This window comes from Zobellia barbeyronii (assembly GCF_018603515.1).
Lineage (GTDB): Bacteria > Bacteroidota > Bacteroidia > Flavobacteriales > Flavobacteriaceae > Zobellia > Zobellia barbeyronii.
In genome coordinates, this window is sequence record NZ_JACATN010000005.1 from 288,357 (window position 1) to 338,168 (window position 49,812).

Consider the following 49,812-nt stretch of genomic DNA (forward strand, 5'->3'; position numbering starts at 1 on the left):
TCGATTATTGCCGTTTTCAATCCCAACTGTGCACAACGTATTGCTGCTACATATCCTCCTGGTCCTGAGCCAATAATGGCCACATCGTATGAACTCATAAAATTTTCTTTGAATTTATCTTACAAAATTAATACTATTTTCCGGTTTGAGGCCTCCTTTGTCAATTTATACAAAAGTTGCACAAACCCTATCAAAATTGTAATATTACCTAATAGCTAAACCGTTATTAATGACAAGCAAAAATTCAGGGGAGCACAGAGAAAACGAAAACATCGTTAAAAACAAAGAATTAAATATCTGGGAAGCACTAACCCCTGTGATAGCCCTTGTAGCCATGCTGGCCTACAATGTTTATGTTTTTGGAGACGATGCCCTTAGTGGCTCCAACCAATTCATTCTTTTAATGGGTGGTGCTGTCGCTGCCATTGTTGGGGCATTCAACAAGGTATCTTACAAGCAAATGATGGCAGAGGTTGCAGAAAACCTTAAATCTACTACCGGAGCTTTACTTATTTTATTAATGGTAGGTGCTTTAGCTGGTTCTTGGCTTATAAGCGGTATCATTCCCGCAATGATTTACTACGGTCTGCAAGTCTTAAATCCCACTATATTTTTAGCGGCCTGTGTTGTTATCTGTGCCATTATATCTATTGCCACAGGTAGTAGCTGGACTACTTCCGCAACGGTGGGTATAGCATTGATTGGTATTGGTGAAGCGCTAGGCATATCTTTAGGGATGACAGCTGGAGCAGTATTGTCTGGCGCTTATTTTGGAGATAAACTTTCTCCCCTTAGCGATACTACCAATTTAGCACCCGCTATGGCAGGTGGTGAGCTTTTTGACCATATTAAATACATGCTATACACAACGGTTCCTACCATAAGCATTACTTTAATATTCTTTATTATTTTAGGATTTACCATAGAAACAAAAGGCTCCGCAGATATTGAATCTATCTTAACTTCCATTAATTCGGCTTTTACAATTACGCCTTGGCTTTTTCTTGTGCCAATAGTAGTAGTTGTTCTTATTATTAAAAAAACACCTCCATTGGCCGCCTTATTAATAGGAACCTTGTTAGGAGCTGTATTCGCTCTAATTTTTCAACCTGATGTCGTAGCTGGTATTACCGAAGCTAAAGAACTCACTTTTAGATCAGGTTACGAAGGAATACTAACTGCCATAACCGTTCAAACTTCGGTACCCACAGATAATTTAGCGCTAAACGATTTGTTTTCTGCAAAAGGAATGGCCGGGATGATGGGTACTATTTGGCTTATTGTATGTGCCATGGTTTTTGGTGGAATTATGGATGGTATTGGAGCTTTAGACCGCATTACCAAATCATTGTTAAAAATGGCAAAAACTACTTTTGGCCTTTTTGCCAGTACAGTAGGTAGTTGTCTGGCTTTAAACATTACGGCATCTGACCAATATCTTGCTATTGTAGTTCCAGGAAAAATGTTTAGTAAGGCTTATGCTGATAGAAATCTAGCTCCAGAAAACTTAAGCAGAACCTTAGAGGATTCCGGTACGGTAACCTCTGTTCTTGTACCTTGGAATACTTGCGGCGCTTATCATAGTAGTGTCTTAGGAGTTGGAACGGCGGAATATGCATTGTTCGCTGTATTTAACTGGTTGAGCCCTATAATGACGTTGATTTTTGCTGCATTGCACATTAAAATCAAGCAATTGACCACTAAAAACACCCCTTCTCCAAAAGAAATTTAAAATTTTCAATTTCTCAAATTAAGAATATTAAAATTACTAGTCCATACACTGCGGATTAGTCAATCTATACATTGGTATTTTATCGATTTAACAACAAAATCTAGATATACTCTAGAGCATCTACAATAGTTATTCTCCTATCAATTTTTTAAATACAGATAACATGGTCTACCATAATATTGAATGTAATTTTGTAGTCAAATAGATATTAAAACTTAAAAAATAAATAATATGGCTTTTGTAGGTAAAAAATTCCCAAACTTGAGTGTAAACGCAATGAATGATTTAGGCGATACATTTAAATTGAATGTTTTAGAAGAAGCTCAAAAAAACAACAAGAAAGTTGTTCTTTTCTGGTACCCTAAAGATTTTACATTTGTTTGCCCAACTGAATTACACGCTTTTCAAGCTGCTTTAAGTGAGTTCGAAAAAAGAAATACATTGGTAATTGGTGCTTCTTGTGATACTGCAGAGGTACACTTTGCTTGGTTAAGCACAGATAAAGACAATGGTGGTATTGAAGGTGTTACTTACCCATTATTGGCAGATAGCAACCGTAACCTTTCTTCTACATTAGGTATCCTTGATATTACTAATGAGCAGTACAATGAAGAAACTGGTGTTGTTACTGTTGAAGGAGATAATGTAACGTATCGTGCTACTTACCTTATTGACGAAGAAGGTACTGTATTTCACGAAGGTATCAACCATATGCCATTAGGTAGGAACGTAAATGAATACTTGCGTTTAATTGATGCTTACACACACGTACAAGAAAAAGGTGAAGTTTGTCCTGCAAACTGGGAAGAAGGTAAAGATGCAATGACTGCCGATAGAAAAGGTGTTGCTGAATATCTTTCTGCTCATAAGAACTAAGTAAGTTCTTTAGCTACAAGTTAACCGCTTGTGTTTTTGATAATGCAAGCGGTACTTTTTAAACCTAAAACAGTATAAATTTTAAAACCTTGAGATATGGTATTGGAATTAGAACAAGATAATTTGCAAGAAATTATTGCAGATAAAAAGAATGTAATTGTACAGTATTCTGCCGGATGGTGTGGCAACTGCCGTATCATGAAGCCTAAGTTTAAGAAAGAGGCTTCAACTCACGAAGACTTTACTTTTGTAATTGCCGATGCGGAGAAATTCCCTGAAAGCAGAAAATTAGCCAACGTAGACAACTTGCCTACATTTGCTACTTTTACTAATGGAGAGTTTAAAAATCAAGTACAAACGAACAAATACGATGTTCTAAAAGAATTGATCAGTGAAGCTTCCAGTAATTAAGCATTTGACAAATTTCATTGAAGAAAATGACGAAGATTTTGTTGTTGAAACCATTGAAACATTAGAAGCCCTAACAGAAGTATCTTCTCTAAAAGACGAAGAACTTGATGTTATTGGCGAATTAATATCGAACATGTACGGTGCACTTGAAGTACAAAAAAGTATAAAGGAAGGCAAACCTCAAAAAGAGGCATTGAACGAGTTTATGAAGCGTGTAATGGGTGCTATTGACAAGTAAACCAAGTAAAAAATACATTTACTTAGGTATCTAAAAGTGAGATAACTTTTGATTTTAAACGGAATCAATAAAGTTGTTTCACTTTTTTGTTTTGTTACTTCTGTTTTTAAATAGGATATTTCTTTTCTGGAGCACCCTTAATTAGCTCATAATTTTATAATTTCACGTCCAATTTAAATTAAACATATCATGGCTACAGTAACCTTAAAAGGAAACGAAATACATACATTAGGAAATCTACCCGCAAACGGAAGCAAAGCTCCTAATTTTATATTAACGAAAAATGACCTTTCATCTGCATCTCTTTCTGATTACTCAGGCAAAAGAGTTGTTTTAAATATCTTCCCTAGCGTTGACACAGGTACTTGTGCACAATCTGTTAGACAATTCAACAAAGAAGCTGCAGAATTAGACAACACGGTAGTTTTATGTGTTTCTAAAGATTTACCATTTGCCCAAGCTCGTTTTTGTGGCGCAGAGGGTATTGAAAATGTAGAGATGTTATCTGATTTCCGTGACGGTAGTTTTGGAAAAGACTATGCTGTTTCTTTTTCTGACGGACCTTTAGTTTCGTTATTATCAAGATCGGTAGTCGTTCTTAATGAGTCTGGTAACGTAATCTACTCTGAGCAAGTTACTGAAACTGTAGATGAGCCGAATTACAAAGCAGCTCTTGAAGCTTTAGCCGATGCCTAAAGAAGAGTCGTTTGCTGTAAATAGAATAAAAAGTGTGGGCTTCGCTATGCGTGGAGCCCTGCTTTTAATTAAGACCGAAGCGAGTATTAAAATTCAGGTGTTCTTGGCCGTGGTGGTCACTATAGCTGGATTTTATTATGAAATATCTACCACAGAGTGGATTTTTCAAATCTTTGCCGTTTCATTAGTCGTCGGTATTGAAGGAGCCAATACCGCTATCGAAAAAATATGTGACTTCATACACCCAGATTTTGACGAGAGAATAGGTTTCATAAAAGATGTAGCGGCCGGAGCGGTAATGCTAGTTTCAATTGGCGCTACTATTGTTGGCTGTATTATCTATTTACCAAAAATATTTTAGTCAGACCTTAATACGATACTTAAAGGCAGGCTTTTTTTTCGTGAAATAAAGACAAAACATTTGCTGAACCCTAAAAACATATATCGATTAAACGAATATGCAGTTACCTTGTACCGCATATTTTTGGCCTACATCTTTTACTTCGTCGCAAGAGTTCTATTCTTTGTTTATAACAAAAGTTTATTCAGCGTTGACAGTGTAGGTGATTTTTTGGCGCTTAGTTTCTGGGGTCTTAGTTTTGACACCACAGCTATTCTCTACGTTAACCTGCTATTTATAGCGCTTAGTATTTTACCCTTGTGGGTCAACACTACTAAGGTGTACCAAAAAATTCTAATGTGGATCTATTTGGTAACCAACCTAATTGCATTCGCTACCAACTTTGTAGACTTCATCTATTACAACTACACTTTTACCAGAAGTACTTTTGCATCTTTTGAATCTTTAGAAAATGAAGAAAACAAAGAAGCACTCCTCATATCCTTCATGTTGGATTATTGGCATGTATTTCTAATATTTATTATTTGCGCTTTTATTTGGGTAAAACTTTACAAATTAGTTGCCGTAAAGAATATATCATATCCTAAAAAAATACCGTATTTCACAAGTTCAGTTGTTGCACTGTTATTAACAGGATTACTTACTATAGGTGGTATTCGTGGTGATTTTAGCCATAGTACGCGTCCAATTAATATGGTGGATGCCAGTAGGCATGTAAAAACTCCTGAACAAGCCAACATCGTCCTTAATACGCCTTTCGCATTTATTAGAACCATAAAATCCTCTGATTTCAAAAGACGTAGCGGTGTTCCCCAAGAAGTTATTGATTCTACCTTTCACCCTATTAAACAGTATAATGATACAGTTGAAAATAAACCCAATGTGGTTCTTATCATTATAGAAAGTTTTGGTCGTGAGTATTTAGGCAGCTTCAATAAGGAGATGAATATTAAAGACTACGTGGGTTACACCCCTTTTATAGATTCACTTGCTCAGCATAGCTTAATTTTTCCAAATGCTTTTTCTAACGGAAGAAAGTCCATTCATGCCATGTCTTCCATACTGGCAGGAATTCCTTCATTTAAAATAGCTTACACATCTACTCCTTATGCCAACAAAAAAATAGAATCTATTATTTCTGCTGTAAACAGTATGGGATATGACACTTCTTTTTTTCACGGCGCACCCAATGGTTCTATGGGTTTCCTAGGTTTTGGAAATGTTCTGGGTTACGACCATTATTATGGAAAGACGGAATACAATAATGATGATGATTTTGATGGTATATGGGGAATTTGGGATGAACCTTTTCTTCAATATACCGCCCAAGTATTATCAGAGAAACAACAACCTTTTTTCTCTACCATATTTACGGTTTCTTCACATGCACCCTATCAGGTACCAGAAAAATATGAAGGGAAATTTCCAAAAGGTGATTTAGACATTCACCAATGTGTAGGCTATACAGATTATGCCCTAAAACAGTTCTTTAAGACCGTAGAAAACGAATCTTGGTACAAGAACACTGTTTTTGTAATCACGGCAGACCACGGCAATCAAATCTATTACGAGGCTTATCAGAAGACCGCAAATAGGTATGCGGTACCTATACTAATTTTTGACCCCAATGAAAAATACAAAGGTGTTGACCATAGTTTAGCGCAACAAATAGATATTTACCCTACACTAGCCTCCATTACAGGATATAAGAAACCATTTAGAAGCTGGGGAAGAAGTCTCGTTTCAGATAGTATTCAGAAGCCTTATGCGCTTGCCAATACAGGTACTAATTTCCTTTTCATGAGAGATAGTCTTATCATGGTTCGTGATGATGAAAACACCTTGGGGCTCTACCAAATTTCAGATAAAGGATTAGAGCACAACATTGCTGGAAAAAATCCGTTAGAAACCAAAAAGATGGAGGTTATGGAAGAAGGCTTTATTCAAGACTACATGAACCGCATTTTAGACGGGCGGTTAGATGCTGAGAATAAAACATCTAAAGAACCATAACTACCTTTTTAGGAGTATGTACTCTATAAAAAAGAAAAGACTTTTCGTAATCCCTACTTCGAAAACATCGTAATACGTATTTTTGCATCCAGTGGAAAAAAAGTAATGGCCAAAAAGAAAACAACGACAACCAAAAAAAAGATTACCCCTAAGAAGGCTAATCTTGTTGTATCCAAAAAGAATAAAATTATATTGGGAAGCTTGCTCATACTCTTTAGTATGGCGCTATTCTTTTCGTTCGTATCCTTTTATTTTACGTGGCAAGATGACCAAAGTCTGTTATCTGAGTTCGCCAATAGAAACGAACAAGCCAAAAACCTACTTAACAAATTTGGAGCTAGTGTTAGTCACTTTTTTGTTTACAAAGGATTTGGTGTGGCTTCTGTAATCCTAACAATTTTAGTTTGCATTACCGGACTTCATTTGTTTTTAAGTTTAGATAAAAAAGGACTTCTCAAAAAATGGATTTGGGGTCTGATTTTCATGATTTGGATTTCTGTTGCCTTAGGTTTCTTGGCAGATACCAAACCGTTACTAGGTGGCCTTATAGGCTATGAAATGAATGATTTCCTAAAAGATTACACTGGGAACATAGGCGTTGTGCTTATCCTTCTTTTTGGTTTGGTATTTATTCTCGTTCGTTTCTTCCATTTTACTCCTGAAGGAATGGCTCATTTCTTTAAGAAAAAGACTTCTTCGCTAAAATCGGAATTACAGTCAACTTCAAAAGAAGCTTCAGACGCTATCAGAGATGTTCAAGAGTCCATCAAAAAAACAGAAAAGGAAACGCCTGTAGTTCTTGATACGTACACACATAAAAAAGACATTCCGCCTCTAAAAGAGGAAAAGATAATTTTAGATGATTTTGAGGTTACTGTTCCTGCGGAAGAGGAAACCACAGATGGATTAGCAATGGAAGTCGAAGAAATTGTTGAAGAGCAAGAAGAGACAGATAATATTGCCAATAAATTAGTGGAAGATTTTGGGGAGTTTGACCCTACCCTAGAGCTTGGTCACTATAAATTTCCAACTATAGAACTTTTGGACCAACATGGTGTTACCGGTGGTATTACTATTAACCAAGAAGAACTTGAGGAAAATAAAAATAAGATTGTAGACACTCTTAAGAACTACAAGATTGGTATTTCGCAAATTAAAGCAACGATTGGCCCAACGGTTACACTTTATGAGATTGTTCCTGAGGCCGGAGTGCGTATTTCTAAGATTAAAAACTTAGAGGATGATATTGCCCTTTCGCTTGCTGCTTTGGGTATTCGTATTATAGCGCCAATTCCTGGAAAGGGAACCATTGGTATTGAAGTGCCTAATAAAAACTCGACTATCGTTTCTATGCGATCCGTTATTGCTTCTAGTAAGTTTCAAAAAGCAGAAATGGAATTACCAATTGCTTTTGGTAAGACTATTAGTAACGAAACTTTTGTAGTTGACTTGGCGAAAATGCCTCACCTTCTAATGGCAGGTGCAACTGGCCAAGGTAAATCTGTTGGTTTGAATGCGGTACTGACATCGCTACTCTACAAAAAACATCCAGCAGAGGTGAAATTTATATTGGTCGATCCTAAAAAAGTAGAACTTTCTATCTATAATAAAATAGAAAGACACTTTTTGGCAAAACTGCCTGATTCCGAAGAAGCTATTATAACTGATAACGCTAAGGTAATTAACACCTTAAATTCTCTTTGTATTGAAATGGACAATAGGTATGAACTGTTGAAACATGCCCAGGTTCGTAACCTTAAGGAATACAATGTTAAATTCAAGTCCCGTAAATTGAATCCTAATGACGGGCATAAATTTTTACCTTACATTGTTTTGGTTATAGATGAATTTGCAGATTTAATCATGACTGCCGGTAAAGAAGTAGAAACACCTATTGCTCGTTTGGCACAGTTGGCAAGAGCCATTGGTATTCACTTAATTATTGCCACACAAAGACCATCTGTAAACGTTATAACAGGTATTATTAAGGCGAATTTCCCTGCCAGAATTGCATTTAGAGTTACCTCTAAAATAGATTCAAGAACAATCTTAGATGCCCAAGGAGCTGACCAGCTGATTGGACGGGGTGACATGTTGTTCACGCAAGGTAACGATGTTACCCGTATTCAATGTGCCTTTGTAGATACCCCTGAAGTTGCTAAAATTACAGAATACATAGGTTCTCAACGGGCCTATCCAAATGCCTACGAACTGCCAGAATATTCAGGAGAGGATTCTGGCACAAGTATTGATAATAACATATCCGAGAGAGATATCTTGTTTCGTGATGCAGCCGAAGTTATAGTGACTGCACAACAAGGTTCCGCCTCTTTAATTCAACGAAAATTGAAATTGGGTTACAACCGTGCAGGCCGTATTGTAGATCAACTTGAAGCCGCTGGTATTGTAGGTCCATTTGAAGGCAGTAAAGCAAGACAGGTATTAGTGCCTGATTTTGTTGCCTTAGATCAATTATTAAACAACGAACGCTCGTAACTAGAGCTGTTAATTTAAATAGTAAAATGAAAAATTTTTTTTTAGTACTTACTGTTGTATTACTATCGAACACCACTTTTGCGCAAAATTCTGATAAAGCAAAAGTACTGTTAGATGACGTTTATAATAAGGTAAAAAGCTATGACAATATCTATGTCGATTTTAAATATGTCCTTAACAATGCCGAAGCTGGCATAAACCAAGAAACCCGTGGCGAAGTCACTTTACAGGGTGATAAGTACATTGGTAATTTCTTTGGGTCTACCCAGTTGTTTGATGGCTCTAAAGTATATACCATCATCCCAGAGAACGAAGAGGTTACTATTGAAGACAAATCAGAGGATGAAAATGCGTTGACTCCTGCAAAAATGTTGACTTTTTATAGAGAAGGTCACAATTATGAAATGGACATTCTACAGAACGTAAATGGTAGAAAAATTCAGTACGTGAAGCTTACTCCTATTGACACCAACTCAGAAATAAAGACTATTTTGTTGGGGATAGATGCTGAAACAAAGCATATCTACAAGCTGATAGAAACTGGTAAAAATGGTACTACTACGACCATTACCGTTAATTCTTTCAAAACTGACCAACCTTTGTCAAAAACCTTGTTTACTTTTGATGAGGCCAAGTACAAGAATGACGGGTACTACATAGTAAGAAACTAACATTGCCACATTGAGAATTCTAGACCGATATATATTATCGCGGTTCCTTTATAATTTTTTGAGTTCGTTCGTAATATTGATGTTCATCTTCATATTTCAGACGATATGGTTGTTTATTGATGATTTTGCCGGTAAAGGTCTGGATATTGGTATTATAAGTAAGTTTTTCTTTTACATGATGCCCAGCTTAACGGAAAAGGTATTGCCTTTAACTGTTATTCTAGCCTCCATTCTTACTTTTGGAACACTGGCGGAGAATTACGAATTCGCAGCAATGAAGGCCTCTGGTATTTCCTTACAGCGCTCCATGCTAAGCCTTATTATTTTTATGGTCCTTTTAGGAGGCGTTACCTTTTACTTTGCAAATAGCGTGATACCTGCTTCTGAACAGAAAATCTACAATATGCGGCGTAACATTGCCAAAGTAAAGCCCGCAGCAGCTATAGAAAAGGGAGTTTTTAGTGACTTTGAAGGCATGAGTATTAAGGTTGATGAAAAGTATGGTGAGAAAGACCGCTTTTTAAAAAATGTAATCATTCACCAGAAAACCGCCGCCAATGTTAATAGCACAGTAATAAAAGCAAAAACAGGCGAACTTATTAGTAGTGAAGATTCAGAGCTTATTCAATTAGTACTTCGTGACGGTCATGACTATCGTGACATGGACAAAACAAAAAGTACCGAAAAAAGAAAGTATCCCTTTACCAATACCGATTTTGAAATTTACCGGATGAACATTGAAATTCCGGAAATGGAGCAAGACCTTGAAGAGGAAAATGTATCTAATCGTGAGAAGATGAAAAATGTCTCTAGATTAATAAAAGATATGGATTCAATTGAGGATGACAATCGTAGAATTGTACAAGCCTTCTCCAAAAACATAGTTTATCGTATGGGTGGTTTTATTCCTCTTACCCCCAAAGACACAGCCGTTACCAAAAAAATGGAATTGCTTCGTGAGAAAGAAGCATCAGCAGATAAGAAAACTTCAACAAAAATCCCTATTGATACGGCTACCACAGTTACCAAGGAGGATATCACAACAGATTCCCTATCAGTAGCCGCTGTAGCATCAAACGAAAAGACACCTCCAGCAGACATTATATCATTATTTAAAGACTGGCAAAAAGTGCAGGTTATGAACTCTGCCAAAAACTCGGTTTCCAATATAATGACCTCTATTGAAGGAAAAAAACAAGAGCTAGACAAGCGCTACGAAATACACCGTAGGCATGTCTTCTCACTACATGAAAAGTATGCTTTGGCGCTTTCATGTATCATCTTATTTTTTGTAGGAGCACCACTAGGAGCTATAATTAGAAAAGGTGGCATAGGTTTACCAATGGTAGTTGCCATCTTACTATTTTTAGTCTATTATTTCTTAGGCGTTTTCGCTGAAAACTACAGCTACAAAGGCAATATTCACCCTATTATAGGAGCATGGCTATCTTCAATGGTTATGTTACCTTTAGGTATTTACTTAACAAGACAAGCTACGGCAGACCAGGGTATGATAAATTTTGGAAATGTTATAGACCTTGTCAAACGTCTTTTTTCTAAAAAGGACAAAACTGAAGAAGAATGATTACCGATATGGAAAAGAAAATTCAATTGAATACTATTGAGGAGGCCATTGATGAAATAAGAAAAGGTAATGTCATTATTGTTGTAGACGATGAAAATCGTGAGAACGAAGGTGATTTTTTAGCTGCTGCAGAATTGGCAACAACTGAAACCGTGAATTTTATGGCTACCCATGGTAGAGGACTTATTTGCGCTCCGTTAACTGAAGGCAGATGTAAAGATTTAGGTCTTCACATGATGGTCAATAACAATACGGATCCTATGGAAACGGCCTTCACCGTATCTGTAGATTTACGTGGTGGTGGTGTTACTACTGGAATTTCTGCTTCGGACAGAGCCCAAACGGTACTTGCCCTGACTAAAAAAGAAACCAAACCACATGATTTGGCGCGCCCTGGGCATATTTTCCCGCTTGTTGCAAGAGAAGGCGGCGTATTACGAAGAACAGGCCATACAGAAGCCGCTATTGACTTTGCCCGCTTGGCAGGATTGCAACCAGCTGGTTATATTGTAGAAATCATGAATGAAGACGGGAGTATGGCCCGTTTACCTCAATTAGTAAAGGTTGCCAAAAAGTTTGACCTCAAAATTGTTTCTATAGAAGATTTGGTTGCCTACAGAATGGAGCATGACAGCCTTATTGCTAAAAAAGAAGATTTTGATATAGAAACTCGTTTTGGGAAATTTCGCCTACGAGCTTATCAGCAGACTACAAATAACCACGTGCATATTGCTTTAACTAAAGGCTCTTGGAACAAAACCGAAAAGGTATTGACCCGTATCAATTCTACCTTGGTTAACAATGATATTTTAGGTACGCTTACCAATAACCCTGATGCAAAACTTGAAGACATGTTCAAGGCTATTGATAAGGAAGGGAAAGGCGCCATTGTTTTTATAAATCAAGATTCTGAATCCTTGAATCTATTATCACGATTGGCAGAGCTAAAAGAACTACAGAAAAAAGGAATTCAAAAAGCACCAAAGATTGATATGGACGCCCGTGATTTTGGTATCGGAGCACAAATTCTTCATGATTTGGGCATTGTCAAAATGAGAATCCTTTCAAATTCACCACAAACCAAACGTGTTGGTATTATTGGTTACGGTATTGAAATTGTAGAGTACGTAGGATACTAGTATCCCTTTTTGCGTAGCAATCTATTTTATTAATTGACTTGGCGGATAACCGAATTGCTTTTTAAAACATCGACTAAAGTATAAGGGGTCACTAAACCCAATAAGGGTAGTGACTTCGGATACATTGTATTTTTTTGTTCTTAGAAGTTGAGCTGATTTTTTTAGTCTAATCGTTCGTATGAATTCATTGGGCGCCAAATCCGTAAGTTCTTTAATCTTTCGGTATAATTTTGATGAACTCATCCCCAATGACTGACAAAGAAGAGAAGTGTTTAACTCGCTATTCCCCATATTCTCATGAATCAATTTCGTTAAATCTTCCATGAAAGATTGATCTATGGGTGAATGCGTCAACGTATTCACTTGACTTTCTATTTCTTCCGAAAATCTATTTTTTAATTCTTTCCTGGAATTGATGATATTTTCAATTCTAGTTTTAAGCAATGAGGGGTCAAACGGTTTTACCAAATACCCATCAGCTCCAGAGCTGTACCCCTTTATTTTATCATCATTATCTGATAATGCCGTTAATAGAATAACAGGAATGTGACTAATATCCGAATCGTTCTTTAATGCTTTACAAAATTCTAATCCGTTTTTAACTGGCATCATAACGTCTGCAATACAGATAGCCGGTTTAACATTTAAGCAGACTTCCAACCCTTTTTCTCCGTTCTCAGCTTCAAAAACCTTGTAGTAATCAGAGAGGTAATCCATTAAATAATTACGTAGTTCCGCATTATCTTCTATAATTAATATCCGCTCTTTTAAATGGGTACTTTGAATGATTTTCTTTGCGGTAATAAGCTGTGGAGAATCTTCAACTACTTGGCTTTTCTCGTACTCAAACACTTCATCATCTTCATAGGCTGTACGGGAAATTGGTAGTTTCAAAGTAAATACACTGCCTTTGTTCAGCTCGCTTTCTACCGTTATCTGTCCTTTGTGTAATTCCGTCAAAGCTTTTACTAGTGATAAACCAATTCCAGAACCTGTATTAAGGCTGGTGCTATTGGAAGCTTGATAAAATCGAGAGAAAATTTTCTTTTGACTTTCTTTAGGAACTCCAATTCCGTCATCACTCACTTCTACAATTAATGAGGCCTCACTCCCCTCCTCTTTTACTTCTATAAAAAGGTCTACATGACCATAATTATGAGTGAATTTCAATGCATTGGATAATAGATTATACAGCATTTTATCATACTTGTCTCGATCTATATATCCTTCAATTTTGTTATTTTCCGATATTAAGTTGAAATTGATTTTTTTATCGTCCGCCAACTCTTCAAATGAACGAAAGGTGTTTTTTGTATACAGAAGAATATCCGTCTTCGTTACCTTCAAACGCAATTCACCAGATTGGGCCCTTCTAAAATCCAGTACCTGATTTACCAAGTTCAATAACCTATTAGCGTTCTGATGAATTAGATTATAGCGGCTCTGTTGAAAATAATTTCCAGAGTCCTTCCCATCCTCAATTAACTGTTTCGCGGGGCCTAAAATTAGCGTTAGTGGAGTTCTAAGTTCATGAGATATATTCGTAAAGAAACGCAGCTTTTCGTTATTCAATTTTTCATCACGTTCTCGTTTTACCCTCTCCATTAACCATTGTTGTTTTAATACAATACGGGCTCTTATTTGTTTGCGTATGAGATAAAAAGCCAAGGCCAATACTAATAACATAAGAAAAAATGCTTTATAGGTAAACCAGAAAGGAGGAAGTATTTCAATTTGGTACGAAGCAACATTACTCCAGACCCCATGACTATTCATAGCCTTTACTTTAAATACATAATCTCCCGAGAATAAATTGGTGTATTGAACAGTTCGTTGCCGAACATCTACGGTGTTCCAATTTTCATCAAACCCTTCTAAAATATAACTATACCTATTCTGTCTTCCGTTTACGTAAGATGGACTAGAAAAAGTAAGCGAGAAATTCTTATTGGTATTCTTAAGAATAAGGTTTCTATCTATATTTATATCAGATTTAAGTATCTGCTGTCCGTTTATTACCGAGCCAATTTCTACGGCCTTATTCTGTACTCTAATATTGGTGATTATAGGTTCTGGCGCATATTCGTTTACAGAAAGTTCTTTTGGCGAAAAGGTTATAATCCCCTCCTTACCACCAAGGTACATATGGGAATCATCTGCATAATAAAACCCTCTGGTACTGAATATATCTAGCCGATTTCCACTTTCCGTGTGGTATAATTTTAATTCTTTTGAGGCAATGTCATATTTGCCTAAATTATTATTATTCATGTTCAACCACAGAAATCCATCTTTATTAGATAGAAGGTTTGTAATCCACCTATTCTGCAATCCGTCTATTTCATCTACTGGTAAAAAATTGTCTAATGCGGGGTCATAATAACAGAGCCCCTTACGGGTAGCGGCCCAAATTTTACCTGATTCATCTATGGCAATATCGCTAACGTTATTATGAGGTAAACCAACCTTAATCTCTGGTTTGGCTTCGTACGCCTTAACTTTCATTGATTGTCTATCGTAGCAATAGACGCCCATTTGTGTGGCAAACCAAATTTTATTATCCGCACTCGCTTTTACCGTATTGATATCAAGCGTAGGCAACAAATTCCCATAAGTCTTATCTACTTTTTGAGTTTCCAAATTCAAGACAACAGCACCCTCACCGTGAGAAGCTATAATCATTTGATTATTTCCAAAAGGCTCAAAAGCTAAAATGGGAGCATGTTTAAATCCTACGTCAATTACCTTGTCAGTTTTATTTAGGTAATTATAAACCAGTATTTTTCCATTCCAAAGACCACAATAGAATGTTTTCCCATCCAAGGAATACATGCTGGCAATATCTTTTTGAGTATTGTAAAGTGGAACATAGTTTTCTTTTTTTGAAAGAAATAGACCATTATGCCTTGTTGCTACTATTATTTTCTCATCAAAAGTTTTTGAGAAATCTCGGATACGAGGCACTTGGTTTTCTATAAACTGACTGATTGATGTGTTATATTTAAACTGATTCTCGTAAGGATCGTACTTATCCAATCCTTCTTCAGTACCCACCCAAAGCACACCCGAAGCATCAAAATATAGAGAAGAAACCAAGTTGTCCACTAATGAGTCATCATCAGACAATTCGGAAAAATACCAATCATACTGCTTAGTCTGGATGTCTTCTAAAGCATCTACTTGCAAAATACCTCCTAAAGTTCCCAGCCAATATTTTCCGTTGGGAGCTTTTGCTATTGATATAAAATAAGGTCCCAGCTTATCCCTTACTTCAGAATCTTTAATAAGCAAATTTTGAAAGCTATCTTGATCTACATTCAATTTGTATAACCCGTTTCTACTACCTGCAAAAATATCCGCCTTCTGGTCTTCGTAAATGAAGTTCACATAAGGGCTAGCTTCATTTTGAACCGATAACAAGTATTGTTTTATTTGTACAATGGAACCAAGGTTGTCTAAAGAAATTCTAGCTATTCCAACATCGCCATAACTACCAATCCATAAACGGCCTTTAGAATCCTCAAAAATTTCTTTAACGTAGGTAAAACCCTCAAGAGGAATTTTACTAAAGCTTTCTTTTTTAGAATCATACAGAAACAACCCTTGGTCTTTGGTACCAACCCAAACTCTTTTAAACGAATCTATATGAACAGACCTAATTTCCTTATCTGGTAATGACCCGGTATTATTAGCGTCAGGTAAAAAAACTTTGAATTTATAAGTGTTTAAATCAAGAAGCGTAAGCCCGTTACGCGTTCCAATCCATAATTGGTTGGTTTCTTTATTAAACTCCAGTGCAGTAATATCATCATTGGGAATGGTATTTACAGAGGGTGAAACACTGGTGTATGATTTAAATTCATACCCGTCAAAACGGTTAAGGCCTGAAAATGTTCCAAACCAAAGGAAGCCTTCATTATCTTGAACAATGTGTCTTACCGAATTATGAGAAATACCACTAGCATCATTATAATGCTCAAATTTTAATGATTGAGCACACATTCCCCAAACAGAGAAGGTAAACCAGAAAACACATGCTAATCGGTAGCCCATAAATTTTTGAGTTGCAATTACAATTTAAGGTTTTAAAAATCAACTCCAAGCTCATCTGGATTTATTCTATTGTAGGCTGCTCAGAGGTCATTTGAAAATCTAAGGTAACTCCACTAGTTATCAAGTCATGGGTAATATGATATTTTTCGTAAGGTGACTTGTTCAATTGAATACTCTTAATGAACACATCATCGTTACTTGCTCCAAGAGAATTTATAATTAAACTTTTTCCGTTCTGAAGGCTAATACTTACTTTATCAAAACTTGGGCTTCCAAATTCATATTTTGGATTCTCCTCAGTACCTCCATTCATTTGAAATAGGCCTATCTTCATTAATACGGCCAAGCTACCCATTAATCCTTGGTCTTCATCTCCATTATATCCTGTTGCAGGTGAAAGCCCGCCAAAAACCGTATTAGCAACTCTACGAGACCAATACTGTGTAAGGTCTGGCCTATCTAATTTATTAAAAATAAAAGCAGTTTGTATAGATGGCTGGTTTCCGTAATTAATGGGAATATTCCTGTATTCAGGATGCAATTCTTGCGAATGGGAATTACCAGCTGTAAAGCCTAACTTTTCAGCAGTCTTAAACTGTTCATCTAATTTTTCTACCGCTGCAGACTTCCCTCCCATTAATTTGGCGAGGCCTTCTTCGTCATGAGGTACAAACCAGGTAGATTGCGCTCCATTGGATTCTATAAAACCATTTTCATGTTCGTAAGGACTATAATTTTCGCGCCACTTACCCGCTACATCTTTCGGCCTCATCCATCCTATGGAAGTATCAAAAACATTTTTATAATTCTGTGATCGTTTTAGGAAGTAGTTATAGTCCTCAGTATTCCTGAGTTTTTTAGCCAATTGCGCCAGTGTCCAATCTTGATAAGCGTATTCCATGGTCATACTTGCGCCATCTTGATGCCCACCAAATTTACCTTCGGGTATTGGGTGAGGCACGTATCCGTTCTCTACATAATACTTGAGTCCGCCACCTATTGTTGTATTGTGCTCATACCCAGCTTTACCCATAATACCTCCTGGCATATGGTTTTTCTTTAGAGCTTGGTAAATTTTCTCCAAATCTTCTGTAATAAGTCCTTTTTGAATTGCACTTACTATAAATGGCGTAGATGAAGCACCGGTCATCACATAAGTATAATTTCCTCCGGAAGGACCTCTGGGTACCATTCCCCCATCTTTATAATATTGCATCAGAGAGTTTACAAATTCTTCCATAATATCTGGATAGACTAAACCCCAAAGCGTATTTAGTGTCCATTGTGCTCCCCAAAAAGAATCTGAGTTATAATGATTGAATTTTGGTTTTTCACTATCATCAAGTGGCAATTGGCCTACTCTAAAAGTCTCACCCGTATAATCAGGATATGCTCCGTTAGCATCGCTAATAATCCTTCGGCCTTGTAAACTATGCCATAAATCTGTGTAGAATCTCTTTTGTGCGATTTCCGTATTACCTTCAACTTTTATTCTTCCTAGTAATCCGTTCCACTCTTTCCTAGAATCTTTAACGGTCTGGTCAAAATTCCATTCTGCCAATTCATTATCAATATTACCTTTTGCATTTTCAAAAGAGGTGTATGAAATTCCTGCCTTCATTAAAACTTCATCTGTATCTCCCTTTAAAAAAACTAAGTAATTACCAGTTTTATCATCTTTTTCTATTGAAGCTATTTCCGTATCCAAATCAATTGCAAAATAGAGTTTTACAGGCTTTGGCCTTCTAGTAGTTTCTTTGATTACCAATTCCCCTTTTAAAGATTTGCTATCTATTTGTTCAAGTAATCCATCTGTATTTTCATTCGGACCTAATATTCCATTTAGATTGAAGAGTATTGCTGATTTTTTACCCTCTTTCGGATAGTTATATTTATGTAATCCCACCCGTGTTGTACTCGTAAGCTCAACATCTATATCATACTTTTCAAGACTTAGAGAATGATATCCTGGAGATACTTTTTCTTTGTCATGACTGAATTTTGATTTGAAATCTGTAAAAACTGATTTTGCATTCGACTCATTAATAGTAACCGGCATAACTGACAAGCCCGAAAGTTGCCAAGCGTGAATGTGACTAAAACCCTGAATTGTATCTACTTTATAGCGATAACCACTGCCCCATGCCCCATCTACTTCTGTATCTGGACTAAGATTTACCATGCCAAAGGGTCTACTAGCAGATGAAAAGAAAAACCACCTAGAGTTTTCTGTATCTAGTTGTGTGTAAACCAAGTCTACCGGTTCTATACTTTTTGCCGTTTCTTTTGTCTCTACTTTTGACTCACAAGAAGAGAGCATAACCGCTAGTATAATGTAGATTCCGTAGAAAGGAACTTTCGAAAATAAATTCATATAATACGTTTCTTTAGCTTTTTGAATTGAGATTTGATTCAATTTTATTCAACATTTCAAAAGTTGGAAATCCATTATTCGGTCTTCTGATTTCTGGATTGTACCAATTATTCCATTTAGGTGATTTATCACCACTTCTCCTATTTCGATAAATTTCTTCCAATTGTGTTTTGGCCTCTGGTAATAAAGCTTTGGCTTCGTTTAGAAGCAAATCATCAGATGTATCTTCAAACCCTTTTTTCAATACCGCCATCTTGTGTAGTGTTCGCTCCAAACGAATCAAATCTTGGTATAACACCACTGGTAAATACATATAATCATGAAAGAAAGTCTCATTTTCCGTAGTTTCCTTAAGTCCTTTTTCTGCTTCTTGAACCGAAAGATCTATGAGTTCTTCTGTAACTTTTACATGTTCTAAATCATTCGCTACCCTTTTGTAATCATGAGCTACAGGTGATTTTCCCGGTCTCTGTATTGGGCTATCGGACAAATAGGAAATAGCTTCTCTAATTTCCCAAAGGTGCTGAACATAACCAATGCGGTTCTTTTGTGATTCATGTAAAGATTTCATTGACGTTACCGCATGTTTAGCACTCACATCATTGAAATAACGCTCTGTCCAATTTTTATAAAATAAATGTGCATTAAAACTTTCTGGGTCATTACATACTTCTGAATACGCCTCAATATTCAGTAAAAATGGTCTAAAATTTTGTCCGTTTACCAAGCAAAATTTATCGGCATTATAAGTACTGAACATATTTTTCATTACCGATTCCACTTTTTCTGGATATGGGTTGTGAACCGTATGGTTTAACCAGTACCCAGCATGCATATAGGTACCAAAGTTGTAACCATCTGTAGTATTAGGCAAATGTTCAAAATCTCCAAAACCATGGTCAGACCATGCAACTATCCAATCTTTTGGTGGTCTGAAACCATCGTTCCACATTTCCATTCCATCGGAATAGCACACCAAAACCTTGTCCGCCTCCGGTTTGTATTCATCTACCAAATCCCCAAAAGATTTGTACACCTCATTAAAGACGGCTATTTTCTCTTCTCCACAACTACTTACGTACTCCCAGTCCCATACTTGATGACGAGGCCGTAGTATAAAAATGTCAGTTTTACGCAATGGTGTTTTTTCTAGATAATAACGCCATGCCGTTATCCAATCTTCTTTATAATCTTTCCAGCAGGTAGCTTTATCCGCAGACATAGGATGTATCTGATAGCCAAGCGCAAAGTCTATGGCCACCTTCATTCCTTTTTTCTGTGCGTAGTCTATCATCTTTTCAACATAGGCCACATCCACTTGGTAATCCGTTAATTCCTTATATTCTGGACGGATGAAAAATTCAGGCCGTCCAAGCATATCAAAAATTTGAATTGCATTGTATCGTAGTCGCACCAACGAATTAATTAACTCCGTATAACTCTCCCAATCGTATTCTAGTAAATCTCCCCTGTAGTTTGCCAACTCATCTACATCATTCTCAAAGTAACATAACAATGGTACTTTTGGCGGAGCAATATGCCTATTCTCAAAAGCAAATAGGTCTTTAAGTTCTTTCTTTACTATTTCCTTTCCTGTCCAATATTGAACAGGATCAACACCCAATATTTCATTTGAATAATCATAAATGGCATACTGAAGACCTTGTACATCAGAGCCAGCTATTACAATTATTTCCTTTTTATTCTTTAGATTAGTTTTTGCCCAAATACCACCACGTGGACCTGGATTTACTGCAGTAATCTGTATTTTTTTTGATGTATTCAAAGAGGCTATCAAAGCATTAGATTTTGGTGTTCCCAATAGAATAATTGTTCCTTTTTTAGGAACATCATTAATATTGGCAACCACTTCCACCTTTGTGGATAAAGCCTTTTTTAAATCATTTTGTAAATCTTCGACGGTATTTAACTCCGTTTCATTCGCTTGTTTCCCGACCACTAAATAAATAGAAGATGTTGGTTCTTTGGAAAAAGCATATAATAGAAATAGCCCTATAATGGGAAGTAATAAAAGAACTCGGCTAAATCTTAGTGTTTTAGACGTCATAATAATCTGATATACGTATCTGTAATTAAGAAGATGTTTAAAAAATATGGGCAGGAATACCACTCCCGCCCATATTCAACTAACTCAATTTAACTAAACTCAATTTTTTTTAGTATCCTGGGTTCTGCGTCAATGAACCATCTGAAAGTTCTAATTCACTAGAAGGAATAGGTCTCAACAAGTGAATACTGGCATCAAAAGCACCGTGGTCTTGAACGTGCGGGTTGTAAGCTAAAATACGCTCCTCTAATTTTCCTGTTCGTTTTAATACGGCCCATCTATTTGCTTCACCAGCTAATTCCAAAGCTCTCTCATTTAGAATATCATCTATTGTTACAGAAGTATATTCGTTAGCAACACCAGTTGCACGCTCTCTAACAATGTTCATATGGTTTAACGCTGATCCTGGATTACCGGCAGCTAAATATGCCTCAGCAGCTATTAAATGTGTTTCTGCTATTCTAAATACAAACGTATCACGAGCACCATCTGTAGCTTCACTAAATATCTCATCGTCAAACTTCTTGAAAATAGGGAAGTTAGTTCGCTCTGGATTTAGAGAATATAAATAGTTGACTCCAGGTACGTTATCTGGCTGTCCAAATAAATACTGGTCAGGCTGGTACACCCAATACCTGTCCAAACGTTCCGCTAATTCAATAGCATCTATAGCTACTTTTGGGTAATACACAATCGTGTCCCCAGCTACAATAGCATCAGGTCCTTCCTCTTCATCACCGTCAGCAAGAATTGCTCTGTGTATGGTGGCATCATCTCTACTATCATTATCTGCTAACAAAGAATAGAAAAACGGCGTAGGCATAGCATTAAAATCACTAAAACCATAAGGAGTAGTTGTTCTGTTTACTCCCGGATAATTTGATACTTGATTCATAAAAAGAGAATGCTTTGTATTCTCTTGATCAGTTGCAAGCCCATTAGTTCCCCATTGTATTGCAAATAGAATCTCGTCGTTTACTTGATTGTCGTAAGCAAAAACTTCGGCATAAGATTGACTTCTGATATCATACGAACCAATGGCTTCTTCAGCAAGCGCTGCCGCGGTATTAAAATCGTCCGAACTTCCAAACGAAGTATAACCTCTTGTTAAATAAACTTCTGATAAAACGTGTTGTGCAGCTCTTTTTGAAAACCGTCCTGTTTCGGGGTCATTAAGTAAAGTTGGTATAGCATCTTCCAAATCACTAATGATTTGGGCATATGTTTCTTCCTCTGTGCTTCTGGTGTAGTTTGAACGAATTGTAGTTGGTTCTTCCAAATCTAAAACTAATCCACCATATTGCTGAACCATATTAAAAAATGCCAAACCACGTAATGCTTTTGCCTGAGCAATACCATATGCCTTATCTCCTAACTTAGAATCTGTCCAATCAATTTGATTCTCATAACGGTTAATGGCCGTATTAGCTTTTGCAACAACATCATAATTTTTTGTCCATAAAGATCCGCCAACACCTGAATCAAAACCAAAATAGTCATTGACTGAAGAGACTGAATTCAATTCTCCTTTAACGGTAAATAAATCGGTACCTAAAAACTTTAAATTGTAATCTTTATATACCTCTCTTAAGGAAGAATATATACCTACAACCAACTGGTCTGCTGTACCTTCCTCAATGAAATTCTCACTTGTTATGTCTGAAAAAATATCTTCTTCAATATAACTGTCGCATGCACTAAAAGTAATCATACCAAGTAGTACGACGCCTATGTGCTTAATTTTTATATCTAGTTTCATCTTAATTTTTTATAAAGTTAAAAGGCTAATTTCAGACCCAATAAAACTGTTTTTACCGCGTAGGTCATATTGTAAGAGTTCTGAAGTGCAGTCTCTGGATCAGGTCCCTTATAATCTGTAAAAGTGAATGGATTCTGAACATCCAATGACATTTTTAGTCTTGACATTTTTAACTTATCTGCCAGCTCTTGCGGAAATTGATACCCCAAACCAATATTACCAACTCTTACGAATGACAGGTCCTCATAAGTCCACCCAGTATCTCCATAGTCAGGAATAGGGTAAGCACCATTTGGATTGTTAGGTGTCCAATAATCTAGATCTAAGCTATTAAATACGGCCCCATCTCCAGATGTAGAGAAATTTTGAAAAAATTCAGAATGTCCGTAAGACCCTTGTCTCGTGTATACTTGTACATTTAACTCTAAGTTCTTATAGTTAAATGTATTGGTCATACCTCCTATCCAATCAGGAGAATTTTGACCTAACAATACTTTATCATCCTGATCAATTGTACCATCATTATTCTGATCTACAAATTTATACTGACCAGGCAAGTCACCATAAGTAGCTGCTTCTACGGCTTCATCTATTTGCCAAATCCCGGCAACTGCCGTATTCCAGATGGCATCAACAGGAGCTCCAATTTTTAGGACTCCATGATTCCCAAAAGGAATTTCATCCAAATCACCATCAATCTCTACTATTTCATTAGTGTTTTTGGTGTAGTTAAAATTAGTTCTCCATGAAAAATTATCCGTTTTAACGTTAACCGTATTTAACGTAACCTCTATACCACTATTTCGTACAGATCCAAAATTACCAAGAGCATCTTCATAACCTGTTACATTAGATAAGGTTCTAGCAAGAATACTCCCTTCAGTCTTTTTATTATAATATTCAAAGCTAAGACCAACTCTATTATTTATGATGGAAAGGTCTACACCTAAGTTGTATTCTTTTGAAACTTCCCAAGTTAAATCTTCGTTAGGTAAGCCAGCAATTGTTTTACCCACACTTGGATTCTCTCCAAAAAGGTAGTTTGATTGTGACAAGAAAGCCAATGAACTATAGGCGCCAACTGTACTATCGTTACCAGCTTCACCGTAACTAACACGGAATTTTAAATTATTCAACCAATCTGCATTTTGAAGAAATGACTCCTCACTTGCTCTCCACGCAAATGCGGCAGAAGGAAAGAAGTTCCATTTATTTCCAGCAGATAACTTTGATGAACCATCATATCTTCCTGTGAATGTAAATAGGTATCTATCTTTAATAGAGTAGTTTAAACGACCTGCAAAAGATGCCAAGGTTTCCTTTTGATAAAAACTATCAAAATCCCTAATATCATTACCTCCCTCAGTATTATAGTAGAGGTATGCATCCGTATCAAAATCTCTAACTTGTATATTACTACCTTCTTTATTATTATAATATATAGAAGAAATTAAAGTGGTTTTTAAGTTATGATCTGGAGCAAGGTCAAAATTAAAATCTAATATATTATCCCAAGTATATGCAGTATTAAAATCCGATTGATAATGCGATTGTATTCTACTAGGGTCATTACGTGATGATTTTGTCAAAAGACCTCTGTACTCACCAAAACGTTGCGTAGTTATGTTGGGAGCGAATTGTGTTTTGAAATTCAACCATTTTGTAGGCTTATAATTTAAAAATACATTAGCAATTACATTTAACGACTTAGTATTTAATTGCCAAGCACCTTGAGCATCATAAATAGGATGGACAAAACGAAGGTCTTGATCATCTGGAAACAGGATTGGTTCTCCCTCTGCATCAAATGGATTTACCGTTGGTGCTAAACGAAGCGTACTTCTAAATAATTCCCTACTTCCTTCCTCTCGTTCAGATAGTGCTAAATATGCCTTAACTCCTACCGTTATCTGATCTGAAACTTTCTTAGAAACAGAAGCACTTATGTTATATCTCTCATAACCTTCAATTCCCATTACACCTTCATCATTTAAATATCCTAATGATGCGTTATATACTAAGCCATTTGTTCCACCTGACATTCCCAAAGTATGACTGGTCTGAATGCCTGCTTTTTGATAAAGCCCCATCCAATCCGTATACCTCCCATTGGCAACATTGCTTGCCTCTTCGTTAGAACTTTGAAACTCTGTTGAGCGATCAATAACAACATTATTATAATCTGCTGCAGAACCGGTACCTTTCCAAGCTCTAGCTCTTAAAACGTCATCTACGAACTGTACATACTCAGGACCATCAAATAAATCTGGCACATTGGTAGCAGTACGTAAACCGAATGACGAATCATAGGTAAAAACCGTCTTTCCTTCAATACCATTTTTTGTTGTAATAATGACAACACCATTAGCTCCACGCGATCCATATATTGCGGTTGCAGAAGCATCCTTTAAGATGTCCATTTGTTCTATATCCGCTGGATTCAAAACATTAATATCCTCGAAGAAAATACCATCTACAACATATAAAGGTTTAGAAAGGTCATCCGCAAGATCATCACTTACACCATCACGACCAGCGTTATTGTTAGTAACTACCGTGTTACCTCTAATTTTTATAGAAAGTGGTGCTCCCGGTTTAGAACTTAACGTACGAACATCAACACCGGCAACCCTACCTTGAATAGCTTGGCCAATATCTGTTTTCTTTTGCTCAGTTAAGGTCTCCGTGTTTAACGAGGCAACAGCACCGGTTAAATCACTTTTCTTTACAGAGCCATACCCAATTACAACAACTTCATCTAAGCCAGTTGAGGACTCAATAAGTTGAATGGTATAGTCTGAAGAACTCCCTAACGGAATTTCTTTTGTTTCATACCCTATATAGGAAACCACCAAAAGTTCATCGCCATCAGCGACCGAAATGGTAAAATTACCATCAAAGTCAGATACAACGCCATTGCTGGTTCCTTTTACTAGAACACTGGCACCTGGCAAAGGTATATTTGCTTCATCGACCACAACACCTGAAATCTGCGTTTGCGCCCACGAAACTGTCGTCACCCCTAAAAGGAGGAATGCCATTAAAAGTTTGAGTTTTTTCATTTTTATGTAAGTTAGTTGAACATTAGACCAAACCTAAGACTCTTCCCTCCTGAAGCTATGGACATATTCTTCAAAAACATGGATAAATTCTACAATACCCTATTTTTAAGGCGTTAACAAGTATGTTAAATTGTATTAATAAATTTCTGATTTGATAACAATCCAGCTATAAAATTGATTTTTATGATTATTTGTAGGGTAAAAACTACCAATAGTTGTTTTTGAATATTTCACGATTTCGATAACCAAACCATTATCATCACAAATAGAAAATAAATAGGGCAATAAAAAAAACCTCTAAGATTCATATGAATCTTAGAGGTTTTTACTGTTTAAAATAGCGTTAAAAGTACTGCTGAATCATTAATCAAGCAACCCTTAAAAATCTACTATCTACAATTTTCTTAACCAGATATTTCTAAACTGAGTTTTGTTACCGTGATCTTGTAATGAAATAACGTCATCGCCATGGGCAGATGGGTAGTTATGTAAACCTATATAATAAGTATTACCATTTATTACCGTATGGTTCTGTACCAAAACACCGTTGTGAAGTACTGTAATTTCTGCCTTAGCATCTAGACTACCATCTTTTTTAAACCTTGGCGCTCTGTAGATTACATCATATGTATTCCACTCTAGTGGGCCACGCATTGCATTAACCAAAGGTGCATGGTCTTTATAGATACTTCCTGCTTGTCCGTTACGGTAGGTTCTATTATTATATGAATCTAAAATTTGTAGCTCGTACCTGTTTTGCAAGAAGAGACCACTGTTCCCACGTCCTTGGCTTTCACCTTGCACTTTATCCGGTGCGCTAAACTCAATGTGTAACTGGCAATCACCAAATTTCATTTTAGTACTTATACCACCGGAACCAGGTACTACTTCAAAATGATCTTTATCTACAATTTTCCATGGAGCAGGTTTTGCGTTGTCCTTTTGGCTTACCCATTGATCAAGACTACTTCCATCAAATAAAATAATAGCATCAGAAGGTGCATCTCCCAAAATTTTTGCAGGAGTTACAACAGCAACTTCTGGTTCCCAGATTTCTGTCATTTGCGGTTCCATTGGCATTGGTGATACTTCTGGAGGCGTACTAGAGTGTTTTTGAGCCGTTACTTGCAATGAGAATGCTGCTGCGGCCAAGAAGAAAAAATAATTTTTTGAGTTCATAATGATGATAACATTTTATTTTGGTTCGGTATAAATTTAATAGGAACTAAATATAGCCATAACTTCTTAAAATGGATTTTATCCAAAGAAAAAAAATACTAAGTTATTCCCAATAAAAAACCTATAATTTAGAAAGTACACCAACCATTTTCTGTGCACGCTCCTTTACCTCATTTTCCGACCATCCTAGTTTTATTAGACAAGAGACTGTACGACCTATCCATTGATCCGATGCCGAGAAATCAGATTTTGAATAATCAGGTAATTGCTCGTGAATTTCCTTTGGCAACTTCCCTAACGATTGTTTCTCAATTAGGTGTTGCCATTCACGATAGTAATGCCAATTGTTATCATACCAGTAAAAACATGCATCAACACCTGCTTTACCTAATTCACCATGTGCTTTTTTAGCAGTATCTGCATCTGGAAGAAAGAAAGTTAAAAACGCATAACTCTCTTCGCCTCCTTCTGGCACTCGTCTAAATTCTACGTTAGGCAAGTCTTGAAGTGCTTCCCTTAAAACGGTGTAATTTTTTTTCTGAATAGTTAAAAACTCATCTAGTCTTTCAACTTGCGCCAAACCTACTGCGGCATGAAGCTCAGAAATTCTAAAGTTGTATCCTAAAAACGGATGTGTCTCCGCTCCCCTATCCTTACCAACATGATCATGACCATGATCAGAGTAATGATCGGCATTAACTTTATATGTATCGTTATTAGTAATTATAGCTCCACCTTCTCCACAAGTAATGGTCTTTACATAATCAAAAGAGAAACAGCCCAAGTCTCCATAACTTCCTAATGGTTTGTTTTCAAAAGTTCCTCCAATGGATTGGCATGCATCTTCCAATAGCAATAAATCATGCTTATCACAGATGGCTTTCAATGCCTTTAAATCTGCCATTGAGCCGCACATATGCACTGGCATGACTACTCTTGTTCGTTCTGTTATGGCATTTTCAACTGCTTTTGGACTCAACGCCAAGGTATCATCAACATCAACCAAAATAGGAACTGCACCTATTGCCAAAATGGATTCAAAACTAGCTACAAAGGTAAATGTGGGCATTATAACTTCATCCCCAGCACCAATTCCAGCACTTGCGAGAGCTACCGTTAAAGCTGCTGTACCGCTGCTTACCAGTTGGGTATGCTTCACCTGCATCTTCTCTGAAAGTACTTTTTCAAGTTCAAGAGCCTTCCATTGTCCTTTACGCATCCCGTCAAAACCATAACGCATAAGCACTCCTGTGTCCAGTACCTCGTTTACTTGTTTGCGTTCCTTGTCTCCGAATAATTCAAATCCTGGCATATCTTTTTAAGTCGTTTTGTGTTAAATGGAAGTCCTTAATTTATTTCAATTACACTATCCTCTATATTTTTACGCACTTTTTTAAATTCCGAGAACATATCGTCATCGGCTCGGTAGCCTACCGGAAGTACCAAAACAGAGGTTAGACCGCGTTTCTTTAAGTTTAGAACAGCGTCATAGGCCGAAGGAACAAATCCTTCCATTGGGCAAGAATCTATTTTTTCAAGCGCACAGACCGTCAGTAAATTACCAAGCGCCAAATACGCTTGATTTTTAGACCACTGCTCAATTTCGGGAACCTCTTTTTTAGAAAAATCCGCTAACAAAGCATTTTTAAACGGGTCCAAAATATCCTGACTCGTACCTCTTACTTTTTTAATTTGTTCAAAATAACGATTAATGTACTCTTCATTAATATCATTTTGAATACAAATGACCAACACGTGAGAGGCTTGCGCCACTTGCTGTTGACCATATGAATGCTCCACCAATTTGTTTTGCAATTCTTTGTTGTGAATTACGGCCATGGTAATGGGTTGCAGACCATAAGAAGTTGCGGTGAGATTGAAAGCTTGTTTTAAGCGGTCAATCTTATCTTCCGGAAGTACTTTTTCCGAATCGAATTTCTTTACGGCATAACGCCATTCCAAATTTTTAATAGAATCCAAATTCACTTTATTTATGTTTTCACCTCAGTGAAAAATGATGATTAGCAATTTTTTGGAAATCAAAATAACAAAGAGCAATCACTCCGTTCTGATTTTCTGTTCAAGTTTACCATTATAAATTCATGATTAACCTAGTGCAAAAATAGGATAATTATAAAACCTAGTTTACTTAACTTGAATATGATTCTATAACCTTGATGTTTTAGAAAATTTTCTGACTGTTTAATTAAAGGAAAGAATGTAATAAAGACCGGTGATTCTCTACTTAGACTGATTTATATGTTATTATCAATATAAGAAATACTACAGTGGTTTCTATTGGTAAAAACCTATCTAAACCTCCCCAATACCCCTTTCAAAAGCTTCTAAAAGATGTTTCTTGTCTACCTCATTAGCAATATGCTTTTTGATGTCTTCTCTTATATTTTCTAATTCTTCTAATACGAGAGTTCTGTTTTCATCTGAAATATTAGGGCCGTTGGATATAAACTGCAATGCACCTATCAATTCATGCATTACGGAGCTATCCTGTTTGGCATATAAGCGAATGGGCTGCACTAGGATGCGCATTAGCTCACTTCCGGGAATATTATTCTTAATCAGAATACATTTATTATTTTCTAGCGGCTGAGATGTAATGGCGGGAAATTGAAGAAACTTGCGCAGCAAACGTCCCAATTTAGCAATGGCATCAATTGCAGTACCCGGATCATTAATTCCTGGGGACATTGCTTTAACTGCAATCTCCATCAACTTAATCATCCCTCCAACCCCTTTATCATCTTCATGACGATCAGATGAGATATCAATACAAAACAATAAATTTTTTAAATCTTCATCAGACATTTTCTCCCTAATTCTAAGGATTGGCATCCCTTCCCACAAATGCTTATTTAAATACGGAATAACCTCTATTTGATTGTCTTCTTCTTCAATAGATGTGTTAAGCAATCTTATATCAAAGCCTCTAAAATATCCAGTTTTATCACTATTCAAAATAATCCAGTCTGTGGTATCTATATATTTCAAAGCTATTTTAGCATCTTCAGAACGTGTCAATTCCTTATCTGCATACCCGTTGCACTTATCAAATATTCGGTCTATAATATTCTGTATCTGAATGGACCCGGATATTGTATGAATAAAGTACACAAAGAGTCCTATACAAACAACACAGAGTATTGCAGCAAACATGTTGGATAATCCCATAGTGTCTGCCTCTATTCCGCGTGCACCAAGGGAGGTTAAAATAATAATGCAGTAAAGAAGTGTACCTACATAGGTGCCCAAAATTATTTGGTGCTTACTATTAGAAACAAGCCCCGGAAGAAGTCTGGGTGAAAAATTAGATGAAGCTTGGCTCAATACAACCATAACCATTGAAAAACTGAATACGGTTAGCGAAATGATTCCACCAATAAAAACCGAAAGAATAGAACGTGCCGTATCATAATCTTGAATAAAAAGATATGGAATTTTTTCTTTTATAGACTTTACAATTTCCACGTTTTCCAACGACAAAGTGACTATAGCTAGAACAACGCAAAGTATGGCAATGAGTACAGGATAAAATGCAATACTTCGTAACACCTCGCGATAGGTTTTTTGTAAAAATTTTAGAACTTTTTTCATTTTCGTAGTCGAATTATTTTAGCGCAGCTATTGTCCACTCCCCTGTTTTTCGAAGCTATAAAAGCTTTAGAACTAAAAGAGACTCTTTAGAAAAAAAACTAAGCTCAAAAGAAAGGATAAACTCAAAAGGAGCTTTACACTGGCTATTTAGCTGAGGGTTGAAGAAAAATTCGGTACTTTGGAAGATTCACTCTGATTACAACTAGTTAAGCTTTCCTTCAAATTGAAAAAACATAGAACAGATAAAAAAATTAGTTTAAAAGATGCCATTTCTATTGGGATTGGTGGTATGGTTGGCGGCGGAATTTTCGCTGTTCTAGGACTTGCTGTTTCACTGGCCAAAGGAGGAACACCTATTGCTTTTCTTTTTGCTGGTATAATCGCTTTATTAACCGCGTATTCTTATGCCAAACTCTCTAAAAAATATCCTGAAAATGGTGGTACGGTACGGTTTATTCACCAACAATATGGAAATGGAATTTTTGCAGGCGGTATAAATAATTTACTATGGGTAAGCTACATCGTAATGTTAGCATTGTATTCATCTGCTTTTGGTTCATACGGAGCCCAATTAATTTCACTTACTGGGACCAAAGAAATTGATGTACGAATCTTTCAGTCTTCAATAATCCTAATTGCCCTTTTCATTAATTATTTGAGCGTTAAACTTGTTGGTGAGATTGAGTCTATTGCTGTAGTTATAAAACTGATTATTCTAATTGCATTTATAGGTGTTGGTTTTTACGGATTTTCCGTACATCCTGAAAATCTTGGGCAATTATCTCCTGAAAATTGGGAAAGCCCTATTCTATTGCTTTCTGGTGGTATGGTCATATTTGTAGCTTATGAAGGTTTTGAATTAATCGCTAATTCTATAGCCGACTTAGAGGATAAAGAAAAAAATACGGAAAAGGCCTATTTTGGTGCAGTAGGCTTTGTAGTTATTCTTTATATCTTAATTGCTATTGTTACCGTAGGAGCTTTACCGTTTGAACAAATTGCAAATGCTGAAGATTATGTTTTGGCAAAAGCCGCAGAACCAACATTAGGACAAATTGGATTTACAATTATTACTATTACCGCTCTGATTTCAACTTTTTCTGCCATAAACGCGACTGTTTTAGGTAGTGGAAGAGTAAATTACGATATAGCTGTAGATAAAGAATTACCCCAGTTTTTTTGCCGTCAATTTTGGGGAAAGCCGGTGGGTTTAATAATAACGGCAATATTGTCCATTACGTTGGTTAACCTCTTTAACTTACAGAGTATCTCAACTGCAGGAAGTGTTGGTTTCTTATTAATTTTTAGTATTGTTAATTATATTGGTTTCAAACAACATAAAGAATTAGAGTCAAAAAAGTGGATTCATTTGATGGCAAGCCTTCTTTGCTTTTTAGCTTTCTTGACATTAATAATTCAACAATTTTCGCAGAACAGAATTGGGGTTATAGCTTCATTAAGCATAATTGTATTTTGCATTTCACTAGAATGGATTTACAAAAAAATCATACCCAACTAGCGTTCTATATTAGTAAAAAGATAGGTGTGTTATTAATATACCCGTTATTTGCAAATAAGATATTACATTTTTAAAATCTACTTAAAACTAAAGTAAATCATGTCTTCAGAAAAACAACCCTCAGAAAAAGCAAGACTTCATCCCCGTAACAAAAACAGGGAGAGATATGATTTAGAAGCCCTAAAGGTTTCTAATCCTGAATTGAAAGAGTTTATAAAACCTAACAAATTTGGAGCAGAATCTATTGATTTCTCTAATCCTAAAGCGGTTAGACTTTTAAACAAAGCATTACTAAATCATTATTACCATATAAAAAACTGGGATTTCCCTGAAGAAAACCTATGCCCTCCCATACCTGGGCGTGCAGATTATATTCATCATATTGCCGATTTGTTAGGCAGTACTAATTCTGGCAACATACCTACGGGCGATAAAGTTTCCTGTTTTGATGTAGGTGTAGGAGCTAGTTGTATTTACCCAATTATTGGAGTTACGGAATATGGCTGGCAATTTTTTGGTTCTGATATTGACCCAAAATCAATTGAATCTGCACAGGAAATTGTCAACTCTAATCCATTACTTAAAGGTAAAGTTGAATGTAGATTACAAAAAAGTTCGAGAGATATTTTTAGAGGCGTATTATCTCCCGAACAGAAAGTTGATATTGTGATTAGCAATCCTCCTTTTCATTCTTCAATTGAAGAAGCACAGAAAGGAACCCGCAGAAAAATAAAGAATCTATCCGGTAAAAAGGTAAAAACACCTGAACTGAATTTTTCAGGAATAACCAATGAGCTTATTTATGATGGAGGAGAATCTAAGTTTATTGAAAATATGATTTGGGAGAGTAGAAAGTTTGGCAAGAACTGTTATATCTTTTCAACTTTAGTATCAAAAGAATCCAATCTAAAAAGGATTTACAAATTGTTGGAAAAAGTTGAAGCCACTCAAATCAAAACTATTCCTATGGGTACGGGTAATAAATCTAGCCGTATTGTAGCATGGTCTTTTTTCTCAAAAGAAGAACAACTAGAATGGGTTGAAACTAGATGGCAGCAGTAAATATTATTATGGGTATCTATTTTTTTCAGGGCTTTTACTGCAATATAGGGGCTCCACAACTTACCTTATCCATTTAGCTTCAAAAGTCAGCAAGATTTTCACTATATTATGCGTGAAAATGCAAAGACTAGACTCAGCTATACTTCCTACAAATGGAGACGCTCGTAAACTTCGAGGTCAATATTTGAAATTACTTATTTCCTTCCAACAAACACAAAACAAACCCATAAGTGGCTAAAACTCATAAAATAAGGAACATATAGCTACATGGATTAAAACAATATTGATTTCGCTTTTCTGTTTAATAAATAACTAACCCATAAAATAAACGATGACATCTTACTCTATAAGTGAAATTAACGACATTTTAAAAGGCGAATTAATTGGCTATACCGATCATAAAATTGAAGGTCCAGAGGAAATAAAAAAGGCTAAGAACAATCAAATAACCTTCATAGGAAGTACTAAGTATTCCAAATTCTGGACAGACTCAGAAGCCTGTGCAGCCCTTGTTTGCCCTAAGTCTGTAATTGAACCAGGTGATAATCGCGCTTTTATTAGAGTAAAGAATGTAGATTTAGCAATGGCTAAAATATTAGAGCTTTTTAGTCCACAAACACCTGTTTTTGAATCAGATATACACCCTACAGCAGTAATACATGAATCCGCAATTATTGGTAAGGGCTGTAAAATTGGCCCCAATTGTTATGTGGGCAAGGATGTTGAATTAGGTGATGGTGTTGTTTTGTATCCCAATGTTTGTGTATTTGATGAAACCATAATTGGTGAAGCCACCGTTGTGTGGTCCGGTACTGTTATACGTGAGCGTTGTGTTATTGGCAGCCATTGTATTTTTCATATTAACGTAAGTATTGGAGCTGATGGTTTTGGATATAGACCTAGTGATGATGGCAGAGGATTGGTAAAAATACCTCAGATTGGTAATGTAATTATTGGACATCATGTTGAAATTGGAGCCAATTCATGTGTTGATAGAGCTAAGTTTAGCTCCACAATTATTGGCGATGGTTGCAAGATTGATAATCTAGTACAAATAGCGCATAACAGTGTTATGGGCCGTTCTTGCATTATGGCCGGACATAGTGGTCTTGCGGGTTCGGTTACTTTGGGCGATGGCGTAATGATTGGCGGAAGCGCCTCAATTAAAGACCATACCACCATAAATTCTGGTGCTACCGTAGCAGCTGGGTCTGGAGTAATGAGTGATGTAGAAGCAGGAAAAACTGTTCTTGGTTACCCTGCGCAAGATGCTAGAGCTATGCTAAAAGAATGGGCAGTGATAAGAAAACTTGTTAAAAACCAGTAGCCAGACTTTACCAACACTTTTACCCTCACAAATAAAATTTATAAAACAAAAAAAAGCTTTACATAACGTAAAGCTTTTTTCTTGAAAGGTTGGAGGTTCTCCTATTGAACCTCCGGGGAAAAGCAACTAATTTCCAATTTAAACGAGTGCATTAGAATACTCTAATTCTTGCAACTTTCTCAGCGCTTCCGATTTGGAATTGACATCTAGTTTTAAATAGATGTTCTGCACGTGAAAGTTGATTGCACTTGCAGTCACAAATAATTTTTCGGCAATGGTCTTATAAGTAGCGCCTTGGCTCAAATAATCTATTACCTGATTCTCTCTTTCCGAGAAAAACTCATTCGATTTTCGCTGAAACTTTGAAATAATCTGACTTATAATATCATTACTCATTGTTGCGCCTTCTGACTTGATTGAATCAAGAGCATTATAAAGGGCGCGTTCAGTCACCGGCTTGGATAGGTAGCCATTCGCGGTATTTTTGAACGCTTTTTTGACCAAGTCAAAATTGTTCTGGGCGCTGAGCATGATAATTTTTACATTCGGGTCTTTCTTTCTAAAAAGACGAATACCTTCTATACCATTAATTTCTGGCAAAGAGACTTCTGAAAAAATAATGTCTGGCGCAACGTCATCATAACTGGCCAATGCATCTTTCACCGAAGCATAAATTCCTTTTAGGGAATACTCTGGGTAAGAGTCAAAATACGTTTCATAAGATTCGTGCGATGTTAAATCATTATCGATTACGATAATTTTTAGAATGTTTGTTACCATGGTAGTGGGATTTTTGGTAGTCTACTGATAAACAGCAGAATGCCTGGTTAAATTTGGGGCTTACTATTAATAGAAATCGCTCGGTAAAGCGACGTTTTATTCAAATTTTGGCGTAAGTATGCTCTTTCTCTATGATTTAAAAATCAAGAGATTTTGTTATCCGTTTTTTATGGTTAGAATTAAAACCTATGGTTATGACAGTATTCTGCCAGGCCTTAGTTCTAAACTAAAACAGATATATGCGCTATACGCTGGGTGAATCTTTATGTTTTATTGCTGTAGGTAAAGCTCTAAAACCTAAAATAAATTCTTTGAAATTTTATCTCTATCAGACGCAGAGATGTTGCACTTTGTTGAAGTGATCAAGTGTGCTTTTCTTGTGGTAATGTTGTAGGTAATGGTGCATGGTTTGTGCGATTTGGGGATTAATAAATAAATTACTTTGGTTTGATTATAAGTAAACTTACTGATTATTTCTACAGTGGTAACTGTAAGATCGCCCATATTCGTTAAAATGCAGTCAAATCCCCTGCTCCATTGCATTATAACGGCATTTTCATACCAATTATCGATGCTCCGAAAACAAAAACTAAGTTAAAAAGAGTGTGTAATTCTAGTAAACTGTGGTTAAACGCAAAAAAAACAGCGGGGCCTCCCCCGCTATTTATAGCCTAATTCTCTACCAAAAAATCAGGTCCCACTAACCATAAGTTAATATTGTTATTAATCTTCGTACATGTTATTCACTACTGCCGAATGATCATCTACTTGCATTATCCATTTTTCGTCGTTGTACTTTCCATTAAGGTTAGAAACATAAGCTGTTTCTGCTTCCTCTTTATAGTTGTAATCTGCCAAGTACACATAATGTAGACCGTTTTCTTTATTGTAAAACTGTCTGGCATCAAGACCTTGTTCTTTTAAAGTTTGCATAAAAGCATTCAAGTACTTTTTGTTCTTATATACATTAGCAATCACATAGTAACCTGATTTTACACCAACGATATCTGACTGATTTAATATTTTGATTGGAAGCTTTACATAATCCTTTATTTCTTTTGCATCAATATCATTTTCTACAATAGATTTAGAACTTGTTTCAGCAACAACCTCAATTGTTCTTTCTTCTTTCTTGTTAGTTGCATCAGACATTTTAGAGTCGGTCAATACTAAGAAGTCACTTACTTTATTGAACCTTGCATCATCACCTTGGTTAGAAGCTTCTACATTCTTAGGAGCATCGTTAACGGTGTTGGCAGCTAAAGCAGTATACTCTGGCGGAACCGGCATAACCTCTTCCTCTACCTTTGGCTTCAAGTTTTCTTTTATCTCTTGTTTGAGTACATCTACTAAAGACTTTAAACGTTCTTCAAAAGCAGCATCTCTAGCGCTATCTATAGAATCTTGTCTTAAAATCATCTCATCTAAAATCAAACGGTTTTCATAAGCCATACCGTTAATGTCACTTTCCATATCTGTGGCTGCAGCACTATTAAAGTTTCTACTAGCCATTGTAGTATTGTTTCTTTTCTTGTTCTCTTTGTTCTCTGCTGTTAATCTTAAAATCTGTTCTTCGTAGTTTCTTACGATACGGTCTACTTTAGCATCTTCAGAACTATCTGCATAAGCATCCATACTAGAACCATGGTTATCAAAAGTATACGCTAAAGATATTTCGTGATTCCATCCCAAATCAGCATCATCCGTCATTAAATCCTTTTCTAATAAATATCCTAAAGACATACGCTTACTTAAGTTGAAACCTAGACCTAAAGAAAGGCCATAATCATCATCAAAATTTGTTTGAAGCCATCCGTAGTTAGGTAATTCTAATAGTACTGACCCTACGTAACCTAATCCACCATCTATGTTCTTACCAACTTGTACCATTGGCATTAAGCGTGCGTTGGCAAAAAGACCTCTATTGGCCAAGAACTGGTGTGTATATTGTACAGAAGCTTTTACACTCTTTGTACTTAGGTTCGTTAAAAATTCATTGGTTGTTTGGTTATATTTAAATAGCTCTGTTGCATAAAGACCAAAATCAAATCCACCTAAAGACAAGGTTACCCCTGGTTGAACGGCAATTTTACTCTCTTTTTTAGTTTCTGCTATTTTAGTATCTGTATCTGCTACTACTATTCTATTTTGATCTATACCTTCTGTATAATACGTTACGTTGGTACCAAAGGTTAATTTACTTTCATCACCTAATTTTACTGCTGTTGCGTAATTGGCATTAAAACCAAATTCTTGAACTACACCAGACCATTGGCTGTATACACTAATTCCCACAGCGGCATTCTCGTTTAACTGATTGCTAAAGCCCAAAAAGTAGTTTTGGTTATTATCTTCGAACGTAGCATATTGGTTTCTGTGAAGAATGTTAACATATGATTTATTCTCTCTAACCAATGAGAACGTTGGGTTAATCAAAAACCTGTTAAAGAACAACTGGTTGTGATATGTGCTCTTTGTATTGATTTCCGTCAATGCTTCTTGCCCGTAGGTAGCTTGTGTACCAAAAATGGCACATAACAAAAGGAGCAGGTAGATTGTGCTGATATTATTTTTTTTGTAGCTCATGGTAGTGATATTTGGGATTATTGAAAACTGGGGTAATAAGGTGTGTTCTAATTTTATTGAAATCTGGAACTCTTGTGGTAGATGCCCATTATTTCTTAGAACATTTAGATTACCTAAAGGTGGGTAATAAACCGGCGACGGTAATCGCCGGCTCTATTGTATATCCCCCATCTTTATTAATCTTCCTCAAATGAATTTGAAGTGTATCGTGCTTTAGAATCTGCATTAAATGCTTCAAGCGCTCTATAATCGCCATCATCCTCGGCAGTTCTTTTGTTGGCATAGGTGAAAGCCACTTTTTCTACCGTACGTTTATTGTTACCGCGGTTAGACATTACATATCCTTTTCCGTTATCGGAAGTGAAAGAGATAGCAAAATCATCTTCACCACTGTTTATTGGACTCCCAAGGTTAACGGCAAGGTCTACATGTTTTTGACCTACTTGTGTCATATATACATCTAATCCGCCTTGTCCTTTTCTTCCTTCTGAAGCAAAGAACAATGTGTTTGTTCCAACTACATTAGGATAAAGGTCATCCTTTTTAGTATTTACCTTTTGACCAAGATTCTTGGCAACACCCATGCTTCCGTCTTTACGAATAGCAGATACATATATATCATACTCTCCAAAAGTTCCTGGCATGTTAGAGGCAAAGAACAAACGTTTACCATCTGAAGATATAGAAGGGTGCATTGCAGATGCATGTTTAGGTGCAACAGCTACTTCCTTTAAATTCTTCCACTCACCTCTTACTTTATCGGCTCTGTAAATCTTGTGTACTTCTTCACTTTTAGAGAAGACACCATATAAAGGTTTTACTTCTACCTTTTTACTAAAATAAGCGGTTTGACCGTCTGGAGTAACAGCAACTGGCATTTTATACCCGTTGTCATCCTCATTTTCCTCACCTAAGAAAGTTCTAAGCTCATTTTCAACAATAGTTTGGTCGTCTACTATAAACTGTCCGTCAGTACGTTGAAAATCTAACTCTCTATACCTTTGTGTTAAAGGTTGATCTAATATATTTTTTTGTTTTTGTTTCTTCACTTTATAATCAGACTCAATTTGAGCGACCCAATCATTGTTATCGGAACTGGTAGTTGATCCAATATTTTGATACTTGGTCAAAGCGAAGTCATAACGCTTCTGATAATTTTTACTTAAGCTGCCATCGTTTACTTCTTTTAATTTACCATACCAAAATAAAGCGGTATCATAATTTTTGTTTAAGAAGTTGGCATTACCCAAGTCTTCAAAGATGGCTTTATCTTTATACCCTTGTTTTTTAAGGTATTGATAGTTATCCATCCTCTTGTTGGTAGCCTGATGAATCTCGGTAGCATTACTGCTATCTGAATACTGAGCAGTCATTGAACTGCAACAGCACGAAAAGACGCAGGCAAAAAGCACATTGTAGGTTAGCGCATTTTTCATAATAAATTCGATTAGGGGTTAATATCTTCGACAAAGTTCCACAAAACTTCTATATCTATACTTAGTAATAATTCATAGGTTTTCACTTAATTCAGGTTTTTTTACACTAAAATCATCGATAAACTGCATATTTCTAAGTCCAAGCACCAAAAAATCGGATTAAGTCACTTTTTTCTTACTAGTAATTACTAGTAGTTTCACTATGAGCATTTAAATATTCCTTTTAAATCAAAAATTAGCCTATCATACTATATATAGTTTTAAACTGAATTGTTTTTTTGTGCATGGCATTTTTTACACATATCAAAATATTTGTATATTTAAAACGTACAGACTTGTCTGTTTTCTGTATAAGACGATTAATAAGAACCTATGATAAAAGAAAATGTAAAGGATAGGATTATTTCGGCAGCATCAGAACTATTCTATTTTGATGGTTATAACCAAACCGGAATTAATAAGATTATAGAAAAGGCAGAAGTTTCTAAAGATAGTATGTATAGACACTTTAGGTCTAAAGAAGCTATTGCCGTTGTCTACTTAGAACAAAGACACAAAGCTTGGATAACTGATATGACTAATTATTTATCCGTAAAGCCAGCCGGTCAAGAAAGAGTAATTGCCATATTTGATTATTTAAACCATTGGTTAAGTCAAGTAGACTATAGAGGCTGTGGTTTTCAAAACATTATAACAGATATACCAAAAAACCAGAACTCTATTAAAGAAGTGGTACGTAAGTGCAAGGATGATATGCTCCGGTTTATATTAGATGAGCTAAATAAAACATCTTCAGAAAGTATGGATACCAAAGAAATTAGCAATGAGATCATGGTTTTAATAGAAGGGGCTATAATGCTGTCCCAAATTCAAAAAGCCAACTGGCCACTTGTTGCTGCCAAAAAAGCATGTGAACGACTCTTGAAATAAATATAATTTTTAAATACATCAGACAAATGTGTCTGAACTAATTTTTTGCAATGGATAATAAATTACTACTCCCTCCTTTTAATCTAGACACCGCCAAACAAAAAATTCAATTCATTGAAGATATCTGGAATAGAAAAGATCCAACCGAAGTTTCTAATATCTATTCAATAGATTGTGAATGGTATACTAATGAATCTATCTCTTTAAGTAGCCGGAAAGAAGTTCAAAAACTTCTAGAAGATAAATGGAAAAAACAATTGGACTTTGAGGTAACCAAAAAATATTTGGCACATACTGATAACAGTATCGCCCTTAAATTTGATTACGATTATAGAATGGAAGATGAACAATGGTATTGTTCCTATGGTAATGAAATTTTAGAGTTTAATGAAAGTGGCCTGGTAGAAAAGTCTATAATAAGAATATATCACTCTATTATTAAAGATAGCGAAAGACCTATATCTCCAAGTTTACATGAATTTTTGTAAGGTATATGACACCCAAAAAGTCTAATAGAGCACCTTATTGTTATTCATAGTCTGTATTATGTACGCAGTAATATAAAATCTGTATCCTAAGTACTTGAACCAAAAAACAGGAACAAACGCATTAACATCACTTTAACTGAATAGATGTTGGTTACGGATACTATTTACGACTAAAAGGTAGTAGAAAAAGAGCTGTATAAGTTCTTTTTTACAAAACCTAAAAACGAACATTAATAGAGATTATAACTATGAAAAAAATAGCAATTAACGGTATGGGCCGTATTGGCCGTACCACCTTAAAAGTAATTCTTAATACACCAGAACTAGAAGTGGTTGCAGTAAACGATATCGCTTCTATTGAAAACATAGCCTATTTACTAGAGTATGATAGTGTACATGGGAAATTTGAAAAATCGGTAGCTTTTGAAGAAGGCAAACTGATTGTAGATGGTAAAACCATCAAATTTTTTAACGAAAGAAATCCAGAAGATCTTCCTTGGAAAGAACTAGATATTGATGTAGTTGTTGAGAGTACTGGTATTTTTACCAAGTACAACGACGCGGATAGACATATTAAAGCAGGTGCTAAAACGGTTGTTCTATCTGGGCCATCTAAAAGTCCTGAAATTCCAACCGTTGTACACGGTGTAAATTCTGAGGATGGGAAAACAAGTATTTTCTCTTGTGCCAGTTGTACCACAAATAACATAAGCCCTATTATAGAGATTATAGGAAGACGTGTTGGTATTAAAAAAGCTATTATGACCACCATACATGCAGATACTAGCTCTAACGCCATGGTAGACTCACCTAACAAAGGTAATTTTAGAATGGGGCGTTCTGGTATAAACAATCTAATACCTACCACTACTGGTGCTGCCGTAGCAACTACTAAAGCATTACCGGAATATGCCGGAAAGTTTGATGGTATGGCTATTCGTGTGCCTGTTGCTGTTGGTTCTCTATCTGATATCACCATTGTAACCGAGAAAACGGTTACTGCTGAAGAAATCAATAAAATTCTAGAAGAAGAAGCGCAAACGGACCGTTACAAAAAAGTGTTACAAACCACTTACGCTCCTTTAGTTTCTAGTGACATTATAAAAAGTCCTTACGGATCAATTGCCGATTTATCTTTAACCAAGGTTGTAGATGGAGATTTGCTTAAAGTATTGGCATGGTATGATAACGAATGGGGATTCACGAACCAAATGGTACGTCAGATATTAAGTTTATAAGTTGATTTTATTCTGAAATCAGTTTTATAATTTTCAATTTAAAAACAGGTCAAGCTTTTAAAGTTTGACCTGTTTTTACTTTATACCCCTTTTTTCTTTTTTGTAATTTGAGACCATCTTAAATATCAGATTTTGAAGAAATCACTTTGCTTAGGAGTTCTGTTCATACTTATAAATTGCTTTATGAACGCACAATCCGTACAAAAGGAACATTGGGGAGCAGTAAAAGGTAAAGAGGTTTCGCTCTATACTATTACCAATGACAATGGTATGAAAATGCAGATTATGAATTTGGGCTGTATTATTACTTCTCTTTTTGTACCGGACAAAAACGGGGAATTAGATGATGTAGTTTTGGGTTTTGATAATTTACAAGACTACCTAAATGGCCATCCTAGCTTTGGTACCACTGTTGGCCGCTATGCCAACCGAATTAAGAACGCCCAATTTGTCATGAACGATTCTGTTTACAAACTTACGGTAGCAGGAGACGGCACCGCACTTCATGGAGGAAATGAATTTCAAGATGCAGTTTGGGATGCTGAACTAATTTCTACTGAAAATGGAGATGGTTTAAAATTCCATTACTTCTCAAAAGATGGTTCACATGGTTTTCCCGGAAATTTGGATGTTTATGTTACGTATCTCCTAAGTGACGACAACGCCATTTATGCAACTTTTGAAGCCGATACCGATAAAGACACCCATGTGAGCATGACCAACCACAGCTACTTTAACCTTAATGGAGCTAAAGAATTGATTTACGACCATAAGGTGATGATTGATGCGGACACCTATACTGAATTTGACGAAGACATTACTCCTTCCGGAAAATTACCGCCTTTAAAAGGTACCGCTTGGGATTTGTCCACAATGACTCGTTTAGGAGATAAAATTCACGATATTCCCTTAAATGGCTATCACCATTGTTATGTTTTAAATAAAGAGGCTGGAGAGATGAAAAAAGCAGCAGAGGTTATTGAACCCAATTCTGGCCGTAAACTAGAAGTATTCACAACCCAACCAGGAATAACCGTTTATGCCAGTAACGGATTGGAAGATATTACTGGCAAATATGGTGTTGCTTATAGACCCCATATGGCCATCTGTTTGGAAACACAAGATTTGCCGGATGCTATGAATCACCCTAACTTTCCCTCTACCCTATTAAAACCAGGTAAAAAGTATTCAGAAACTATTGTTTATGATTTTGGGGTTCTGGAGTGATATATACTGATATATAGTTGAGTATTAGATTCTAGAATTACATTTTTTTTCTCTCAATAAACTTCATAACGCTTTGTGCCTTTTCGTAATCTGCATTACCCAACCAGATTTTTAAAGTTTGACTATCAGTTTCTAAAGTGAGGTTTGCTCTGTTTTTATAAGTTTCAAGATTACCTTGAGTAAATATTGATGCAAGAAAAGCTATACTAGAAACCAACCAATCTGTCCGTTCCTCACTTAACTCTACATTTCTGATTTTACGAAATAAATATTTTCCGTTATTTCTGGGCTTAGCCGCATCAATAACTTCAAATTCGTCTGCATTTAAGATTATTTTCAGTTCCGGCTTATTCCTTAATTCAATAGTTTCTATCATTTTAGTATTTTCATATTAGCATACATAGGTCGTCTTCTAAACTACAAAATATAGTCCAGTCCCACATAAATTTGAAGAAAATATATGTTAATACAAAAAATAGAACAGCTCTTCCCTAACCCATTAGTTAATCAGTAAAAGTGCTTTTTGAGGGATAAGGATTTTATCAATAGTATGGATAACCCCGTTTGAAGCTTCCATATTAAACTCAACAAAGTTCGTTTTAAACTCGGACGCATCTTGAAGCGCTAAACCTGCCGCACCTTCAATCACTTCTACAGCATCATCTTCAACTAAAGTAGATAATACTCCTATTTTCAAATCATTACGCACTATAACCTCTTCCACCCCATGACCTAAAATAATTTCTATTAGTGCCTGCTTTTCCAAAATATTTGTAAAATCCGCAAAAGAATTATAATCATTCCCAAGCGTTGAAAACAACTCTTCTATTGCCGCATTTGTTGGTGCAAAAACCGTATAATCCCCATCATTGAATCTACTTTCCAAACCTGCTTCTTTAATGCCTTCTGCAAACATAGAAAGTTCTTCGGTTTCGTTTATCAAATCGATCAAAGAGGCTTTTGGGAATAAATCCGCAAGTACGGAATCTGGTATCAGAACCTTATCTATAATGTGGATAACGCCGTTGGCTACTTCAATATCCGCCGTAGTTATTCTGGCTTTTATCTGTGTAGTATCAATAATATAGACATCACCATCTACCGTAATTTTAATTTCTTCGGATTGCAAAGTCTCCAAAATGGAACCGTTAGAAAGTTCAGTAGAGAAATTGGCTCCTCCTATAATTGCGTGATACTTTAATACTTGTGCCAATATTTCCTTTTCTAGGGCTTCATCAAAATCAAGTACGTCCGTGTACTCTTTTAACGAACTTAGAAATTCCGTAAACGCTTCATTGCTCGGCACAAAAAATGTAACCTTTCCGTTTTCATCAGAAAGCATCTCTACAAGCGTATCGTCAATGGCGTCCAAAGCTTCGGCGGACATGGTTAAACTATCTTCGGATTGAATAAACTCTGCTGCGTTCAGCACTATCTCATCAGGAGCTACTTCCTTTGGAGTTTCATCTGCAGGTTCCTCGGTCTTATCCTCTTCTTTACTAATTTCGTTTTCAACATCATCAGCAATATCACTTCCTTTTGAACAACCTATAGCCATTGATATACCCAAAATTAGCATCGCCAAATTCTTTAAAAATCTTGTTGTAATTATCATTTTCATAACAGTAGTTTATCTGGGCCACAAAGTAATTCTTTATGCAAAATACAACCCATACTTTTCTTTAATTCTAGGTTAGCTAAACTTTAAATTTATAGCAATAAAACCTATGGATTTAAGACGTGGCATCTGCCAATTGAGGCGTATCTTCCCCCTCTACATTAGTGTCTGACAAGGTTTTTAAAAATGCTATTATGGCTTTTTGTTCTTCGTCCGTCAAATCCAACTCATCAAATGGTAAGGTTTGGTGCTCCAAGTCAAAACCCATTCCGCCTCCACCGCCTTTGTTATAGAAATCCATAACCTCTTCCAACGTATTGTAAACTCCGTTATGCATGTAAGGAGCAGTAAACTCTGCATTACGAACGGTTGGTGTTTTGAACATCCCCAAATGCTCTGGTTTGTTGTAACGCCAGTAGAAACCCAAATCATCATCTAAAGTCTGGTTCTCTTTGGTTTCCGGAACTCCAATGACCTCTTTTTCCGTTTCGGCATAAAAAGGAGGCACCGTACCGTTTGTTAAAGGCATAAAATGACATGTTGCACAAAGTGCTTTCCCCATAAACAGGTTCATACCCAACTTTTCTTCGGAGGTAAACGAATCTTCCTCGGCCCTCATGTTTTTATCGAACTTGGAATCGAAGCCATTTAAAGTGGATATATAAGATGAAATAGCTTTGATGATATCATTGTTCCTGTTTGATATTCTACCAAAAGCATCCTCAAACAAAACATGGTAGGTAGTATCCTTTAAAATATCCGTAGAAAACTCATGAACACCTGTATTGAATTCTTGCTTGTTATTAAATACCGATGATATCTGATCCAAGATATTCTCTGCCCGGCCATCCCAAAAAAAGCTTTTCTGAAAGGCCGAATTTATTAACGTTGGTGCATTGCGCTCCAGCGGACTCCCGTTATTACCTACATTGACCGCAATACCATCTGTATAGGCTTTATCCGGCATATGGCAGGTAACACAGGCCATTTTACCAGACTGCGATAAATTGGGGTCTAGAAACAATTTCTTGCCCAAAGCAATCTGCTTTTCAGAAGGGTTTCTATTGACTGGCGGAGTAAAATATTCAACATTAAAAGCATCTTTTTCAAAGAAAGTAGGTGCGTCAAAATTAAAAGGCTTGTTGTTTACACCTTCCCATAGACCGCTTTCCTTTCTGATGCTTACCCAATTGCGGGTAATGGGGTTCATGTACTCCCGAATAAAAGTATAACGATCAAATGAATTGAAGTCGCCGTTCTTTTGAATGAACGCAACAGCACGTGCTATATTCAAGTGGAATTCAGTATCTAAATCTGAATTTTTCTTTTTTATGAGCTCAGATAACGTATGATCATAGACCTCTTTTAACGCCTGTAACGACACCACTGTTTCCGATAGGCCCAACTGACTCACCGGGGTGTCAAAACCGGTAATCCCCAAACTAATGATACGTAATAGTTGCTGATGCGTAGCAATAAAAAATCGTTCTGAACTCAGTTTGTGTTCAGATACATTTTGCATTAAATTGACCATTAACCCTTTGGTAAGGCTGGTCTCTCTTTTAAAAGCTGCGGGTTCTTCACCTTCATAAATAGACTCTTCTATTTTCTGAAGTCCTATTGGGTTTAGGATACGCTCCGTATCTTCTGCAAAGACTGGTAAGGCAGGTCCGTTGGCACGGTGACCGACTTCAGGATTTAAATAAGAAGCGTAGGGTTCCGCTTTTTTAAAGGCTACACGAAGCGCTATGAAGATTTTTTTAGCTTCATCACTCTCTGCATCAACTTTACTCAAAGAGTCGATTAAATCAACTGCCTCGGTCATATTTTTTTGATAGAAATTTTCGGCATAACTCCAATCGACATTATCGACTGTATGAACCGCTGCCAACTGGTCATTTTTATTTTTGCAGGAAAGAACACTACATAGCATTATAAAAAAAAAGAAAAATTTATACATAACTTAAATACGTTGATAGAAAATTATAAATAGGGAAAGACCTCCATTAGTATGGAGGTCTTTCACCTTAAAAAAGTAATGTCTTATCTAGGTAAACCTTGTAGGATAATTATTTGCCCACCTTGGTTATCTTCTCTAGCACCAGCGGCAATTGCTTCTGGATTATCAGATTCCAAATCATGACCATCTTTGCTTTTAAAGTCATCATTCTGCCAGTAGTGAGGCTGAAGGTTCAATAAGAACGTATCATCAACACCCACTTTATCAGAAATATCAACCAATGCACCAAACTCTCCACTGAAACCAGTGCTTCCTGATGGGTCAAGGTCATTTCTAACTACCAATTCCAATACAACTTTAGCGTTGTTACCCTTTAAATCTGTTTGGTAGATAGCGGCAGCGTGGCCTCTATCAAAAGAGTTAGGGTCTTCTTGAAGGTATACGAAGTTTTCAGTTACGTTAATGTTATCTGGACTTTGAAGTCTAGATATATTTCCGTCCATGTTGTTGGTATCCGTATTACCGCTTATGATTTGAGTTAATTTACCTGTTAAAGGAGAATCTTCATCCAACTCTAATTTGTAGGCCGTACCCCAATCATTATAAGTACCTCTACCTGGACCTCTACCGGTTACTGCAAAGAATACGTTTCTAGCATTTTCTACCGAACCTTTTTGGTAATCCACATCTTCAACACGCATGAAAGCTGAAGCACCTACTGCAACACAAGCATCTTCCATTTCGTCTTTAGTCATTTCAGCACCGTTTTCAATTTCAACAAACTCAACTTCGTAAGTTTCATGAAAAGCCAATTGACCTTCATTATAGATAACACCTTCTTCAACAGCCATTGGGTTAACTGGGTTACCATCTGCATCTGTAGCACCAGAAGCAACTTCTTTAAATTTCAAGACATAGATTTTACCGTTGTTAAAATCCGCATCTCCATTTTCGGAATAGTACAATGTAACCTGTCCTTCCGAACCAGATGAATCATCATCACCACCTATAATAACTGTTTTACCGCTGTACGTGTCTCTTGGTAATGGTACTGCATTTTCCCATGAGAATTCACCCAAAGCATCCAAACCAAAATCTGCAGTTGGTGTAGGAACGGCAACGTGAGGGTCAATACCTTTTACATCATAATGAAAGCTTTCAGAAGCTGAAAGAAACATATCTTTTGCACCACCGTGAATATCTGCTTCCCACATGGTACCTGAACACTGGCGAGCAAAATCTGCAACACCTGAGTTCAATAACCAGTCTCCACCCATTGGGTTTAGGTTTTTATCTAAGTGAATACGGCTAACCCCATAATTATCCTCTGCATTTACTACATACATATAACCATCACCATCTTTTAAGAAACCAGCTCCATCTTGGGCACCCACCAGTTGAAATCCGTCTTCTAAAATATCTGTAGAACTTATTAGAGAATATGCTTTTACAAAATTGAAGTTTGAGTTGATTGCCACTAGCGGCTCAAGCTCTGATTTGTTCTCGAAGATAGTTCCCTCTTCTTCCTCTCCTTGACCACCATGGCCCACGAAATTTTCTAATTTTTCACAGGATGTGGTTGCTACCAAGCCTGCCAGTAATAACATTTTGGATACTGTTTTCATTTTGTTCTTTTGGTTATTTGTTAAAATAATTTGGAGCAAAAATATCCTAGTAATCCTCAAACATTGTTAACTGATTATGGTGATACTATAAACTAAAGTTCAACTTTATGTTAAGTTGTTAGCTTAACGTTACCATCTATTTTCATTCTAAATAACGGAGCCGTTTTTGTATGAAAAATTGGGTGAGCCTGAAGAATACGCTAACTCTTTAAATAAGGAAAGAGAAACTGAAGTTGGTTTTAGCGGTTATTTATTTTGAAAAACAGAAGAAGTCTAAATCTAAAAGACAAATAATATGCATAAAAAAATCTTGCACTACAACCACTGCAGGACCAAATTAATAATACTATGTTTTAATGAACTCTTTATAATGAATCTAAAGGGCTTTCAATATTGGCCATACTTCTTGGGGTTACTTTAGTATATACCTGAGTAGTTTTTATAGAACTATGACCTAAAAGTTCTTGTATAAACCGCATATCCGTTCCAGATTCTAATAAATGGGTTGCATAACTATGGCGTAAACCATGAACCCCAATATTTTTATTAATCCTTGCCTTCTTCATAGCATTCTTAAAAATTTTCTGTACACTACCCTTGGCATATTGACCACCGTACTGCCCTTCTAATAAATACTTTTTTGGCCTGTACTCCTTATAATAAGTTCTTAATTTTGGTAGTAGACTTACCGGTAATGGCACTGTCCTATCTTTCTTACCCTTGGCTCCTTGTATAAGGACTACCATTCTACTACTATCTATATGATTTAGCTTAATGGCCACCACTTCAGACACCCTTAGGCCCATACCATAACAAAGTTGCAAAGCAATAAGGTGTTTAACATTGTTTACTTGTGCCAACAAGCGGACCACTTCTTTTTTACTCAGCATTTTGGGTAAAATGGCTGGCTTCTTAGGTCTGGGTATATCAAAAAACATTTGCTCTCTGTGCAATACTTTCTCGTAATAAAATTTGATTGCATTTATTTTTCCGTTGAGTTTTCGCTCCCTCATTTTATCTTCATAAACACAGTAAAGAAAATAGTCTTTTAACCTTTTTACATTTAAATCTGCAACCGGATAATTCTTTAATAGGATAAGCAAATGGACGAATTCTGCAACATAGATACGTATGGTGTTCTGACTATATGCCTTTAATCTTAGTTGATCATAAAACCTAATGAGTTCGGGCTTGTTCTTTGGAGCAATCTGCGACAAATATTTAGTTAAGAAAGAAACTTCTTTTATACACAGGGCTTTTCTTACTGCGGGAAGGTCTGGTAAATACCATGCTCCTTTTGTTCTACTCCATTTAGCGGATGGAAACCTCGTACGCAATTCGCTTACCAATATTTGTTTAAATGGAAAGACTACTAAAATTACATTTTTAGTATTATGGGTCGTAAATTCAAAATTATATTTAGAAATGTCCATTCCGCATTTTGTATATCAATTCTACGAAAGATAATAAATGATATACAAAATACCTACTCTATTAATCTTCCCCCATCCCTTTATCTATAATTGTTTCCGATATTTTTGTTTCTTTTTGTACCTTGAGGATCAATTACACATATATATGTGTTGAGGGAAATGACCTAAAGGCCGTGTTACTACGCTGCAAAAAAACACGTACTGCATAAATAGCTGTTTTTTCACGACTCCCGTAACACTCATTTCCCTCAACGGTCC

At 36.2% G+C, this 49,812-nt stretch carries 36 protein-coding genes (1 of these 36 cut by a window edge); 18 read left to right on the top strand and 18 right to left on the bottom strand.

The window, feature by feature from the left end:
• Window positions 1-98: the 5' portion of a dihydrolipoyl dehydrogenase gene (lpdA, locus tag HW347_RS17425; protein ID WP_214613019.1), read on the bottom strand. 1,309 nt of this gene lie to the left of the window's left edge; only the first 98 of its 1,407 coding nucleotides appear in the window; it begins with the start codon at window positions 96-98; the stop codon falls past the left edge of the window.
• 131 nt (window positions 99-229) lie between these two features.
• On the opposite strand from lpdA, the gene nhaC reads away from it, so the two are divergent.
• The 11 genes from nhaC to ribB all read left to right on the top strand — a co-directional run bounded on the left by nhaC (window position 230) and on the right by ribB (window position 12,218).
• The gene (gene nhaC / locus HW347_RS17430) at window positions 230-1,732 is read left to right on the top strand and encodes a Na+/H+ antiporter NhaC (protein WP_214613020.1); all 1,503 of its coding nucleotides are present in this window, start codon (window positions 230-232) and stop codon (window positions 1,730-1,732) included.
• A gap of 231 nt (window positions 1,733-1,963) precedes the next feature.
• Window positions 1,964-2,608: a peroxiredoxin gene (locus HW347_RS17435; RefSeq protein ID WP_155596639.1), complete on the top strand. Its 645-nt coding sequence runs from the start codon at window positions 1,964-1,966 to the stop codon at window positions 2,606-2,608.
• Between the two features lie 96 nt (window positions 2,609-2,704).
• Window positions 2,705-3,019 carry a thioredoxin family protein gene (locus HW347_RS17440; RefSeq protein WP_194534722.1) on the top strand — a complete coding sequence of 105 codons (315 nt, stop codon included), beginning with the start codon at window positions 2,705-2,707 and terminating at the stop codon, window positions 3,017-3,019.
• On the top strand, window positions 3,000-3,257 hold the full coding sequence (locus HW347_RS17445; protein WP_214613021.1) for a DUF6952 family protein: 258 nt from the start codon (window positions 3,000-3,002) through the stop codon (window positions 3,255-3,257). The genes HW347_RS17440 and HW347_RS17445 overlap by 20 nt, the downstream gene beginning before the upstream one ends.
• Window positions 3,258-3,446: 189 nt before the next feature.
• Window positions 3,447-3,953, top strand: a complete 507-nt coding sequence (gene tpx, locus HW347_RS17450) for a thiol peroxidase (protein WP_214613022.1) — start codon at window positions 3,447-3,449, stop codon at window positions 3,951-3,953.
• Window positions 3,946-4,314 (top strand): diacylglycerol kinase, encoded by a 369-nt coding sequence (locus tag HW347_RS17455; RefSeq protein WP_155596643.1) that lies wholly within the window; start codon window positions 3,946-3,948, stop codon window positions 4,312-4,314. The genes tpx and HW347_RS17455 overlap by 8 nt, the downstream gene beginning before the upstream one ends.
• 60 nt (window positions 4,315-4,374) lie before the next feature.
• Window positions 4,375-6,327 (top strand): LTA synthase family protein, encoded by a 1,953-nt coding sequence (locus HW347_RS17460; protein ID WP_225901966.1) that lies wholly within the window; start codon window positions 4,375-4,377, stop codon window positions 6,325-6,327.
• Between the two features lie 105 nt (window positions 6,328-6,432).
• The gene (locus HW347_RS17465) at window positions 6,433-8,823 is read left to right on the top strand and encodes an FtsK/SpoIIIE family DNA translocase (protein ID WP_214613023.1); all 2,391 of its coding nucleotides are present in this window, start codon (window positions 6,433-6,435) and stop codon (window positions 8,821-8,823) included.
• 26 nt (window positions 8,824-8,849) lie between these two features.
• The gene (locus tag HW347_RS17470; protein WP_214613024.1) at window positions 8,850-9,494 is read left to right on the top strand and encodes a LolA family protein; all 645 of its coding nucleotides are present in this window, start codon (window positions 8,850-8,852) and stop codon (window positions 9,492-9,494) included.
• 10 nt (window positions 9,495-9,504) lie between these two features.
• On the top strand, window positions 9,505-11,079 hold the full coding sequence (locus HW347_RS17475; RefSeq protein ID WP_214613025.1) for an LptF/LptG family permease: 1,575 nt from the start codon (window positions 9,505-9,507) through the stop codon (window positions 11,077-11,079).
• Window positions 11,076-12,218 (top strand): 3,4-dihydroxy-2-butanone-4-phosphate synthase, encoded by a 1,143-nt coding sequence (gene ribB / locus HW347_RS17480; protein WP_214613026.1) that lies wholly within the window; start codon window positions 11,076-11,078, stop codon window positions 12,216-12,218. The genes HW347_RS17475 and ribB overlap by 4 nt, the downstream gene beginning before the upstream one ends.
• 21 nt (window positions 12,219-12,239) lie before the next feature.
• Here ribB and HW347_RS17485 read toward each other — a convergent pair whose 3' ends face one another.
• From HW347_RS17485 to HW347_RS17525, 9 genes are all read right to left on the bottom strand, one after another.
• A complete protein-coding gene (locus tag HW347_RS17485; protein WP_214613027.1) occupies window positions 12,240-16,271 on the bottom strand; it encodes a hybrid sensor histidine kinase/response regulator transcription factor in 4,032 nt (1,343 codons plus the stop codon).
• Window positions 16,272-16,332: 61 nt separating this feature from the next.
• Window positions 16,333-18,645, bottom strand: a complete 2,313-nt coding sequence (locus HW347_RS17490; protein ID WP_214613028.1) for a GH92 family glycosyl hydrolase — start codon at window positions 18,643-18,645, stop codon at window positions 16,333-16,335.
• 13 nt (window positions 18,646-18,658) lie between these two features.
• Window positions 18,659-20,713, bottom strand: coding sequence for a glycosyl hydrolase 115 family protein (locus HW347_RS17495; protein WP_214613029.1), 2,055 nt, complete (start codon window positions 20,711-20,713; stop codon window positions 18,659-18,661).
• Between the two features lie 109 nt (window positions 20,714-20,822).
• Entirely contained in the window at window positions 20,823-22,472 is a 1,650-nt protein-coding gene (locus HW347_RS17500) for a RagB/SusD family nutrient uptake outer membrane protein (RefSeq protein ID WP_214613030.1), read from the bottom strand.
• A gap of 17 nt (window positions 22,473-22,489) precedes the next feature.
• A complete protein-coding gene (locus HW347_RS17505) occupies window positions 22,490-25,534 on the bottom strand; it encodes a SusC/RagA family TonB-linked outer membrane protein (protein ID WP_214613031.1) in 3,045 nt (1,014 codons plus the stop codon).
• Window positions 25,535-25,927: 393 nt separating this feature from the next.
• Window positions 25,928-26,713 (bottom strand): 3-keto-disaccharide hydrolase, encoded by a 786-nt coding sequence (locus HW347_RS17510; RefSeq protein ID WP_214613032.1) that lies wholly within the window; start codon window positions 26,711-26,713, stop codon window positions 25,928-25,930.
• A 121-nt stretch (window positions 26,714-26,834) separates the two neighbouring features.
• On the bottom strand, window positions 26,835-28,025 hold the full coding sequence (locus HW347_RS17515) for a DegT/DnrJ/EryC1/StrS family aminotransferase (RefSeq protein WP_214613033.1): 1,191 nt from the start codon (window positions 28,023-28,025) through the stop codon (window positions 26,835-26,837).
• A gap of 35 nt (window positions 28,026-28,060) precedes the next feature.
• Window positions 28,061-28,693 carry a nitroreductase family protein gene (locus HW347_RS17520; RefSeq protein ID WP_214613034.1) on the bottom strand — a complete coding sequence of 211 codons (633 nt, stop codon included), beginning with the start codon at window positions 28,691-28,693 and terminating at the stop codon, window positions 28,061-28,063.
• A 333-nt stretch (window positions 28,694-29,026) separates the two neighbouring features.
• The gene (locus HW347_RS17525; protein ID WP_214613035.1) at window positions 29,027-30,325 is read right to left on the bottom strand and encodes a DUF2254 domain-containing protein; all 1,299 of its coding nucleotides are present in this window, start codon (window positions 30,323-30,325) and stop codon (window positions 29,027-29,029) included.
• Between the two features lie 223 nt (window positions 30,326-30,548).
• On the opposite strand from HW347_RS17525, the gene HW347_RS17530 reads away from it, so the two are divergent.
• From HW347_RS17530 to lpxD, 3 genes are all read left to right on the top strand, one after another.
• The gene (locus HW347_RS17530) at window positions 30,549-31,844 is read left to right on the top strand and encodes an APC family permease (protein ID WP_214613036.1); all 1,296 of its coding nucleotides are present in this window, start codon (window positions 30,549-30,551) and stop codon (window positions 31,842-31,844) included.
• 99 nt (window positions 31,845-31,943) lie between these two features.
• Window positions 31,944-32,906, top strand: a complete 963-nt coding sequence (gene rlmF, locus HW347_RS17535) for a 23S rRNA (adenine(1618)-N(6))-methyltransferase RlmF (RefSeq protein WP_214613037.1) — start codon at window positions 31,944-31,946, stop codon at window positions 32,904-32,906.
• Between the two features lie 331 nt (window positions 32,907-33,237).
• On the top strand, window positions 33,238-34,233 hold the full coding sequence (gene lpxD / locus HW347_RS17540) for a UDP-3-O-(3-hydroxymyristoyl)glucosamine N-acyltransferase (protein ID WP_214613038.1): 996 nt from the start codon (window positions 33,238-33,240) through the stop codon (window positions 34,231-34,233).
• Window positions 34,234-34,371: 138 nt separating this feature from the next.
• Here lpxD and HW347_RS17545 read toward each other — a convergent pair whose 3' ends face one another.
• From HW347_RS17545 to HW347_RS17555, 3 genes are all read right to left on the bottom strand, one after another.
• Window positions 34,372-35,013, bottom strand: a complete 642-nt coding sequence (locus HW347_RS17545; protein WP_214613039.1) for a response regulator transcription factor — start codon at window positions 35,011-35,013, stop codon at window positions 34,372-34,374.
• Between the two features lie 723 nt (window positions 35,014-35,736).
• Window positions 35,737-37,599, bottom strand: a complete 1,863-nt coding sequence (locus HW347_RS17550) for a PorP/SprF family type IX secretion system membrane protein (protein ID WP_214613040.1) — start codon at window positions 37,597-37,599, stop codon at window positions 35,737-35,739.
• 176 nt (window positions 37,600-37,775) lie between these two features.
• A complete protein-coding gene (locus tag HW347_RS17555; RefSeq protein WP_214613041.1) occupies window positions 37,776-39,035 on the bottom strand; it encodes a TolB-like translocation protein in 1,260 nt (419 codons plus the stop codon).
• A 372-nt stretch (window positions 39,036-39,407) separates the two neighbouring features.
• On the opposite strand from HW347_RS17555, the gene HW347_RS17560 reads away from it, so the two are divergent.
• From HW347_RS17560 to HW347_RS17575, 4 genes are all read left to right on the top strand, one after another.
• On the top strand, window positions 39,408-39,965 hold the full coding sequence (locus tag HW347_RS17560) for a TetR/AcrR family transcriptional regulator (protein ID WP_214613042.1): 558 nt from the start codon (window positions 39,408-39,410) through the stop codon (window positions 39,963-39,965).
• Between the two features lie 50 nt (window positions 39,966-40,015).
• A complete protein-coding gene (locus HW347_RS17565) occupies window positions 40,016-40,453 on the top strand; it encodes a DUF1348 family protein (RefSeq protein ID WP_214613043.1) in 438 nt (145 codons plus the stop codon).
• A gap of 248 nt (window positions 40,454-40,701) precedes the next feature.
• Window positions 40,702-41,691, top strand: coding sequence for a type I glyceraldehyde-3-phosphate dehydrogenase (gene gap, locus HW347_RS17570; RefSeq protein WP_214613044.1), 990 nt, complete (start codon window positions 40,702-40,704; stop codon window positions 41,689-41,691).
• 183 nt (window positions 41,692-41,874) lie between these two features.
• A complete protein-coding gene (locus HW347_RS17575) occupies window positions 41,875-42,918 on the top strand; it encodes an aldose epimerase family protein (RefSeq protein WP_214613045.1) in 1,044 nt (347 codons plus the stop codon).
• 37 nt (window positions 42,919-42,955) lie between these two features.
• Here HW347_RS17575 and HW347_RS17580 read toward each other — a convergent pair whose 3' ends face one another.
• From HW347_RS17580 to HW347_RS17600, 5 genes are all read right to left on the bottom strand, one after another.
• Window positions 42,956-43,294, bottom strand: coding sequence for a hypothetical protein (locus HW347_RS17580; RefSeq protein ID WP_214613046.1), 339 nt, complete (start codon window positions 43,292-43,294; stop codon window positions 42,956-42,958).
• Window positions 43,295-43,417: 123 nt separating this feature from the next.
• Entirely contained in the window at window positions 43,418-44,539 is a 1,122-nt protein-coding gene (locus HW347_RS17585; protein WP_214613047.1) for a fasciclin domain-containing protein, read from the bottom strand.
• 112 nt (window positions 44,540-44,651) lie between these two features.
• Entirely contained in the window at window positions 44,652-46,427 is a 1,776-nt protein-coding gene (locus HW347_RS17590; RefSeq protein WP_225901967.1) for a cytochrome-c peroxidase, read from the bottom strand.
• Window positions 46,428-46,579: 152 nt separating this feature from the next.
• A complete protein-coding gene (locus HW347_RS17595; protein WP_214613049.1) occupies window positions 46,580-48,121 on the bottom strand; it encodes a hypothetical protein in 1,542 nt (513 codons plus the stop codon).
• Window positions 48,122-48,486: 365 nt separating this feature from the next.
• Complete coding sequence (locus HW347_RS17600) at window positions 48,487-49,554, bottom strand: tyrosine-type recombinase/integrase (protein WP_214613050.1); 1,068 nt, start codon at window positions 49,552-49,554, stop codon at window positions 48,487-48,489.
• Window positions 49,555-49,812: the final 258 nt, after the last annotated feature.

Excerpts from the sequence above, each read along its gene's own strand:
- nhaC (WP_214613020.1), top strand. The coding sequence starts at position 230 with ATGACAAGCAAAAATTCAGGGGAGCACAGAGAAAACGAAAACATCGTT.
- HW347_RS17435 (WP_155596639.1), top strand. The coding sequence starts at position 1,964 with ATGGCTTTTGTAGGTAAAAAATTCCCAAACTTGAGTGTAAACGCAATG.
- HW347_RS17440 (WP_194534722.1), top strand. The coding sequence starts at position 2,705 with ATGGTATTGGAATTAGAACAAGATAATTTGCAAGAAATTATTGCAGAT.
- tpx (WP_214613022.1), top strand. The coding sequence starts at position 3,447 with ATGGCTACAGTAACCTTAAAAGGAAACGAAATACATACATTAGGAAAT.
- HW347_RS17455 (WP_155596643.1), top strand. The coding sequence starts at position 3,946 with ATGCCTAAAGAAGAGTCGTTTGCTGTAAATAGAATAAAAAGTGTGGGC.
- HW347_RS17465 (WP_214613023.1), top strand. The coding sequence starts at position 6,433 with ATGGCCAAAAAGAAAACAACGACAACCAAAAAAAAGATTACCCCTAAG.
- HW347_RS17470 (WP_214613024.1), top strand. The coding sequence starts at position 8,850 with ATGAAAAATTTTTTTTTAGTACTTACTGTTGTATTACTATCGAACACC.
- ribB (WP_214613026.1), top strand. The coding sequence starts at position 11,076 with ATGATTACCGATATGGAAAAGAAAATTCAATTGAATACTATTGAGGAG.
- HW347_RS17485 (WP_214613027.1), bottom strand. The coding sequence starts at position 16,271 with ATGGGCTACCGATTAGCATGTGTTTTCTGGTTTACCTTCTCTGTTTGG.
- HW347_RS17490 (WP_214613028.1), bottom strand. The coding sequence starts at position 18,645 with ATGAATTTATTTTCGAAAGTTCCTTTCTACGGAATCTACATTATACTA.
- HW347_RS17495 (WP_214613029.1), bottom strand. The coding sequence starts at position 20,713 with ATGACGTCTAAAACACTAAGATTTAGCCGAGTTCTTTTATTACTTCCC.
- HW347_RS17500 (WP_214613030.1), bottom strand. The coding sequence starts at position 22,472 with ATGAAACTAGATATAAAAATTAAGCACATAGGCGTCGTACTACTTGGT.
- HW347_RS17505 (WP_214613031.1), bottom strand. The coding sequence starts at position 25,534 with ATGAAAAAACTCAAACTTTTAATGGCATTCCTCCTTTTAGGGGTGACG.
- HW347_RS17510 (WP_214613032.1), bottom strand. The coding sequence starts at position 26,713 with ATGAACTCAAAAAATTATTTTTTCTTCTTGGCCGCAGCAGCATTCTCA.
- HW347_RS17515 (WP_214613033.1), bottom strand. The coding sequence starts at position 28,025 with ATGCCAGGATTTGAATTATTCGGAGACAAGGAACGCAAACAAGTAAAC.
- HW347_RS17525 (WP_214613035.1), bottom strand. The coding sequence starts at position 30,325 with ATGAAAAAAGTTCTAAAATTTTTACAAAAAACCTATCGCGAGGTGTTA.
- rlmF (WP_214613037.1), top strand. The coding sequence starts at position 31,944 with ATGTCTTCAGAAAAACAACCCTCAGAAAAAGCAAGACTTCATCCCCGT.
- lpxD (WP_214613038.1), top strand. The coding sequence starts at position 33,238 with ATGACATCTTACTCTATAAGTGAAATTAACGACATTTTAAAAGGCGAA.
- HW347_RS17545 (WP_214613039.1), bottom strand. The coding sequence starts at position 35,013 with ATGGTAACAAACATTCTAAAAATTATCGTAATCGATAATGATTTAACA.
- HW347_RS17550 (WP_214613040.1), bottom strand. The coding sequence starts at position 37,599 with ATGAGCTACAAAAAAAATAATATCAGCACAATCTACCTGCTCCTTTTG.
- HW347_RS17555 (WP_214613041.1), bottom strand. The coding sequence starts at position 39,035 with ATGAAAAATGCGCTAACCTACAATGTGCTTTTTGCCTGCGTCTTTTCG.
- HW347_RS17560 (WP_214613042.1), top strand. The coding sequence starts at position 39,408 with ATGATAAAAGAAAATGTAAAGGATAGGATTATTTCGGCAGCATCAGAA.
- HW347_RS17565 (WP_214613043.1), top strand. The coding sequence starts at position 40,016 with ATGGATAATAAATTACTACTCCCTCCTTTTAATCTAGACACCGCCAAA.
- gap (WP_214613044.1), top strand. The coding sequence starts at position 40,702 with ATGAAAAAAATAGCAATTAACGGTATGGGCCGTATTGGCCGTACCACC.
- HW347_RS17575 (WP_214613045.1), top strand. The coding sequence starts at position 41,875 with ATGAACGCACAATCCGTACAAAAGGAACATTGGGGAGCAGTAAAAGGT.
- HW347_RS17580 (WP_214613046.1), bottom strand. The coding sequence starts at position 43,294 with ATGATAGAAACTATTGAATTAAGGAATAAGCCGGAACTGAAAATAATC.
- HW347_RS17585 (WP_214613047.1), bottom strand. The coding sequence starts at position 44,539 with ATGAAAATGATAATTACAACAAGATTTTTAAAGAATTTGGCGATGCTA.
- HW347_RS17595 (WP_214613049.1), bottom strand. The coding sequence starts at position 48,121 with ATGAAAACAGTATCCAAAATGTTATTACTGGCAGGCTTGGTAGCAACC.
- HW347_RS17600 (WP_214613050.1), bottom strand. The coding sequence starts at position 49,554 with ATGGACATTTCTAAATATAATTTTGAATTTACGACCCATAATACTAAA.